The 57420-nt window shown below is 63.8% G+C and carries 53 protein-coding genes and 1 tRNA gene (2 of these 54 only partly in view); 25 read left to right on the forward strand and 29 right to left on the reverse strand.

The window, feature by feature from the left end; all coding sequences use genetic code 11:
- Window positions 1-152, forward strand: partial view of a phosphorylase gene (locus tag WBP06_RS06680; RefSeq protein WP_395333068.1) — the final stretch only. It extends 508 nt beyond the left edge of the window; the window shows 152 of its 660 coding nt (coding positions 509-660); its start codon lies off the left edge, out of view; the stop codon is at window positions 150-152.
- A gap of 3 nt (window positions 153-155) precedes the next feature.
- Here the strand turns inward: WBP06_RS06680 and hpnH are convergent, their stop codons facing one another.
- Window positions 156-1301, reverse strand: coding sequence for an adenosyl-hopene transferase HpnH (gene hpnH / locus WBP06_RS06685; protein WP_395333070.1), 1146 nt, complete (start codon window positions 1299-1301; stop codon window positions 156-158).
- Window positions 1302-1312: 11 nt separating this feature from the next.
- Entirely contained in the window at window positions 1313-2266 is a 954-nt protein-coding gene (gene ispH / locus WBP06_RS06690; protein WP_395334065.1) for a 4-hydroxy-3-methylbut-2-enyl diphosphate reductase, read from the reverse strand.
- A 227-nt stretch (window positions 2267-2493) separates the two neighbouring features.
- On the opposite strand from ispH, the gene WBP06_RS06695 reads away from it, so the two are divergent.
- Window positions 2494-3093, forward strand: coding sequence for an ABC transporter substrate-binding protein (locus WBP06_RS06695; RefSeq protein ID WP_395333072.1), 600 nt, complete (start codon window positions 2494-2496; stop codon window positions 3091-3093).
- Window positions 3090-4121 (forward strand): VacJ family lipoprotein, encoded by a 1032-nt coding sequence (locus WBP06_RS06700; RefSeq protein WP_395333074.1) that lies wholly within the window; start codon window positions 3090-3092, stop codon window positions 4119-4121. The genes WBP06_RS06695 and WBP06_RS06700 overlap by 4 nt, the downstream gene beginning before the upstream one ends.
- Here the strand turns inward: WBP06_RS06700 and WBP06_RS06705 are convergent.
- The 5 genes from WBP06_RS06705 to WBP06_RS06725 form a co-directional block, all read right to left on the reverse strand.
- Window positions 4118-6748 (reverse strand): MMPL family transporter, encoded by a 2631-nt coding sequence (locus tag WBP06_RS06705; protein WP_395333076.1) that lies wholly within the window; start codon window positions 6746-6748, stop codon window positions 4118-4120. The two genes, WBP06_RS06700 and WBP06_RS06705, sit on opposite strands and share 4 nt — an antisense overlap.
- Window positions 6745-7197, reverse strand: a complete 453-nt coding sequence (locus tag WBP06_RS06710; RefSeq protein ID WP_395333078.1) for a DUF2141 domain-containing protein — start codon at window positions 7195-7197, stop codon at window positions 6745-6747. The genes WBP06_RS06705 and WBP06_RS06710 overlap by 4 nt, the downstream gene beginning before the upstream one ends.
- Before the next feature lie 34 nt (window positions 7198-7231).
- Window positions 7232-9160: a 1-deoxy-D-xylulose-5-phosphate synthase gene (gene dxs, locus WBP06_RS06715; RefSeq protein WP_395333080.1), complete on the reverse strand. Its 1929-nt coding sequence runs from the start codon at window positions 9158-9160 to the stop codon at window positions 7232-7234.
- A 186-nt stretch (window positions 9161-9346) separates the two neighbouring features.
- The gene (locus WBP06_RS06720) at window positions 9347-9808 is read right to left on the reverse strand and encodes a carboxymuconolactone decarboxylase family protein (RefSeq protein ID WP_395333082.1); all 462 of its coding nucleotides are present in this window, start codon (window positions 9806-9808) and stop codon (window positions 9347-9349) included.
- A 63-nt stretch (window positions 9809-9871) separates the two neighbouring features.
- Window positions 9872-10618, reverse strand: coding sequence for an SDR family oxidoreductase (locus WBP06_RS06725; RefSeq protein ID WP_395333084.1), 747 nt, complete (start codon window positions 10616-10618; stop codon window positions 9872-9874).
- 127 nt (window positions 10619-10745) lie between these two features.
- Between WBP06_RS06725 and WBP06_RS06730 the strand changes: the two genes are divergently transcribed.
- From WBP06_RS06730 to WBP06_RS06740, 3 genes are all read left to right on the forward strand, one after another.
- Window positions 10746-11657 (forward strand): LysR family transcriptional regulator, encoded by a 912-nt coding sequence (locus WBP06_RS06730; RefSeq protein WP_395333086.1) that lies wholly within the window; start codon window positions 10746-10748, stop codon window positions 11655-11657.
- Between the two features lie 211 nt (window positions 11658-11868).
- Window positions 11869-12000, forward strand: a complete 132-nt coding sequence (locus WBP06_RS06735) for a hypothetical protein (RefSeq protein WP_395333089.1) — start codon at window positions 11869-11871, stop codon at window positions 11998-12000.
- A 5-nt stretch (window positions 12001-12005) separates the two neighbouring features.
- Window positions 12006-13217: a glycosyl transferase gene (locus WBP06_RS06740; protein WP_395333091.1), complete on the forward strand. Its 1212-nt coding sequence runs from the start codon at window positions 12006-12008 to the stop codon at window positions 13215-13217.
- Between the two features lie 193 nt (window positions 13218-13410).
- Here the strand turns inward: WBP06_RS06740 and WBP06_RS06745 are convergent.
- Window positions 13411-13500, reverse strand: a tRNA-Ser gene (locus WBP06_RS06745).
- Window positions 13501-13879: 379 nt separating this feature from the next.
- Here WBP06_RS06745 and WBP06_RS06750 point away from each other — a divergent pair.
- From WBP06_RS06750 to mazG, 10 genes are all read left to right on the forward strand, one after another.
- The gene (locus WBP06_RS06750; RefSeq protein ID WP_395333093.1) at window positions 13880-14881 is read left to right on the forward strand and encodes a lytic transglycosylase domain-containing protein; all 1002 of its coding nucleotides are present in this window, start codon (window positions 13880-13882) and stop codon (window positions 14879-14881) included.
- Complete coding sequence (locus WBP06_RS06755) at window positions 14865-15848, forward strand: SPOR domain-containing protein (RefSeq protein WP_395333095.1); 984 nt, start codon at window positions 14865-14867, stop codon at window positions 15846-15848. Before WBP06_RS06750 ends, WBP06_RS06755 begins: the two co-directional genes overlap by 17 nt.
- A gap of 64 nt (window positions 15849-15912) precedes the next feature.
- The gene (locus tag WBP06_RS06760) at window positions 15913-17076 is read left to right on the forward strand and encodes a D-alanyl-D-alanine carboxypeptidase family protein (RefSeq protein WP_395333098.1); all 1164 of its coding nucleotides are present in this window, start codon (window positions 15913-15915) and stop codon (window positions 17074-17076) included.
- Window positions 17073-17711 carry a dTMP kinase gene (tmk, locus tag WBP06_RS06765; protein WP_395333100.1) on the forward strand — a complete coding sequence of 213 codons (639 nt, stop codon included), beginning with the start codon at window positions 17073-17075 and terminating at the stop codon, window positions 17709-17711. Before WBP06_RS06760 ends, tmk begins: the two co-directional genes overlap by 4 nt.
- A complete protein-coding gene (locus WBP06_RS06770) occupies window positions 17708-18685 on the forward strand; it encodes an AAA family ATPase (RefSeq protein ID WP_395333102.1) in 978 nt (325 codons plus the stop codon). The genes tmk and WBP06_RS06770 overlap by 4 nt, the downstream gene beginning before the upstream one ends.
- Before the next feature lie 26 nt (window positions 18686-18711).
- Window positions 18712-20277 carry a methionine--tRNA ligase gene (metG, locus tag WBP06_RS06775; protein ID WP_395333104.1) on the forward strand — a complete coding sequence of 522 codons (1566 nt, stop codon included), beginning with the start codon at window positions 18712-18714 and terminating at the stop codon, window positions 20275-20277.
- Window positions 20277-21065, forward strand: coding sequence for a TatD family hydrolase (locus tag WBP06_RS06780; RefSeq protein ID WP_395333106.1), 789 nt, complete (start codon window positions 20277-20279; stop codon window positions 21063-21065). Before metG ends, WBP06_RS06780 begins: the two co-directional genes overlap by 1 nt.
- Window positions 21062-21841 carry an MBL fold metallo-hydrolase gene (locus tag WBP06_RS06785; RefSeq protein ID WP_395333108.1) on the forward strand — a complete coding sequence of 260 codons (780 nt, stop codon included), beginning with the start codon at window positions 21062-21064 and terminating at the stop codon, window positions 21839-21841. The genes WBP06_RS06780 and WBP06_RS06785 overlap by 4 nt, the downstream gene beginning before the upstream one ends.
- Window positions 21838-22023, forward strand: coding sequence for a hypothetical protein (locus WBP06_RS06790; RefSeq protein ID WP_395333110.1), 186 nt, complete (start codon window positions 21838-21840; stop codon window positions 22021-22023). The genes WBP06_RS06785 and WBP06_RS06790 overlap by 4 nt, the downstream gene beginning before the upstream one ends.
- 157 nt (window positions 22024-22180) lie before the next feature.
- A complete protein-coding gene (gene mazG, locus WBP06_RS06795; RefSeq protein ID WP_395333112.1) occupies window positions 22181-22966 on the forward strand; it encodes a nucleoside triphosphate pyrophosphohydrolase in 786 nt (261 codons plus the stop codon).
- Here the strand turns inward: mazG and hflX are convergent.
- The 7 genes from hflX to dusB form a co-directional block, all read right to left on the reverse strand.
- Complete coding sequence (gene hflX / locus WBP06_RS06800; RefSeq protein ID WP_395333114.1) at window positions 22943-24280, reverse strand: GTPase HflX; 1338 nt, start codon at window positions 24278-24280, stop codon at window positions 22943-22945. The genes mazG and hflX overlap by 24 nt on opposite strands.
- Before the next feature lie 16 nt (window positions 24281-24296).
- Window positions 24297-24872, reverse strand: coding sequence for an RNA chaperone Hfq (gene hfq / locus WBP06_RS06805; protein WP_395333116.1), 576 nt, complete (start codon window positions 24870-24872; stop codon window positions 24297-24299).
- A 196-nt stretch (window positions 24873-25068) separates the two neighbouring features.
- Complete coding sequence (locus tag WBP06_RS06810) at window positions 25069-26466, reverse strand: sigma-54-dependent transcriptional regulator (RefSeq protein WP_395333118.1); 1398 nt, start codon at window positions 26464-26466, stop codon at window positions 25069-25071.
- A 55-nt stretch (window positions 26467-26521) separates the two neighbouring features.
- On the reverse strand, window positions 26522-28750 hold the full coding sequence (locus WBP06_RS06815; RefSeq protein WP_395333120.1) for an ATP-binding protein: 2229 nt from the start codon (window positions 28748-28750) through the stop codon (window positions 26522-26524).
- Between the two features lie 60 nt (window positions 28751-28810).
- Entirely contained in the window at window positions 28811-30250 is a 1440-nt protein-coding gene (locus WBP06_RS06820; protein ID WP_395333122.1) for a sigma-54-dependent transcriptional regulator, read from the reverse strand.
- A complete protein-coding gene (locus tag WBP06_RS06825; RefSeq protein ID WP_395333124.1) occupies window positions 30247-31374 on the reverse strand; it encodes a nitrogen regulation protein NR(II) in 1128 nt (375 codons plus the stop codon). Before WBP06_RS06825 ends, WBP06_RS06820 begins: the two co-directional genes overlap by 4 nt.
- Entirely contained in the window at window positions 31371-32414 is a 1044-nt protein-coding gene (gene dusB, locus WBP06_RS06830; RefSeq protein WP_395333126.1) for a tRNA dihydrouridine synthase DusB, read from the reverse strand. Before dusB ends, WBP06_RS06825 begins: the two co-directional genes overlap by 4 nt.
- Window positions 32415-32533: 119 nt before the next feature.
- On the opposite strand from dusB, the gene WBP06_RS06835 reads away from it, so the two are divergent.
- The 3 genes from WBP06_RS06835 to WBP06_RS06845 are packed head-to-tail and all read left to right on the forward strand — an operon-like array spanning window position 32534 to window position 34819.
- Window positions 32534-33718, forward strand: a complete 1185-nt coding sequence (locus WBP06_RS06835; protein ID WP_395334067.1) for a bifunctional 2-C-methyl-D-erythritol 4-phosphate cytidylyltransferase/2-C-methyl-D-erythritol 2,4-cyclodiphosphate synthase — start codon at window positions 32534-32536, stop codon at window positions 33716-33718.
- Between the two features lie 10 nt (window positions 33719-33728).
- Window positions 33729-34292, forward strand: coding sequence for a hypothetical protein (locus tag WBP06_RS06840; protein ID WP_395333128.1), 564 nt, complete (start codon window positions 33729-33731; stop codon window positions 34290-34292).
- Between the two features lie 17 nt (window positions 34293-34309).
- Window positions 34310-34819 carry a CinA family protein gene (locus WBP06_RS06845; protein ID WP_395333130.1) on the forward strand — a complete coding sequence of 170 codons (510 nt, stop codon included), beginning with the start codon at window positions 34310-34312 and terminating at the stop codon, window positions 34817-34819.
- A gap of 48 nt (window positions 34820-34867) precedes the next feature.
- On the opposite strand, the gene WBP06_RS06850 is transcribed toward WBP06_RS06845, so the two are convergent.
- Window positions 34868-35314 carry a type II toxin-antitoxin system RatA family toxin gene (locus WBP06_RS06850; protein WP_395333132.1) on the reverse strand — a complete coding sequence of 149 codons (447 nt, stop codon included), beginning with the start codon at window positions 35312-35314 and terminating at the stop codon, window positions 34868-34870.
- A gap of 3 nt (window positions 35315-35317) precedes the next feature.
- Entirely contained in the window at window positions 35318-36262 is a 945-nt protein-coding gene (gene lipA / locus WBP06_RS06855; RefSeq protein WP_395334069.1) for a lipoyl synthase, read from the reverse strand.
- An 83-nt stretch (window positions 36263-36345) separates the two neighbouring features.
- Here lipA and WBP06_RS06860 point away from each other — a divergent pair, with 83 nt between their 5' ends.
- Window positions 36346-37020 (forward strand): carbonic anhydrase, encoded by a 675-nt coding sequence (locus WBP06_RS06860; protein WP_395333134.1) that lies wholly within the window; start codon window positions 36346-36348, stop codon window positions 37018-37020.
- 82 nt (window positions 37021-37102) lie between these two features.
- Here the strand turns inward: WBP06_RS06860 and WBP06_RS06865 are convergent, their stop codons facing one another.
- Complete coding sequence (locus tag WBP06_RS06865) at window positions 37103-38428, reverse strand: hypothetical protein (RefSeq protein WP_395333137.1); 1326 nt, start codon at window positions 38426-38428, stop codon at window positions 37103-37105.
- 318 nt (window positions 38429-38746) lie between these two features.
- Between WBP06_RS06865 and gyrA the strand changes: the two genes are divergently transcribed.
- The 3 genes from gyrA to trmFO all read left to right on the forward strand — a co-directional run bounded on the left by gyrA (window position 38747) and on the right by trmFO (window position 43390).
- The gene (gene gyrA / locus WBP06_RS06870; RefSeq protein WP_395333139.1) at window positions 38747-41527 is read left to right on the forward strand and encodes a DNA gyrase subunit A; all 2781 of its coding nucleotides are present in this window, start codon (window positions 38747-38749) and stop codon (window positions 41525-41527) included.
- Window positions 41524-41865: a DUF952 domain-containing protein gene (locus WBP06_RS06875; protein ID WP_395333141.1), complete on the forward strand. Its 342-nt coding sequence runs from the start codon at window positions 41524-41526 to the stop codon at window positions 41863-41865. The genes gyrA and WBP06_RS06875 overlap by 4 nt, the downstream gene beginning before the upstream one ends.
- A gap of 178 nt (window positions 41866-42043) precedes the next feature.
- Window positions 42044-43390: a methylenetetrahydrofolate--tRNA-(uracil(54)-C(5))-methyltransferase (FADH(2)-oxidizing) TrmFO gene (gene trmFO, locus WBP06_RS06880; protein WP_395333143.1), complete on the forward strand. Its 1347-nt coding sequence runs from the start codon at window positions 42044-42046 to the stop codon at window positions 43388-43390.
- A gap of 19 nt (window positions 43391-43409) precedes the next feature.
- Here the strand turns inward: trmFO and WBP06_RS06885 are convergent, their stop codons facing one another.
- The 10 genes from WBP06_RS06885 to WBP06_RS06930 form a co-directional block, all read right to left on the reverse strand.
- Window positions 43410-43874, reverse strand: coding sequence for a hypothetical protein (locus WBP06_RS06885; protein ID WP_395333145.1), 465 nt, complete (start codon window positions 43872-43874; stop codon window positions 43410-43412).
- Between the two features lie 81 nt (window positions 43875-43955).
- Window positions 43956-44636 carry a hypothetical protein gene (locus tag WBP06_RS06890; protein ID WP_395333148.1) on the reverse strand — a complete coding sequence of 227 codons (681 nt, stop codon included), beginning with the start codon at window positions 44634-44636 and terminating at the stop codon, window positions 43956-43958.
- A gap of 103 nt (window positions 44637-44739) precedes the next feature.
- On the reverse strand, window positions 44740-46104 hold the full coding sequence (locus WBP06_RS06895) for a pyruvate dehydrogenase complex E1 component subunit beta (RefSeq protein WP_395333150.1): 1365 nt from the start codon (window positions 46102-46104) through the stop codon (window positions 44740-44742).
- Window positions 46104-47189: a pyruvate dehydrogenase (acetyl-transferring) E1 component subunit alpha gene (gene pdhA / locus WBP06_RS06900; RefSeq protein ID WP_395333152.1), complete on the reverse strand. Its 1086-nt coding sequence runs from the start codon at window positions 47187-47189 to the stop codon at window positions 46104-46106. Before pdhA ends, WBP06_RS06895 begins: the two co-directional genes overlap by 1 nt.
- Before the next feature lie 180 nt (window positions 47190-47369).
- Complete coding sequence (locus WBP06_RS06905) at window positions 47370-47618, reverse strand: septum formation initiator family protein (protein WP_395333154.1); 249 nt, start codon at window positions 47616-47618, stop codon at window positions 47370-47372.
- 226 nt (window positions 47619-47844) lie between these two features.
- Entirely contained in the window at window positions 47845-49359 is a 1515-nt protein-coding gene (locus tag WBP06_RS06910; RefSeq protein WP_395333157.1) for an efflux transporter outer membrane subunit, read from the reverse strand.
- Window positions 49360-49377: 18 nt separating this feature from the next.
- Entirely contained in the window at window positions 49378-50490 is a 1113-nt protein-coding gene (locus WBP06_RS06915) for an ABC transporter permease (protein WP_395333159.1), read from the reverse strand.
- Window positions 50491-50494: 4 nt separating this feature from the next.
- The gene (locus WBP06_RS06920) at window positions 50495-51634 is read right to left on the reverse strand and encodes an ABC transporter permease (RefSeq protein WP_395333162.1); all 1140 of its coding nucleotides are present in this window, start codon (window positions 51632-51634) and stop codon (window positions 50495-50497) included.
- Window positions 51631-53406: an ATP-binding cassette domain-containing protein gene (locus WBP06_RS06925; protein ID WP_395333164.1), complete on the reverse strand. Its 1776-nt coding sequence runs from the start codon at window positions 53404-53406 to the stop codon at window positions 51631-51633. The genes WBP06_RS06920 and WBP06_RS06925 overlap by 4 nt, the downstream gene beginning before the upstream one ends.
- A gap of 2 nt (window positions 53407-53408) precedes the next feature.
- Window positions 53409-54419 carry an HlyD family efflux transporter periplasmic adaptor subunit gene (locus WBP06_RS06930; RefSeq protein WP_395333166.1) on the reverse strand — a complete coding sequence of 337 codons (1011 nt, stop codon included), beginning with the start codon at window positions 54417-54419 and terminating at the stop codon, window positions 53409-53411.
- A 226-nt stretch (window positions 54420-54645) separates the two neighbouring features.
- Here WBP06_RS06930 and WBP06_RS06935 point away from each other — a divergent pair, with 226 nt between their 5' ends.
- Together WBP06_RS06935 and WBP06_RS06940 are read left to right on the forward strand one after the other, a co-directional pair.
- Window positions 54646-56523, forward strand: coding sequence for an ABC-F family ATP-binding cassette domain-containing protein (locus WBP06_RS06935; protein WP_395333168.1), 1878 nt, complete (start codon window positions 54646-54648; stop codon window positions 56521-56523).
- Window positions 56520-56978: a GreA/GreB family elongation factor gene (locus WBP06_RS06940; protein WP_395333170.1), complete on the forward strand. Its 459-nt coding sequence runs from the start codon at window positions 56520-56522 to the stop codon at window positions 56976-56978. Before WBP06_RS06935 ends, WBP06_RS06940 begins: the two co-directional genes overlap by 4 nt.
- A 246-nt stretch (window positions 56979-57224) precedes the next feature.
- On the opposite strand, the gene WBP06_RS06945 is transcribed toward WBP06_RS06940, so the two are convergent.
- Window positions 57225-57420: the final stretch of a DEAD/DEAH box helicase gene (locus tag WBP06_RS06945; protein WP_395333172.1), read on the reverse strand. 1607 nt of this gene lie beyond the right edge of the window; 196 of the gene's 1803 nt are visible here — the last part of the coding sequence; its start codon lies off the right edge, out of view — the gene reads right to left on this strand; it ends in the stop codon at window positions 57225-57227.

Genomic DNA, 57420 nt, shown 5'->3' on the forward strand with positions numbered 1-57420 from the left:
GGTCGCTCGCGCGGCGGCCCGGTCAGCTGCCGATGCTCATTCACACCGGACGGCAGGCGGACCAAGCGCTGCGTACCCTTTCCTGCGCGTTCGACCGGCTTGTCGAGGCGGGATTCGATCGCCTCGATCCGGTGGAATTGCTGCGGGACTGAGCTTCAGCGCCGACCTGCGACGTGTCTCGCGGCCGCCGGATCGGCAGCCTCGATCTTCGCAAGTTCGCGTTCGACGTGGGAGGAATAGACTTGTTCCGCCGGCCGTTGGCGCGACAGGTCGATATCGGGTGCCATCGGCCCTTCCGTGCGCACGCCTTTCCGCCCGACGGAGAACATCTTGAGCGGGTGCCGGATCGCATCGGTGGCGGCTGTGCCTTCGAAGCCGCAATGGGTCATGCAATTGGCGCACTTCTCATACTTGCCGACGCCGTATTGATCCCAGTCCGTGCCTTCCATCAGTTCCTTGAAACTGTCCACATAGCCCTCGCCCACCAGATAGCAGGGCTTCTGCCAGCCGAAGACCGTGCGCAGCGGCATCGACCAGGGCGTGCATTCGTAAGTCTGATTGCCGGCGAGAAAATCCAGGAACAGGGGTGAGTTGGTGAAGGTCCAGGCCTTCGCGCCATTTCCGCGCTTGAACACGTCACGGAAGAACTGCTTCGTGCGTTCGCGATTGAGGAAATGGTCCTGATCGGCCGCGCGCTCGTAGGCATATCCGGGCGAGACCGTGATCTCCACGCCCAGCGCCTCCATCTCGTCGAAAAAGGCGGCAAGGCGCGCCGGGTCGGCGCCGTCGAACACGGTGCAGTTCACCTGCACGCGAAATCCCTTCGACTTGGCGAGGTGGATGGCCTCTACCGCAACATCGTAGGTGCCGTCCTGATCCACCGCTTCGTCATGCATCTGCCGGTCGCCATCGAGATGGATGGACCACGTGAAGAAGGGGGAGGGCCGGTAGTCGCCGATCTTCTTCTTCAACAGCAGAGCGTTGGTGCAGAGAATCACCAGCTTCTTGCGCGCGATGAAACCTTCCACGATGCGCGGCATATCGCGATGCAACAGTGGTTCGCCCCCGGCGATGGAGACGGCCGGCGCGCCGCATTCGTCGATCGCTTCCATGCACTGGTCGTAGCTGAGGCGCTGGTTGAGGATCGAATCGGGATAGTCGATCTTGCCGCAACCGGGGCAGGCCAGATTGCAGCGGAACAGCGGTTCCAGCATCAGCACCAGCGGGTACTTCCCGCCCCTGATGTGCCGGCTGAGGGTATAGGCGCCGATCCGCGCGATCTGAGACAGGGGCAGGGTCATGGGGTTTGCTCCTATTCGGCGGCGGGCACCTGTGCGGTGGCGGGCCGCCGCAGGGCGGCGGGCAGGCGGAACTGGATGGTTTCCTTCACGCCATCCAATTCGGAGACCGTGGCGGGGCGCAATTGCTTCAGCGCGGCGATCACGCTGTCCACCAGTTCATCAGGCGCGGACGCACCGGCGGTAATGCCCACGGTTCCGACGTTTTCGAGCCATTGCGGGTCTATCGCGCTGCCATCGTCGATCAGGTGGCTTTCGACGCCCATTTCGGTGCCGATTTCGCGCAGGCGCATGGAATTGGAGCTGTTGCGCGCGCCGACCACCAGCACCAGATCGCTGATCGAGGCCAGTTCCCGCACGGCGGTCTGTCGGTTTTGCGTGGCATAGCAGATGTCGTTGACCTCCGGCCCGACCACATTGCCGAAGCGTTCATGCAGAGCGGTGATCACGGTACGCGTGTCGTCGATGCTCAGCGTGGTCTGCGTGATGTAGGCGATCGGCGTGTCGGCGTCGAATGGCAGCGCCATCACATCGTCCTGAGTGGAAACGAGATGGATCGGCGCGTCGATCTGGCCGATCGTGCCGATCACCTCGGCATGGCCGGGGTGGCCGATCAGCACCACGGTGCGCCCCGCCTTCACGTAATGGCGGCCCTGGAAATGCACCTTGGTTACCAGTGGGCAGGTGGCATCGATGGTGGGCAGGCTGCGTTCCCGCGCCTCCTCCTCCACCGATCGGGCGACGCCGTGCGCGCTGAAGATCGTCATCGCGCCGGGGGGGATTTCGGACAATTCGTCGACAAAGACCGCGCCCTTGCTGCGCAGCTGATCGACGACGTGCTTGTTGTGGACGATCTCATGTCGAACGTAGACCGGTGCGCCGAAACGTTCGAGCGCACGCTCCACGATCTCTATCGCCCGTGTGACACCCGCGCAAAATCCGCGCGGGTTGGCGAGCACTATCTGCAACGGTCCGCTTGGGTTGGAATTCGGAGTTACCACCGATATCTCCCCTCATGGGAATGGCATCGCACCCTAGATACTTGTTTAGTGGCATCGAGGGAAGAGACGCTAACATTACAATAAATCTAAGGAAGTCGAAGGGCGGATGCAGCTCGTCCTTGCCATCGCGACAGGTGATGGTGCACCACCGTCAGCGCAGAGGGATCGCGATCCGCCAGTGACGGAGTTCTTGAATGCGCCATCTGATTATAACGCTGAGCCTGCTCTTCTCGCTCACCCCCGTTGCAGTCGCAGCCCAGACTGTGGATCCGGCGCGTGCGACGGTTCAGCAACTTAATGACAATCTTATCAAGGAGATGAAGAGCGGTGCTGCGTTGCAGGCGCGCACGGCGGCGCTATCGCCGGTGCTGGATCGGGCGTTCGACCTGCCGCTGATGACGCGGCTGGCCGTGGGGCCCACCTGGACCAAGCTGGCGCCGGCCGATCAGGATGCGTTGGTTCGCAGTTTCCGCCGCATGACGATCTCTCAATATGCCCGCAACTTCGATAACTGGTCCGGCGAAAGCTTCACCATGGATCCGCAAGTGCAGCAGCGCGGCGGAGACAGGTTGGTGCGAACCACGCTGAACGTGCCCAAGCAGGCGGCCGTCGCCATAAGCTATCGGCTGCGGCAAAGCGGCAGCGACTGGAAGATCATCGATGTCTTCTACCGCAATTCGATCAGCCAGATCGCCACGCGCCGATCGGATTTCGCCGCGGTATTGCAGAAGGGCGGAGCGGCTTCGCTGGTCTCGCACATGGACGCCATCGCAGCGAAGGGCGAGAAATTTTGATCACGCCCCTGATCGTGCCGGCAGTGCTGTTCGCGCCGCCGGCCGATCTACCCTTTCCGAACGAAACGGCGGTTCAGGTGGGGCGGCTTGCTGGTGATGCGTCGACCTTAGACGGGCCGAGCGTGCCGGTGCAGGTCGATCTGCCGCCGCCTGTTGTCTTCATCGACGTGCGGGACGAGGCTGGGCAGGATCAGGCCTCTGCCGATGCCGCGGACGTGCCCGCGCCCGCGCCCGTGCCGGCCGATGATATCGAGGCCGATGCCATCAAGGCGGAAAGGGATCCGCTGGAAGGCTTCAACCGCACGATGTTCGGTATCTATCAGGCGATGGACAAGGCTGTGTATCGCCCGGTGGCGATGGGCTACCAGCATGTAGTGCCCAAGCCGGTTCGTTCCGGCATCCGGAATTTTCTTAGCAACCTGACCGAGCCCTTCGTTTTCGTGAATTTCCTGCTGCAGGCGAAACCGGGCAAGGCGGCAGAGACCCTGGCGCGCTTCACGATCAATTCCACACTGGGCCTCGGCGGCGTGATCGACGTGGCGAAAAGGAAGGATTTCAACCTACCGCACCGACCGAACGGCTTCGGCACTACTCTGGCCATCTACGGCGTGAAATCGGGCCCTTACCTGTTCATCCCGTTCATCGGTCCGACAACCCTGCGCGACGCGGTGAGCATGCCCGCCGATGAGGCCTTGTTGCCGCTGGCGGTCGGCCGGCCGTTCACGGCATGGCAGTACCAGTTTTCGACCGGGGCGGTGAACGGTCTAGACCTGCGGGCAGAGGCAGATGTGGAACTGCGAACCCTGTTTGCCGATGCGATAGACCCTTATGCAACTCTGCGGTCCGTCTATCTGCAAAATCGCGCGGCGGAGATTGAGGAAACCCGGGGGAGGCAACGGGTAAGGAAGGATAACACGCCGCCGGAACTGGACGCGCCGCTGGATGATCCAGCGGGTGCGTCGACGCCGCAGCAGCCGTCCGATGCGCCGGAATTGCGGGATCCGATGAAGGATCCTGCAGGGAACTAGCGGCCCGGCTGCTTGCGTGGAGGGCCCAGCAGTGCCGGCTCGAAGATCAGCGCGCAGATCAGCGTCCAGATCAGCGAAATCATCAGGATTTTGCCCATGCTGGCCGTTCCCGGATGGCGGGACAGCCACAGGCTGCCGAACGCCGTGCCGGTGGCGAGGGCGCTGAACATGACCGCGCGGGCCAGGCTGGATTGCAGCAGTCCGGTCGCGCCGCCGCGCCAAGCCATGACGAAGTAGATGTGAAATGCCACACCCACCCCAAACAGCAGCGGAAAGGCGATGATGTTGGCGAAGTTGATCGGCTGTCCGATCAGCACGCAACTGCCCAGTGTCAGGAAGATGGAAAGGATCACCGGGGCAAGGGTAAAGGCCACTTCCGTTACATTGCGTAGAACCAGGAACAGCAGCACGCTGACCAGCAGGAAGGCCAATATCCCCGCTTGAACGAAGGCGCCGGCGACCGTGCCCGCTGCAGCCTGCGTCGCCACCGGCAGCCCGGAAATCGCGGGCGTGATTTGCGCGACGGCGTTGCGGAACTGGCGGATCACCGCATTGTCGTTGGCATTGCCACTGGGGAACACCTGAAGACGGACCAACCCGTTCGGCGCCACCCAGTCACGGACCAGATCCGGCGGAAGCGTTTCACGAGTCACTGGCGCGGCCTGCAATGCCTGCCTGATCTGATCGAGCATCACGTTGAGCGGCTGTGACAGCATGGCGTTGACGGCCGCGCGTTCGCCGGCCGACGCCATGCCGAGCCGGTGAAACGACGTCGCAAGGCGGCGGGCCTCGTTTCCGTCAGCCCCGGGATGCGCTGCGGCGGCTTCGTGCAGCTTTGCCTCCAGGCCGCCAAGGGCATCGCGCAAGTCGGCATCGCTTGGCGGCGGGGCCGTGTCGAAAGGATTGATCGTCAAGTCCAGCAGCAGCGATGCGTCTTGGATCAGCGCCAGCTTGGCGTCTTGTTGTTCGGGCACGAAGCTGTCCAGCGAGACGACTTGCGCCACTTCGGGCAGGCGCGACAGGCGTTGCGCAAGTTGCTGGCCCTCTGCCCGATTGGCGGCAAGTACGTCGATCACATTGGGCGTGCGATCCGGATCGCGGGTCAAGTCCTTCAGGGCACGCATGGCGGGGGCATCGGGATTGCGCAGGTCCAGCGGATTGAAATCGAACACGGCCCAAGGCAGCAGCGCAATGCCCGCGGCCATGGCCAAGCCGAATGCCCACAGCACGGCACTGCGCTTGCGCTCCAGAAAGCGGTCGACCGGGGCAAGGGCCTTGAAACCCACGTCGCCCCGGGGCTGGCCGGGGCGTAGCAGCAGGATCAGCGCGGGCAATACCGTCAGGCTGAACAGCAGGGCCACGATCATGCCAAGGCCGGCGATCACGCCCAGTTCGGCAATGCCGACATAGGCCGTGGGCAGGAATGCGCCAAAACCCAGGAAGATGGCCCCTGCCGCCAACAGCAGCGGCGCGCCCAAGGCGCTGGCCGCCTGTCGCAGGGCCGCATCCGGCGCTGCGCCGGCAACCCTCTCGGCATTGAACCGCACGCAGATCTGGATGCCGAAATCGACACCCAGGCCCACGAAAAGCGGAATGAAGGCGACCGAGATCAGGTTGAACCGACCGATCGCCAGCAGTCCGACGGCGCTGGTGACGATCAGGCCGGAGAGGATGGTGATCATGATCGCCGCGACAAGACGCACCGATCGCGTGGCCAGCCAGAGGGTCAGCAGCATTGCCGCCATCATGACGATCGCGACTAGGCCGATATTCTCCTGAAGCGTGGCAAACTCTTCGTCTGCCAAGGGAACTTCACCGGTAAGGCTGATGCGCAAGCCATGCGCATCGTCAAGCGCGAGGGCCTTGGCAGCCTGCGCCACCGCAGCGCTTGCCGCCTCGCCCGGCATCAGGGCGCCATGGTCGAGCACGGGCTGGGTCAGGATCAGGCGCCGGGTCGGCAGGCTCAATCCCTTACTGTCGCCGGTTCCTTCGCTGGAGAACAGTCTTTGCCACGAAAAGTACGGATTTCTGCCGGTGAGCGCCCCGTCGATCGCGGTGCTGAGCGCGTGCAGCGGCCTATCGATCCGGCTGAGAGGGATTTCGCCGGAGGCAACGCCGTCCAGCATGGTGGAAAGCGAAACCGTCACCCCGCGCAAGCTCGGGTCGGCGGCGAGGGGGCCCAGCATCGGCTGGGCGTCGATCATCGACTGGGTGGCGCTGCGTACTTCGTCCACCGATCCGAACAGCAGACCTTCGCGGGCGAAGAAATCGCCGCCGTCAGGCCGCGTGACCAGACGGAAATGCGCCTTGTCGCCGCTCAGACTGGCGGAAAGCCGGGCTGCGGCATCTTCGGCCAATTCCGGCGTTTCGCCGTCCACGATAATGAGCATGTTGTCGCGCAGTTGCGGAAACGCGGTTTCCATCCGCTGTTCCTGCTGCCGCCAATCGACCTTGGGAGAGATCAGGGCCGCAGTGTCGGTCGTCATCGCGATGCGATCGGTCACGATGAACAGCGCCAGCCCGGTGACGATCAATCCCAGGAACAGCGTCAGCCACGGCCGGCCGATGCTTGCGATGACCAGCACGGAGGGCGAAACGGGCCCGATGCCGGTTGCCAGCTTGCTCAATGCCCGCTGGGGCCCTTGACGCCCATGAAATAGCGCAGACTGAAGCGGATCGTCTGTGCGCCGCCGTTGTAGTTGAACGCGGCATCGGCGAATTTGGGCGGGCCGAGCGTGATCTTAGCATCATTGGAGAAGCCGACGCCTTCCTTGGGAATGCCAAACAATGCGCGGTCCACTTTGCCATTGCCGTTCTCGTCCAGAAACGCCTGTACGGCATAGCGCCCGGCCGGGACGGAACGTGCGATGACCCGGGTGACGCCGGCCTGTGCCGGAGCTTCGGCCGAATAGGGGCAATCGTCCTTCAGGAAACGGCTCTCCGGACAGATGTCGACGTGCACGCGCCCCTTGGAAACGCGGACATTGCCGATGTCGATGGTCAGCACCGCCCCGCCCGTCACCGCCCCGCCCGTCGCCATGCCGACCTGCGCCGAGGCTGCCAGTAGCCCGGGCATAAGGCACAGAAGCAACGCGGGACGGAAACGGAGCCTATGGATGGATGGAGCCACGCGTGCGTCCATATCCCGCAGTTTCGTGGCCCAATGCGGAAAGCACCGTGTCGACGATTGCCCCCGCATCAAGCCCGGCTTCGGCATATTGCTTCTCGGGCTTGTCCTGTGCCTGGAAAATATCAGGCAGGCGCATGGTGCGGATACGGAGGCCGGCGTCGATCAGTCCAAGGTCACTCGCCAGCGTCAGCACGTGCCCGCCCAGGCCGCCGACGGCGCCTTCCTCGATCGTCACGGCTACATCGTGCGTGGCCAGCAACTTGCGGATCATCGCTTCGTCCAGCGGCTTTGCGAAGCGCAAGTCGGCCACGGTGGTCGAAAGGCCCTTTGCGTCCAGCGTATCGGCTGCCTTCAACGCCTCTTCCAGCCGGGTGCCCAGCGACAGGATGGCGACATGCCGCCCTTCGCGCATCACGCGGCCCTTGCCGATCTCCAGCCGCTCCGGCGTTTCCGGTAAGGGCACCCCGGTACCATTACCGCGCGGATAGCGGAAGGCAATCGGTCCGGCGTCATGCAGCGCGGCGGTATGAACCATGTGCACCAGTTCTGCCTCGTCCGCCGCCGCCATCACCACCATATTGGGCAGTGTGGCAAGGTAGGTGACGTCGAAGCTGCCGGCATGGGTCGACCCATCGGCGCCGACCAGACCCGCGCGGTCTATGGCGAAGCGTACCGGCAGCTTCTGCAGCGCCACGTCGTGGACCACCTGATCGTAGGCGCGCTGCAGGAAGGTGGAATAGATCGCGCAGAAGGGGCGCATGCCTTGCGCGGCCAGCCCCGCCGCGAAAGTCACCGCGTGTTGTTCGGCAATGCCGACGTCGAACGTGCGATCGGGGAAGGCCTTGGCGAACTTGTCGAGCCCGGTGCCCGCAGGCATGGCTGCGGTAATCGCGCAGATCGTCGCGTCGCGCCCGGCTTCGGTGATCAGTGCCTGCGCGAAGACTTCGGTATAGCTGGGCGGGCCGGCCGGTGCCTTGGCCTGTGCACCGGTGATGACGTCGAACTTCTGCACGCCGTGGTACTTGTCCGCCGCCGCCTCGGCCGGGGCGTAGCCCTTGCCCTTCTTGGTCACGACATGGACAAGGCAGGGGCCTTCCGCCGCGTCGCGGACGTTTTCAAGGATCGGGATCAACTGGTCGAGGTCGTGGCCGTCGATCGGGCCCACGTAGTAGAAGCCCAGTTCATCGAACAGGGTTCCGCCCATCGCCATCCCCCGCGCGTAGGAATCGGTCTTGCGTGCGGCGATCATCAGCGGGCGGGGCAACTTGCGGGCCAGCCGCTTGGCAATGTCCCGCAAGCCAAGGAATTCGCGGCTGGACACCAGCCGGGCCAGATAGGTGGACAGTCCGCCCACCGGCGGCGCTATCGACATATCGTTGTCGTTGAGGATGACGATCAGCCGATTTCCGGCCTCTCGCGCGTTGTTCATCGCCTCGTAGGCCATGCCGGCGGACATCGATCCGTCGCCGATGACGGCGATGGCCTTGCCCGGCTGACCGCTCAGTTTCCTGGCGACGGCGAAACCCAGCGCGGCGCTGATCGAGGTGGAACTGTGTGCCGCGCCGAAGGGGTCGTAAGGACTTTCGTCCCGCTTGGTGAAGCCGCTTAGGCCACCGCCCTGGCGCAGCGTGCGAATGCGATCGCGGCGCCCGGTCAGGATCTTGTGCGGATAGCATTGATGCCCGACATCCCACACCAGCTTGTCGTCGGGCGTATCGAACACATAGTGAATGGCGGTGGTCAGTTCCACGACGCCCAGGCCCGATCCCAGATGCCCCCCGGTCACCCCGACGGTCGCAATCACTTCCTGTCGAAGTTCGTCAGCCAGTTGCGGCAGCTGATCTGGCCGCAAAGCACGCAAGTCCGAAGGCCAGACAACCTGATCAAGAAGGTTCCGCTTGGGCATCATAAGCTTGGGCTCCCTGTAAATTTCAGGCTGCACAGCGCACGATTGGCCCAAGGGTTAAATCAACTGAGTGCCGGATGCCATATAAATCATGCCGTTCAATGCCATGATCCCATCGCCGTTCCACTTCGGCGACAGGCGAAACCATGGCATCGGCCCAGAGTTGGAGGGAGATTGGGAGGGCCCTGTTCAGGACTGGCCCCGTGCATTTGCAGCCGCCTGCGGCTCGGCGCGGAAGCTGATCGCCATCCGGTTGTAGGTGTTCATCAGTCCGATCGCCAGGGTAAGGTCGGCCAGTTGCTTCTCGTCGAAGACTTGCGCCGCCGCTTCATAGGCTGCATCGGGTACGTGCGTTTCGGAAACGCGGGTGACCGTTTCCGCCCAGGTAAGCGCCGCGCGTTCCTGCGTATCGAAAAGCGGGCCGCTCTCAGCCCAGGCCGGCACCAACACCAGCTTCTCCACATCCATGCCGTCCTTGATCAGATCGCGGCTGTGCATGTCGATGCAATAGGCGCAGCCATTGATCTGGCTGACGCGCAGATAGACAAGGTCCACAAGCGCCTTGGGCAGGCCGCTGGTCATGACGTAGCCGTAGACGCCACCCAAAGCCTTCATGCCGTTCGCCGCTGCCCGGTTGTAATCCATGCGCATCGTTCGTCTCCGTGAAAGAGGAGGGGAGGTGGCGCCCCGATGGAGCGCCGGCCCCGTGTTTCTTCAGATATTGCTCATGCCGCCGTCGATGATCAATTCGCTGCCGACGGTATAGCGGCTCTCGTCCGAGGCAAGGTGGACGATGGCCTCTGCGATTTCGTTCGGTTCGCCAAAGCGGCCCGCCGGGATGGCGCCGATCAGATAGTCCTTCATGCCGCTGAGATCCGCGTCGGACAGGCCGAGCTTGCCATAGATCGGCGTGGCTACCGGCCCGGGGCTGACAACGTTGGTACGGATGCCGCGTCCGATCAATTCGCCGGAAAGCGTGCGGGCCAGCGAAATCAGCGCGGCCTTGGATGCGGCATAGACGATCGAGTTCGGCTTGCCGAGCCGCGCATTGATCGATCCGTTGAGGATGATCGAGGCCGGATTGCCGAACAGCGGCAGCAGTGCCTGAACCAGGAACAGAGGGCCCTTCACGTTGACTGCGAATGTGCGGTCGAAGCCGGCTTCATCCCAGTTTTCGAGCGGGCGGAAGTCCGCCACGCCGGCGTTGACGAAAAGGACGTCCAGTCGGCCGAATGCGGCGCGGATTGCCTTGGCGATGGCCGCCTGTCCGGCAACGTCGCCGGCATCGGCGCGGATGGTGAGCACGTCGCCCAGTTCGGCCTTGGCGGCGGCCAGCTTTTCCTCGCTGGTGCCGGTGATGGCAACGGTGGCGCCTTCTTCGATGAAGCGACGGGCGGTGGCGAGGCCGATGCCGCTGGTCGCTCCGGTAACGAGTGCGAATTTGTTGGCAAGACGGGTCATTTCAAAGCTCCTTGAGTGGGGCCGGCGTCCATCGCGTCGGCGACAGGTATTCATCTATGCTTCAATCGATTCTTGATCGATGGGCAGAAGATGGGCAATTCATTCAGGAAAGATGAAGGATTGATCGATGGATCGTTTGCGTGCCTATGAGGTGTTTGCCGCTGTGGTTTCGCGTGGCGGCTTCGCCCGTGCCGCGGATGCGCTCGACACCTCTCCAGCCAATGTTACCCGTTATGTTTCGGAATTGGAGGGGTACCTGGGCACGCGCCTGCTCAACCGTACGTCGCGCCGGGTTTCGCTGACCGAAGCGGGGGAGGCGCTCTACGAAAGAGCCCGCAGCATTCTGGACGACGTGGCGGAAGCGGAGGCTGCCGCAACCGCCAGCGCGGCCGGTGCGCGCGGGCGGTTGCGGATCAATGCGCCGCTGGTGTTCGGCATGCGTCATCTGGCCCCGCTGTGGCCGCGCTTCATGGCTTTGCACCCGCAAGTCGAACTGGACATCGCGCTGACCGATCGCGTGGTCGACATTGTCGAGGAAGGCTTCGATCTCGGCATCCGAATTTCGCGTGGCGGATCGCAAAGCTATGTGTCGCGCAAGCTTGCAACCTCGCGCAATATTCTCTGTGCGGCCCCGGCCTATCTGGCGAAACATGGCGCGCCGAGCGATCCTGCCGCGCTGGCCGACCACGGCTGCGTGATCTACGGCTATGCGCCGGAGCCGGACGTGTGGACCTTCCTCGATGACGCCGGAGCCGAAACGCGTGTCAGAGTGGGAACCCGGCTGCGCACGAACAGCGGCGATACCGCACGCGCCGTGGCGCTGGCGGGAGAGGCGATCACCTGGCAGCCAAGCTTCCTGATCGGTGAGGACCTGCGCGCCGGCACGCTGGTGCCGTTGCTGCCCGGCTGGCGCCTTCCAGACATCGACATCCTCGCCCTCTATGCCAGCCGCAGGCATCTTTCGGCCAAAGTCCGGCTGATGGTGGACTTCCTTGCCGATGCCTTCCGGGGCGATCCGCCTTGGGAAAGGGATGGCTAGTCAGTCAGCCGAGTCCCAACTCCTGAACTGCGGGGGCATAGTTACCCTGGCGAACGCACTGTCCTTCGCATGTGCAATTCTCGCGGTGGAGCGAAGTCTGCCCCGTGGAATGCGCCGATTTGGAGCAGTTTGGTTGCAGTGCCCTAGACAACGACATGCCACACTGCTTAAGCGCCCGGCCAAATAGGGTCGCGAAATTTAGGAGTGAGATATGGCTGACGAGCCTCATCTCGTGTTCAAGAGCGTTTGCTTCGGCAATGAACTGATGCTTGTCAGTGCACGGCGCGAATACGCGGCCGGTGGCGCGCATCTCCTCCTGCAGCTTATCGCCAGCAAGCGGTGATCCACGTGAAGCCGCGTCTGCACGTGTCCGCAATCGGCGGACGCCACCAATTCGCACATTTCCTGCCCGTGGCATTTGAACTGCAGCGGCGAGGGTCTTTCGATGTCGAGATCTTCGTTCCCCACGCGGACGACATCTGCGAGGTCGAGGCCATTGCCTACGGCTTGGGATACCCCGTGCCCAAGATCGCGACCATGAACATGCCGGCCCAATTGGAACGGCGCATGCCGCAAAAGCTCAACAAGCTTGCGCGGCTTCTGTTTTGGGCAGGCCGAATTCGGGCGGGGGATGCTGTCCTGTGTGCGGAACGAACTTCCACCATCCTGAAGCGCCTGCCCGGACGATCCCTGAAACTGATTCATATCCCGCATGGCGCGGGCGATCGCGCCGTCGGCTTTGAAAAGCGGTTTCGTTATTTCGACTATGTCGTTGTTGCGGGGCAGAAAGACCGGGACAGGCTGCTGGCCGAGGGATTGGTGAGCGAGGACGGATGTGCCGCTGCCGGCCCCGTCAAGGTTGCCGCAAGTCTTCGCATGCAAGCGCAACGATCGCGCCTGTTTGACGACGATCGCCCGATCATTCTCTACAATCCGCATTTCAACGGCAAGCTATCGTCGGCGGGCGATTTCACACATCGTCTTGTCGAGGCGATCCTGAAGGATGACCGATACAATCTGGTTGTCGCGCCACATGTTCGCCTGGCGGAACATTTGGATGACGCTCGCCGAAAAGCGCTGGAGGCGCTGGCGCTACCGGGGCGCGTGATCGTGGATCTGGGCTCTCGGCGGTCGATTGACATGACGTATACCTTGGGGGCCGATCTCTACATCGGGGATGTCAGCAGTCAGGTCTACGAATTCCTCATCCAGCCCCGTCCTTGCCTGTTCGTCAATGCGCACCATGCGCAGTGGGACGGGAACCCGGATTATGCGATGTGGCAATTTGGCGACGTCATTTCGCCCGATTGCGATATTCTTGGGGGGATAGAGCGGGCTTTCCTTCACCATGCCCGGTACAGGCCTGCGCAGATCGCACGCGCGAAGGCTGCTCTCGACGGTCTCGATTGGGACGATAGCGGAGTGGTAGACTTCTCCGCTGCCGATCCGATTGCCCGGGCAGCAGTGCTTATCGAGCAGAGCATGAAAGCCGATCATGGAAAGCGGGCAGGGCATGCGGCCGCGTTCCGATTGCCAAGGCGTGACCTGTCATTCAGATGAATGACAAGTTCTGCCTGCTCCGTACAGTTCGCTTGCGCTGGGCGGTTGTGCCTGACCTTCCGATCAACACACTATCGGGGATGCCTGGATTAGGCTGAGGGTGTGGCGAACGCCGCACCAGCCGCCCAAGCATAGGGCATGAACGATCATGAGCGCGGGAGACCGGCGTCCGCAGGGACGCTCTTTGACGGGATGGCGGAAGAGGTGGGATTCGAACCCACGGAACGGTTGCCCGCTCGCCGGTTTTCAAGACCGGTTCCTTAAACCACTCGGACACTCTTCCACGCCGTTTGGGGTTGGCTGCTACGATAGGCTTATGGGCAAGCCCGACCTATGCTACCCCTTTCAATGAAACTCCCAATTCCGCAGTCAGGTCGCCATCAAGATCGCGAACTTCCTCGCGGCGACCTGTTTGCCTCGGGAATGCGCATAGAGAAAACCGAACGGCTTGCAAGCGCCGAAGCGGTAAAAGCCACAGATCTTGGAATGCCAATCGAGACGGACCGCCGCGCGCTTGCGGCGGCTGTCCACGGCTCAAACGGGCAAGGCATTTGCATCGCGGACGCATTATGCGAGATTTGCTGGTGATGACTTTCCCTCCGAAGCTTCGTTCCGCCCGCGTTTCATTTTTGGCAGCAGTCCTTGCCCCGGTGGCCGGCGTCATGTCACTCGTGCCGGCGGCAGCGCAGCCGGTGGTGCAGAATGTCGGCGCGCAAAGCGTCAATGGGCAGAGCTTCGATGCCTATCTGCAAACGGTGGCAGCGCGGGCCCGCCGCGAAGGCGTAACTTCGCAAACGATCTCCAGCGTGCTCACGGGCCTTACGCCGAATGACCGGGTGATGGCACTGGATAGCGCGCAACCCAATCGCAGCAGTTCGCCGCCGCCGGTTGCGCCCTATATCGCCCAGCATGTGGGGCCAAGCATCATTGCCCGCGGTAGAGACCGCTATTCGCAGTACGCATCCTTATTGCCCTCGATCGAGCGGCGCTACGGCGTGCCGGCCAAGATGCTGTTCGCGATCTGGGGGCATGAGACCAATTATGGCAGCTATGTCGGCGATTTCGATCTTGCCCGTTCGCTGGCTACACTGGCCTGGGAAGGGCGCCGCCGCCAGCTTTTCGAAAACGAACTAATCGCGCTGATGAAGATGGTCGATCAAGGCGTGCCGACTTACAAGCTGAAGGGCAGTTGGGCCGGGGCGTTCGGCTATCCGCAGTTCCTGCCGAGCGTCTATCTGCGCCTTGCTGCCGATGGTGACGGCAATGGAACGCGCGACATCTTCTCCAGCCCGGCCGATACGCTGGCCTCGATCGCCAATTATTTCCGCGATGCCGGTTGGCGCCCGGGCCAGCCCTGGGGCGTGCGCGCCTCGCTGCCGGCGGGCTTTTCGGCCGGCGCCTACGCGTCGAAACTGGCACCGCCGACCTGTTCTGCCGTCCATGCGCGCCATTCGCAGTGGAAGAGCGTGGCCGAATGGCGCGCGCTTGGCGTGTCGCCGCAAGGGCCCATCGGCGATAATGTACAGGCATCGCTGTTCCAGCCTGATGGGCCGGGCACGGCAGCTTATCTGTTAACGGGTAATTATCGTGTGATCCTCCAGTACAACTGCTCGAACTACTACGCGTTGTCCGTGGGATTGCTTGCAGATGAGATTGCCCGTTAACCATGCGCTGCCGCTGGCTGCGCTGATTTCCCTTGCCGCGGTGCCGGCCATCGCAAAGGAGCATCCGGCAGCGGCCAGCGGACCTGCGGCAGACTATCCGATGGTGGTGGGCGATCCGTTTACCATCGGTACGACCACCTGGACGCCTGCGGACCAGCTCAATTACGACGCTGTGGGCTATGCGACTGTGGGCGAAGACGGCGGCGCGGGTGTGTCTGCCGCGCACAAGACGCTGCCCCTGCCCAGCTACGCCGAAGTGACGTCGCTCGATACCGGCCGAACGGTGCTCGTGCGGATTACGAAGCGCGGGCCGATGAGCAACGAGGCGCTTGTCGAACTTTCGCCCGAAGCTGCCAACCAGCTTGGAGTGGCCGCCGGCGCAAACGCCGCGATCCGGGTTCGCCGCGTAAACCCGCCGGAGGCAGAGCGTGCGCTTTTACGCAGCGGCAGTCGCGCGCCGGAACGCATGGCAACGCCCGACGGCTTGCTGAAGGTCTTGCGCCGCAAGCTTGCTGATCAGTCTCCACTGCTGCAGCCGCCGTCTACGCCACCGACGATGCCGAAGGGGCTGCCGCCCGAACTGCCCATCGCGGCTTCGCCCGTGCCGGGAACAAAGCCGGCGGTGACGCCGCAACTCGAAAACAATCCCAGGCCGCCCGTCACTGGGGCGGCAACTTCGAAGCTTGCCCAGCCTCCAAGATCGGCTGCAAAGCCCATCAATCCGCCCGCTGCGAAGCCGTCGGTCACCGCTCCGGCAACGGGATTGCAGGTGGTGCAGGTGGGCATGTTCTCGGTCGAAGCCAACGCGCGCAAGGCTGCCAGGCAGCTAGGCGCCGAGGCGATCCCGGCGGGCAAGTTCTGGCGCGTGCGACTCGGCCCCTTCGCAAATGGTGCACAAGCTACCGCAGCGCTGGAGAAGGCCCGCGCCGCAGGGTATAGCGACGCACGAATCCAGCGCGCCGACTGAAACCTTCCGGCGCACCCACCTCCGTTCCCGCCTTTTGCGAGGGGTCGCCGGGAGAAGTCGCGTCTTGAAGTCGTTCCGTAAGTCCGCCCGTTTTCTCGTTCCTTCACTGGCTCTTGCACTCAGCGTCCCGGCTAACGCCGCCATTCCGACGCCGCCTGCGGAGCTTGCGGGCATTCCCGTAAGCCTGCTGGTCGACCTCGGTTCGGGGCAGGTCCTGGTGCAGAATCATCCGGATACCCCCTTTCTGCCCGCCTCCGTCACGAAAGTGATGACCGCCTTCGTCGCCTTCGAGGAGATCGATGCAGGCCGTCTGCCAATGGATCGCCGGTTTTCGGTGCGGCCGGAAACGGCGAAGGAGTGGTTCGCAAAGGGTACCTCGATGTACCTGACCGAAAAGGACCATCCCACCACCACCGACCTGCTGCATGGCATCATGACGGCATCCTCGAACGACGGTGCCATCGTCCTGGCGCAGGGCTACGCGGGCAGCGTTCCGGCTTGGACCGCGAAGATGAACGACGCCGCGCGCCGATTGGGCATGACGCGCAGCCATTACAACACGCCGAACGGTTGGATGGACGAAGGCAACACCTACGTCACCGCCAGCGATCTGGTGCGCCTGGCGGATGCGATGATCACCCGCCACCCCGCGCTTTATCGCGAGTTCTCGGGCGTGAAGCACTATTTCTGGCGCGACGTCGCCATGCGTAGCCACGACCCGACGGTGGGCGTGGTGCCCGGCGCGGACGGCATCAAGACAGGCTATACGCGTGAGGCTGGCTACAACTTTCTCGGCACGGCAGAGCGGGATGGCCGCCGCCTGGTGATGGTGCTGGCAGCCTCGCCATTGCCCAAGCAGCGCGATGCCGCCGCGCGCGCTCTGCTGGAATGGGGGTTCGACGCCTGGACCCCGCGCCACCTGTTCGATCAGGGGCAGCCCGTCGTGGAAGCCCAGGTGCAGGGTGGCACGGACCGTTCGGTGCCGCTGGTCGCCAATCGCGAAGTCCATGCAACGCTGCCCAAGGGCGATAATCGCAAGATTACGCTGGCGGTCCATTACAAGGGGCCGTTGCAGGCGCCGATCCGCAAGGGCGATGAAGTCGGCCAGCTTGAAATCAAGGTGGACGGGCTCGCCCCCGGCCATGTTCCGCTTTACGCCGCACGCGATGTAGCCGTTGGCGGACCGCTGGACAGGCTGTGGAACGGGTTTATCAATCTCTTCGCATGACGAGAGGGAAATTCATCGCGCTTGAGGGCGGGGAAGGGGCAGGCAAGTCCACCCAGGCACGGCTTGTGGCCGAGGCCCTGCGCGTGCGTGGGATCGAGGTGGTGATCACCCGCGAGCCCGGTGGAACGCAAGGCGCGGAGGCCATTCGCAACCTCGTCCTCCATGCCGAAGGCGAAGGCTGGGGGCCGCGTGCGGAGGCGCTGCTGTTTGCGGCTGCACGCTCGGACCATGTCGAGAAGCTTATCCGCCCGGCCATCACGCGCGGCGCATGGGTGATCTGCGATCGCTATCTCGATTCGAGCCGCGCCTATCAGGGCGGTGGCGGCGGGCTTTCCGACGCCGATATTTGCACCCTTCATGCCATCGGCAGTGAAGGGCTGCTGCCCGACCTGACGCTTCTGTTCGTGGTATCTCCCGCCGAATCCGCCGCGCGGCTTGCCCGGCGCGATGTTGACGGCACCGACCGGATCGGCGGTCGCGAAGCCGCCTACCATGCGCGCGTGGCAGACGCTTTCGCGCGCTTCGCCGATGCCGAGCCGGCGCGCTTTGCCCGGATCGACGGCAATGGCACGCCAGAGGAAACTGCGGGCCTTGCCATGGCCGCACTCGAACCGCTGCTGGCAGGTGCCGCGTGAGCGAAAACCTGCCTTTTATCGGCCAAGGCGAAGCGTGGCAGGAATGGCTGGCGGCCATCGGATCGGAGCGGATGCACCATGCCTGGCTGCTTGCCGGTCAGCGGGGCCTTGGCAAGCGGGCCTTCGCGCGCACCGCTGCCGCCGAACTGGTGCGCCTGCCGGGGCAGTCGCGGCCGGACTTCGCGGCGCACCCTGACATTCACGTTCTCGAAGCGCTTCCCGCGAACGAGGATGAGGCGAAGAAGAAGGCGGAGGGCAAGCCCTGGCAGGCCAAGCGCAGCATCTCGGTCGATCAGGTGCGCGAAATGATCCGCCGCCTTGCGACGAAGCCCACGCTGGGGGACCGCCGCGCCATCGTCATCGATCCGGCCGATGAGCTTGAGAAAAGCGCGGTCAACGCGTTGCTGAAAGCGCTGGAAGAGCCGCCCGCGGGCACTTTCTTCCTCCTCGTTACGCATCAACCCGGCCGCCTGCTGCCGACCGTCCGTTCGCGTTGCCGCGTCCTGCGTTTCGCTGCACTTGGTGAAGCGGAACTGGATGCCGTTATCCGCCGGGACATGCCGGAGTCCGACGCCCTGACCCGTCAAGCCGCGATCAGGGCCGCACAAGGTTCGCCCGGGATAGCGCTCAGTTTCGTTGAAAACGACCTTGGCGGCATTCACGACCTGATGCTGCAAATTCTCCGCGAGGGCGATCGCGATTATCACTTGCGCGGTGCGCTGGCTGACGAAATGGGCGCGCGCCCCACTCGTGGGCGGCAACTGGCTGCTCTGGAACTGGCCCGCACCGTGGTTGCCGGCGAACTGACCTTGGCATCGCGTGCCGGGCAAATCGCGCTGATCGAAGCCCATGGAACGCTGATGCGGCTTTCCGCGCAGGCGCCGACCTACAATTTCGACGCCGGTCTCCTCATAATGGAAATTGGCGGCTTGCTGGCATCGGCGGCGATGCCTAGAGAGGCGGCTCGCCCGTAACCTCCAGCAAGGAATTGCGACGCCGCATGGCCGAGCCTTACTACGTCACCACCGCCATCTCCTACCCCAACGGCAAGCCGCATATCGGCCATGCCTATGAGGCCATTGCCGCCGACGTCATCGCCCGCCACCGCAAGGCGGAAGGGTTCGATGTCCGGTTCCAGACCGGAACCGACGAGCACGGCTTGAAGATGGCGCAGAAGGCCCGTGACCTTGGCATTACGCCGGCTCAGCTTGCCACGGAAATGTCGCAGCATTTCATTGATATGTGTGCGGCTCTTAACATCGATTACGATGTTTTCATCCGTACGACCGAACCACGCCATCATGCCGCTACGCAGGAACTGTGGCGCCGCATGGAGGCAAACGGAGACCTCTACCTCGATCGCTACGAGGGTTGGTATTCGGTCCGCGACGAAGCCTATTACGACGAGTCTGAACTGGTTGCCGGGGAAGGTGGCACCAAGCTTTCCCCCCAAGGCACGCCGGTGGAATGGACGGTGGAGGAATCGTGGTTCTTCCGCCTGTCCAATTATCAGGACAAGCTGCTCGACCTCTACAATTCGGGCGACTTCATCCGTCCCGAAACGCGCCGCAACGAAATCCAGCGCTTCGTGGAGGGCGGCCTGCGCGATCTCTCCGTCTCGCGCACCAGCTTCGACTGGGGCATCAAGGTGCCCGGCAGCGACAACCACGTGATGTACGTCTGGGTTGATGCCCTGACCAACTACCTCACGGGTCTCGGCTTCCCCGATGAAACCGGTGACTATGCGAAGTACTGGCCGGCCGATCTGCACTTGATCGGCAAGGACATCGTCCGTTTCCACACCGTCTACTGGCCGGCGTTCCTGATGAGTGCGGGGCTGCCGCTGCCCAAGCAGGTCTATGGGCACGGCTTCCTGCTCAATCGCGGGCAGAAGGAATCGAAGTCGCTTGGCAACGTCACCGATCCGATCGCGCTGGCCGGGACTTTCGGCGTCGATGCGGTGCGTTACTTCCTGCTGCGCGAGGTCGCTTTCGGGCAGGACGGTTCGTGGTCGCCGGAAGCCATCGTCACCCGCGCCAATGCAGAACTGGCGAACAGCTTCGGCAATCTTGCACAGCGCAGCCTTTCCATGATTTTCAAGAACATGGACGGCACTCTGAAAGCTGGACACGAGGAAGCCGAAGCGGACAAGGCGCTCTTCGCCGCCGTTGCGGAAGGGATTGCGGGCCTGCGCAACGGCTTCAGCGATCTGGCGTTCAGCGACGGTCTTGAAGCTTGGATGCGCGCGGTGTTCGCCTGCAACCAGTACGTGGATGAGCAGGCCCCTTGGACGCTGCGCAAGACCGATCCTGCGCGCATGGAAGCCGTGCTAATGACGCTGTTCCGCGTCGTGCGCGATCTTGCCATCGCCGTTCGGCCGGTCGTGCCTACCTCCATCGACAAATTGCTGAACCAGATGGGCATCGCTGCCGATGCGCGTGGCTACGGCGTTCTCGACGATGCCGACTGGTTCACGGCTCTTGCCGACAGCGGCTTCAAGGTGGACAAGCCGGAGGGTGTGTTCCCCCGTCTCGAATTGCCCGAGGATACGGAAGCAACTTCTTGATGTTTATCGATTCGCACTGCCACCTCGAATACGAAGGCCTTGTTGAGGATCAGCAAGGCGTGCTTGATCGCGCCCGAGCTGCCGGGATCAAGGGCTTCCTCAATATCTCGACACGGCAGAGCGAATGGGACCGCGTGGTCGGCACGGCCGCGCGCATCCCGGACGTTTGGGCTTCGGTCGGCATTCATCCCCACGAAGCCGACCAGCACGCCGACCTTGGCGAAGCGGCCCTGTTGGAAGCAACCCGGCATCCCAAGGTAATCGGCATCGGCGAAACCGGGCTGGACTATTATTATGACAAGTCGGACCGTGAGGTGCAGCAGGCCCTGTTTCGCACCCACATCCAGGTGTCGCGCGAAACCGGATTGCCGCTGATCATCCATACCCGTGATGCGGAGGAAGATACCTTCCGCATTCTGGAGGATGAGACAGGGAAGGGGGCCTTCCCCGCGCTGATCCACTGCTTCACCGCCAGCGCCGATTTCGGTCGCAAGGTCTTGGATTTGGGTTTGACGATCTCGATTTCCGGCATTGTCACATTCAAGAATGCCTTGGACTTGCAGGAAGTAGTTAAGACTATTTCTGAAGATCGGTTGCTGGTTGAGACCGATTCTCCGTTCCTCGCGCCAGTGCCGCATCGCGGCAAGCGGTGCGAGCCTGCCTATACCGCCGATACGGCGCGTTTCGTGGCGAACTTGCGCGGCGTAAGCGTGGAGGAATTGGGCGAAGTTACGTCGCGCAACTTCTTCGGTCTGTTCAGCAAGGCTGATCGAGGGATTGCCGCGTGAAGGTGGTGATCCTCGGCAGTGGCACGTCGACCGGAGTGCCGCGCCTCGGTGGCGAATTCGGTGCGGATTGGGGGCTTTGCGATCCCGATGAGCCGAAGAACCGACGTACGCGCGTTTCGATCCTGCTGGAAAGCGACGCCGGCAGCCGCATTCTTGTCGATACGCCGACCGATTTGCGCGCGCAGCTACTGGCCAACGATATCCATCGCATCGACGCGGTGTTCTGGACGCATGACCACGCGGATCATTGTCACGGCATAGATGACATGCGCCCGCTGCGCTACGGCCGTGCCGGGCCGATCCCGGGCTTTGCCAATGCCGAGACTGTCCGCCGTCTGCGCCAGCGCTTCGGCTATGTCTTCGCCGGGCAATTCGGCTATCCCACGCTCGTCAGCCTCGACAACCTGGATACGATGCGCCTGTGCGAAGGATTTCGCGTGGATCACGTGCAGATGCCGCACGGACCGGCGGAATCCACCGCATTTCGTTTCGATTGTGACGGAAAATCAGTCTGTTACGCGACAGATTTCAGTGAGATTACCAGAGGCATGATAGATCTTTGCTACGGCGCGGATCTGCTGGTGGTGGACTGTCTGCGCCGCGAACCGCATCCAACCCATGCGCATCTGGGCATGGCGCTGGAACTGGCATCGGTGTGCCGCGTCGGCAAGGCCGTGCTCACGCATCTCGACAAGTCGATGGACTATGCCACACTGAGCGGCGAAGTGCCGGACAACGTGGTGGTCGGCTATGACGGGATGGTAATCGAACCATGAGCAATACGGCGACGATCGTTGGTGTCATCTCGGTGATCGGCGCGCTCATTCTGGTCACCAGCAATTCGCGGTTTCGCCAGTTGGGCTTCGCGAAGGGCCTGAAGCTCGCATTGATATGGGCGGCGATCATCATCGGCCTGGTGCTGTTGATCCAGGCGCTGGGATTGCACAGCCGCCAGTAACCGAACTTCGCCCGGTTGAGAGGCTTCTGGTATTTAACATAATACATATTATCAATCCAAGTGTGGAGGGTAACCCACGCCCCCGCACACCGAGCGTGCTTAGCGCGAACGCTGCCGCTATAGGTCTCGAACCGATCCATTTCGAATCCCGGCAGGAATGACCCAACACCATCATCAGATCGATCGTCTTCTCGGCATCATGGCGCGTTTGCGCGATCCGGTTTCGGGATGCGAATGGGACCGTGCGCAGGATTTCTCGACGATTGCCCCGTACACGATCGAGGAAGCCTACGAGGTTGCCGACGCCATCGCGCGTGAAGATCTTGCCGATCTGCGCGGCGAGCTTGGCGATCTGCTCCTTCAGGTGGTCTTCCACGCCCGCATGGCGGAGGAACTTGGCCACTTTGCCTTCGGCGACGTGGCTGCGGCCATTTCCGACAAGCTGGAAGCGCGGCATCCCCACATTTTCGGCGATGAAACTTCCGGCGATGCCCAGACGGAACGCTGGGAAAAGCTCAAGGCCAAGGAGCGCGCCAGCAAAGGTGAAACCAGCGCCGTCGATGGTGTGGCAATCTCACTTCCGGCATTGATGCGTGCGGAAAAGCTGCAGAAACGCGCCGCGCGGGTCGGTTTCGATTGGCCGGATCCCAGTGGTGCGGCCGAAAAGGTAGCCGAAGAGGTCGTGGAACTGGCGGAAGCATCCGACGCCGAAAGGCTGGAGGAAGCCGGCGACCTCCTGTTCGCCGCCGTCAACCTTGTCCGTCTCAACGGCATCGCACCCGAGGACGCACTGCGCGTCGCCAACGCGAAGTTCGAGCGCCGCTTCCGGGCCATGGAAGCTTTCGCGACCAAGGAAGGTCGCGATTTTGCGGCACTCTCGCTGGGCGAACAGGAAGCTTATTGGCAGGCCGTCAAGGCATCAGAGCGCGCTGAAACGGCCTAGTTCGCGGTCCGACAGGCGGACCTGGAGGCGCAGCAGAGGCCCCTCCTCGCCCTCGCCCGCGTCCTCTTCGGAAACGACTTCGCCCCGCGCGTGCAGGAAAGCGATGCGCTGACCGTCTGCGGCCGGCAGGACGAAGCTGTAGAGCTTGGAATCCTCGGTCAGCAGCTGGCCGACCGTGTCGAGCAGCGCCTCGCATCCCATGCCGGTCCGCGCGGAAATCGGAACGATCGTTTCACCCACGCGGTTGGCGATCGCTTCGTGCAACTCTTCGGCTTGAGCGGGATCGAGCAGGTCCCACTTGTTCCAGACCTCGATCATCGGGATCGCCGGTTCGGCCTCCCCTTCCCCATCATCCTCGCCGCTGCCCAGCACCCCAAGGTCCGCCAGCACGTCGAGCACCTGACGCTTCTGCGCTTCGGTATCGGGGTTTGCGATGTCGCGAACGTGCAGGATCAGGTCTGCCGCTGTCACTTCCTCCAGCGTTGCGCGGAACGCCGCGACAAGCTGGGTCGGCAGATCGGAAATGAATCCCACGGTATCCGACAGGATCGCCTTTTCGACACCGGGTACGCGGATGCCGCGCATCGTCGGGTCCAATGTGGCGAACAGGAGGTCCTGCGCCATCACCTCTGCACCGGTCAGATAATTGAAAAGCGTAGATTTTCCGGCGTTGGTATACCCTACGAGCGCCACGATCGGCCAGGGAGCCTTTTCACGTCGGTCGCGGTGAAGGCCACGGGTTCGTCGCACTTGCTCCAACTCGCGGCGGATCTTGCCCATGCGATCACGGATCATCCGGCGGTCCGCCTCGATCTGTGTTTCGCCCGGGCCGCCAAGGAAGCCGAAGCCGCCGCGCTGACGTTCAAGGTGGGTCCAACTGCGCACAAGCCGGCCGGCCTGGTAATCGAGGTGGGCCAGTTCGACCTGCAGGCGACCTTCGGCAGTTGCCGCGCGTTCGCCGAAGATTTCCAGGATCAGGCCGGTGCGGTCGATTACCTTGCGCTTGAGCTTTTCTTCAAGGTTGCGCTGCTGGATCGCCGACAGCGAACCGTCGACGATGATCAGCTCTGCCTCGTTCAGCTCGCAGGCGACGCCGATGTTCTGGATCTGGCCTTCGCCGAAAAGCGTGCCGGCGCGGGGTTCGCGGATGGGAATGGCCAGGGCTTCCGCCACTACGAGGCCGATAGCAAGGGCAAGGCCCTTCGCTTCCTCAAGCCGGGCCTCGGGGTCCAGATCACTCCGGCCCCGCATTTGCGGATAGACGACGAGGGCACGCGCACCGCGCGTGACCTCGCCCTTAAGTTCGTCGTTCAAATCGTTTCAGCTTTGCTCAGTCTTCGTCGGCTTCTTCATGCGCCTGAAGGTCGACCGGAGTCACGGGCTGAATCGTCGAAACCGCATGCTTGTACGCAAGCTGGACGTAACCTTCACGCTCCAGCAGCATGCAGAACAGGTCGTAAGCGGCAACGCGGCCCTGCAGCATCACGCCGTTGATCAGGAACATCGTAACCTGCACGCCGGCATTGCGGATGCTGGAAAGGAAGACGTCCTGCAGAACGCGCGTCTTCTTGGCGTTTTCGGCACCGTTCGAAAACTGGCGCGCGTCGATCGGGGTCGACGGCATGATCGTCGAAATCGCATGCTTGTAGACAAGCTGCGACTGACCATCGCGACGCAACAGGATCGAGAAGTTATCGAACCAGGTAACGATGCCCTGCAGCTTGACGCCCTTCACCAGGAACATGGTGACGGGAATCTTGTTCTTGCGAAGGAGGTTCAGGAACTGGTCCTGGAGGTTCTGCCCCTTGCTTGCCGATGTGCCTGCTGCCACGGGGGGCGGTGCAAGCGTTTCTTCCGCGGGGGGCGGCGTGGGACGAGGACGCGCGGTAAGCGTGCGGCCAGCCATGTTCATGCTCCTTTTTTTGGCGGCTGCTCATGCAGTCCGCGATCTGGCCCCGCCCGATGGCGGTGACCGTTCTCGAATCAAAATCTATCGACTTGCTGCAGTGCAGTAAACGCGAAAAATGTAGCAACAGGATGACATCGCCGGTCACATGCGGGAAATCGGGAAAAACCCCGGCCCGTTCCAACGGCCATGATGATCAGATTTCCTCGTCCCCCTCGGGGTCGCCTTCGCGCCGTTCGGCCATGCCCAGCAGCTTCAGCTTGCGATGCAGGGCCGAGCGTTCCATGCCGATGAACGATGCCGTCTTCGAGATATTTCCCGAAAAACGGCGGATCTGCAGGCGGAGATATTCCCGTTCGAACGTTTCGCGGGCTTCACGCAGCGGCGCGCTCATCATCACGGAAATACCCGCCTCTCCGCCGGCGCGGTTGGCGAAGATTTCAGGCGGCAGCATGTCCACTTCGATCCGTGCCAGTTTCTCACGCGGGGCCATGATTACCGTGCGTTCGACGACGTTGCGAAGCTGGCGTACGTTGCCCGGCCACTCGTAGGCCTGCAGTGCGGTCATCGCCTCGGCACTGACATGCGGCGGGGCGACGCCTTGCTCGTTGGCGTAGCGCGCGAAGAAATGATCGATCAGCGAGGGAATGTCGTCCCGCCGTTCGCGCAGTGCCGGGATCGAGACGGGCACGACGTTTAGGCGGTAGAACAGATCTTCGCGGAAGCGTCGCTCCGCAATCTCCTTTTCGAGATCGCGCGACGTGGAGGAAACCACGCGAACGTCCACGCGGATCTGGCGGGTGCCGCCAACGCGCACGAATGCCTGATCGGTCAGCACTCGCAGGATACGCGCCTGAGTCGACAGCGGCATGTCGGCCACTTCGTCGAAATAGAGCGTGCCGCCGTCGGCCATTTCCAGAAGGCCGGGACGGACCAGCGCGCCTTCGCTTTCCTCGCCGAAAAGCTCCTGTTCGAAGCGTTCGGGCGTGATGCGGGCCGAATTGACACTGACGAAGGCGCTGTCTGCCCGCGCACTCCAGGCGTGGAGCAGGCGGGCGGCCACTTCCTTGCCCGATCCGGCCGGACCGGTAATCAGCAGGCGGCTGCCGGTATTGGCGACGCGCTTCAGGGTAGCGCGGACCTGGTTGATCGCCCCGCTGGACCCGGTGAACTCTTCGCCCATGGTGAAGTCCGAACGCAGTTGCGCATTTTCACGACGCAGGCGTTCGGTTTCGGTCGCTCGTTCGACGAGGTGCAGCAGCTTTTCCGCCTCGAAAGGCTTCTCGATGAAGTCGACCGCGCCGCGGCTGATCGCGGCCACTGCGGTATCGATATTGCCGTGGCCGGAGAAGATGATCACCGGCAGCGCGGGTTCGCGCGCCTTGATTGCATCCAGCACTTCCAGCCCGTCCATCGGGCTGCCATGCAGCCAGACGTCCAGCAGGACCAGCGACGGTCTGCGGGCGTCGATCGCGGCCAGTGCCGCCTCGCTATCGCCGGCGGTTCGGCATTCGTAGCCTTCGTCGCTCAGCACACCCGCAACCAGTTCGCGGATATCGCGTTCGTCGTCGACGATCAGGATTTCGAGAGCCATGACTTCATCTTCTTGAACTTGAATGGATGGATGGGGGAGTGAAGGCCGGACGCGATCATTCGGCCGCCTCCGCCTTGCGGGCTTGCGCCGTCGGGTCGATGGCGAAGCGCATTGTCACCGTGGTGCCGCCCCCTTGGGTCGGCAGGAACTGCATGTCGCCGCCATGTTCCTCGATGATCTTGTTGACGATGGCGAGGCCGAGCCCGGTGCCCTTCTCACGCGTCGTCACGTAGGGTTCGATGATCCGCTCGCGATCCTGCGTCAGGCCGATGCCATTGTCGGCTATGCGGACCAGGATCGCTTCGGGCAATGCTTCCACCGCCACCGTGATCGCGCCGCGATAGCCTTCGGGCGCATCCTTTGCCTTCGCCTCGATCGCCTCGACCGCGTTCTTCAGCACGTTGGTCATCGCTTGCCCGAACTGGTGGCGGTCACACTCGATGGTGCCGATCACCGCGTCGCTGCTGAAGCTGAAGCCGATGTCCGGCCGTGCCACTTCCTGCAGGAACAACGCCTGTCGCGTCAGGGCGACGGGATCCTCGGCCCGGAAAACCGGCTTGGGCAGGCGCGCGAAGGACGAGAATTCGTCCACCATCTTGCGCAGGTCACCCACCTGACGGATGATGGTGCGGGTAAGGTCCTCGAAAAGCTCAGGATTATCGACAATCTGCTTGCGGTATCGGCGGCTGAGGCGTTCTGTCGCCAGCTGGATCGGGGTCAGCGGGTTCTTGATCTCGTGCGCGATACGGCGCGCGACATCGGACCATGCTGCCGTGCGTTGGTCCAGCAACTGCCGGGTAATATCCTCGAAGGTGAGCACATGGCCGGTGGCATCGCGCGTTACCTTGACGGCGAACGTCAGCAGGTCGCCTTTGCGGTGATACTGGACCAGACCGCCGGTGCTGTTCTGTTCGACCAGGGTTGCAAACTGCGGGGCCAGATCGGCAACCGGCATATCTTCCGGCACCTGCGGAAGATCGGTCAGCAACTTGAGCGCCGTGCTGTTCATCAGCAGGATACGGCCCTGGTTGTCGAGCGAGATAATCCCGGAAGTCACCGATTCCAGAACAGCCTCGATGAACACGCGGCGTTCATGCAGCTGACGGTTGGCCCCCAGCAACGCCTGGGTCTGCTTTTCGAGCTGCGCGGTCATACGGTTGAACGCGCGGTTCAGCAGGCCGATCTCATCTGCGCCGGTGCGGCCTTCCAGGCGTAGCGCGAAGTTGCCGCTTCCGACCGTTCGTGCCGCATCGACCAATTCGTAGAGCGGCTTGACCTGCCGGTCCGCGAAACGGAGCGCAAACCACACCGCCAGGCCGACCAGCGCAAGAGAGGCGATGAACAGCGCGATATTGAACCGAAGCTGATAAACCCGGGCGCGGGTCGTCAGCGCTTCATAGGCCTGCACGATATTCTCGGCGTTTTCGGCGCGTTGCCCCTGGCTGAGCGCCAGCAAGTCGTTGCTGCGGGCGGCGTAGAGATAGACCCCCGCCTGTCGCTCTACCGGCACGGCCGCCACGATGCGGTTGGCATCCGAGGTGACGACGTAAGGCTCGCCCTTCTGCAGCCTCTGCTGCACCTCGGGAACGATCCGCTTGGCGTCCGACTTGCCGTCCGGATCGACGATGATCGGCGTGCGCTGGCTGCCATCCTGAGCGACCTGAATCAACGCGGCGACCGACAGGTTCCGGCGGAAGACCTGATCTGCGAAGAAAGCCTGAAATTCGCGACTGGCGACGGGATATTCGCCCAGCATGAGGCGCGTATCCTGGGCCATGGCCACCGATTCGTAGCCGACATCGCGCTGCGTCTGCTCGTAGTATCCCCGGGCCAACTTGTTGGCGTTTTCCAGCAGCCCGCGCTGGGAATCGGAGAACCAGAACTCCACGCCCGACTGGAACAGCCAGGACGCGAAGACGACGACCAGCAGAGTCGGCACGGCGGCGATCAACGAGAAGATGAACACCATGCGCACGTGCATCTGGCCGGTGCCGCCAATATGCTCGGCCGCGCGGCGGAGCGCCATGCGTCGCCCGAACAGCACCAAGATCGCCATTGCCGGCACCAAAGTGCCGATCAGCAGCGTGGCGGTGAGGTCCGACGGCAGCAGCGTGCGCTTGTCGCTGCCGTTGTCCAGCGCCATCCAGGTCGCCGCGGACATGACCACGAAGGCCAGGCCCGAGACCACTTCCATGACGGCAAAAAAGTTCGCCCGGCGTGCCGCGACCTGGACACGCCGCCACCAACGCGGCCAAGCGCGCTTGCGGACCCCTATTTCTTTCATCGTGGCTCGGTTACAACGCCAGTGTTGCCGATTTGCAAGCGTAAATACATCAAGCGTAAATCATGAACGACGAGTGAATTCCTCAGGATCGAGCGCAAGCTCGCTGAGGCGCTTGCGCAAGGTGTTGCGATTAATGCCCAATGCCTGCGCCGCGCGAAGCTGGTTGCCGCCGGTCTCGCGCAGCACTTCGGAGAAAAGCGGCCTTTCGAACGCTGCCACCGCTGCTTCATAGATCGTGCCCGCTGCCGGACGTTCGGCGGCAAGCCATCGCGACACCGCGTCGGCAATTCCGCCAATGCTGACCTCACCGTCCCAATTGCCATGGGCGGGCACGCCAACGGCGATCGGGCCTTCCGGGGCCAGCAGAGCCTGCACGCTTTCGGGATCGATCGTGTCTTCTCGCGCAAGCAGCGCCAGTCGGTAGATGAAGTTCTTGAGTTCGCGCACGTTGCCGCGCCACGGCTGCCGGGCCAGCAATTGCGCTGCCTCCGAGGACAGCTGACGGCGGGGAAGCCCTTCTCCGGCCGCAAGCTGGAGGAAATGTCGGGCCAGAACGTCGATATCGTCGCGCCGCTCGCGCAGCGGCGGCATGTTGATGGGCACGACGTTCAGGCGGTAATAGAGATCTTCGCGGAAGCGTCCGGCAGCGATCTCGGGCTCCAGATCCTTGTTGGTCGCAGCGATGATGCGTACGTCCAGTCGTACTTCCTCGCGCCCGCCGACACGCCGCACGGTGCCGGATTGCAGCGCGCGCAGCAGACGGGTCTGCGCCTGCATCGGCATGTCGCCGATTTCGTCCAGAAACAGCGTGCCGCCGGAAGCCTGCTCGAACTTGCCGACATGCCGTGCGACGGCGCCGGTAAATGCGCCCTTCTCGTGCCCGAACAATTCGCTTTCGATGAGCTCGGCGGGGATCGCGGCCGTGTTCACGGCAATGAACGGCCCGCTGCGCCGGTGGCCCAGATTGTGGATCGCCTCCGCCACAAGTTCCTTGCCCGTGCCCGATTCGCCAAGGATCAGCACGGTCAGGTCATTGCGCAGGACCCGCGTGATCATGCGGAACACCGTCTGCATGGCAAGGCTGCGGCCGACGAGAGGCAGGCCATCTCCCAGCGGCTCGTCACCCAGGCTGGCCAGTTCCTTGCCCGCGCCGGCGGCCTGGCGGACGGTGCGCGCCAGTTCGTCGATATCGAAGGGTTTCGGGAAATATTCGAAGGCGCCGGTGTCGCTGGCGCGCACGGCGGTATCGAGAGTGTTCTGGGCCGAGAGGATGATGATCGGCATCGTCGGATGCGCGTCGCGCACGCGATCGATCGTCTCGATTCCGTCACCATCAGGCAGCATCACGTCGGTTACCAGCGCGTCGAAGCCGTGCTCGTCCAGCAGGCGGTCTCGCTCGCCAATGGTCTGGCAGTGGACGACGTCGAAGCCTTCCGCTTCCAGCGCCGCGGTAATGACGATGGCGATCGAGAGGTCGTCCTCGACCAGCAGAACACTCATGATGCGACCTTCCTCTTGTTCACCCGGCCGCGGGTTTCGCGCGCGAGCGGCAGGTGCACGCGAAAATGCGTAAGCCCTGCTTCCTCGTCACGCTCGTGCGTGATGCGCCCGTTCATGTCGCGAACGAGCTTGCGCACCAGCGGCAGGCCAAGCCCCTGCCCCGCCTTCTTGGTGGTGACGAAGGGCTCGAAAATATGATCGCGCATCGCCGTATCGACGCCGGGGCCGTTATCGGTGACGCGCAGTTCGACGGGAAGCCGCACCGGCTCCCCCAAATCGGTGGTGTGGAGCTGAAGGCCGCTGGCAAAGCGCGTGCGGATGGTGACGCGCGGTTCCCCCTCAGCCTGGCAAGCCTCTCGCGCATTGGCGACCAGATTGATGATGACCTGTACCAGCGCATCCGGGCTGCCGAGCACGGCAGGGAGCGAGGGGTCGAACTCCTCGACGATACGCACTGCGGTTGTCGACTTGTCCTGTCCTACCGACAGGACATCGATCGCGCGTCGTGCCGCTTCATGCAGGTTGCAAGGCTCGACCGGGGGTGCGGTTCGACGCGAAAGCTTTTGCATGCGCTCGATAAGATTGGCGATGCGATCCACTTCCGAAGTGATCAGCTCGGTCAGCGGAAGATCGCGCTCGCTGGCGTTGCGTGCCAGAAGCTGCGCGGCGCCGCGTATGCCTGCGAGCGGGTTCTTGATCTCGTGCGCCATGATTTCCGGGCCGCGCAGCATGGCGTTGTCGGCGCTGCCGGAGTCGTCACCCAGCGCGTCGGTCGCGCTGTTGTCGTGGATGGTCAGCACCTGCCAGCCTGGGGTATCGGCCACCGGCGCGACGTTGACGTCGATCCGCCGCACGCCGCGCCCACGGATGGAAACCGTCACTTCACGGGCGGACACCGGCGTCTCGTAATCGGCAAGCCGTTCCAGCAGCCGCGCGTCCGGCACCGTCATGACGTCATTCAGCCGCCCCCCGGCCAGGCGTCGCAAGGATTGGCCGAAGAACTGCTCCGCCGCCGGATTGAGCGAGGCGATCCGCAGCCCCGGTTCCAGCACCACAACGGCAAGTGGCAGGCTCGCCATGAGCCTGACCATATCCGGCCTTGCGGCAACCGGCGTGTCCGTCATGCCGCCCGGCGTTGCAGGGTATTCGCTTCGCTCGGCTCGTCGCGGAACGGTGCATAGAATTCGGCAAGTTCGGCAAGCACGCGATCGGGATCGTCGATGAAGTTCACGTGATTTCTGAACTCCGCCGAACCACGAATGCCCCGCACGTACCAGCCCAGGTGCTTGCGGGCCATCTTCACGCCGGTCTCGCGGCCATAGTGGCTGAGCATCTCTTCATAATGCTCGCGAATGATCTCGTACTGCGCGCCGAAGCCGGGTTCGGCCAACAGACCGTTGCCGCGCCACCACTGCATGACTTGCGCCAGTGCCCAGGGCTTGCCGTAAGCGCCGCGCCCGATCATCAGGCCATCCGCGCCGGACTGCTCCAGCGCCTTGGCGGCATCGTCGATCCCGCAGATGTCGCCGTTGACGATGACGGGGATCGAAACCGCGTCCTTCACGCCACGCACGAAGGCCCAGTCGGCAGAACCCTTGTACATCTGGTTGCGGGTGCGGCCGTGGACGGTGATCATCTTCGCGCCCAGATCCTCTGCAATGCGCGCGAGTTCGGGGGCGTTCAGGCTGTCATGGCACCAGCCCATGCGCATCTTCACGGTGACGGGAACCTTCACGGCCTTCACCGTCGCCTCGATCAGGCGCGTGGCCAGCGGCACGTCGCGCATCAGGGCGGAGCCGGCATCGCCATTGACCACCTTGCGGACCGGGCAGCCCATGTTGATGTCGATGATGGCGGCGCCGCGATCTTCCACCAGCTTGGCCGCTTCGCCCATCTGTTCCGGGTCGCAGCCGACAAGCTGCATCGAAACCGGGTCTTCCACCGGATCCCACATCGCCTTCTGGAGCGAAACGCGCGTCTCGCGGATGGCGGCGGGGCTGGCGATCATCTCGGTGACGTTGAGGCCGGAGCCGAAGCTGCGCACCATGCGCCGGAACGGAAGGTCCGAAACCCCGGTCATCGGCGCGAGCACGACCGGGCAGTCGATCCGCACGGGGCCAACTTCGATCGGCTTCATGGCCGGAGGAGTAGGAAGTTCGTTCATATGCGCGCTCAAAGATTTGCCTGAAAAACGCCGCGTGCCTGAAAAACGCGACATGCCTAAAAAACAGGCAGCGCATAGTGGATTGCCCTCTCGACGGCAAGCGATTACCGGCAGGCACGATGTCGCACGACCAGACAATTTCGCAGCCGCGAACCGGGCATGGGCAAAAGGTGGCGGCGATCGTGGTCGCCGCAGGCCAGGGCCTTCGCGCCGGGCAGCCGCTGCCCAAGCAATTCGCCCTGTGGCGCGGGAAGCCGGTGCTGCGCCACTCGGTGGACGCGCTGGTCGCTGCGGGCGTATCGCCGATCGTCATCGTCATTCCCGAAGGCGCCGATACGCTGGTTCGGGGGATGCTGGGCCAGCTTCCCGACATTCAACTCGCCACGGGAGGCGCAACTCGTCAGGAATCGGTCCGACTCGGACTGGAAGTGCTGGCGGGGACCGCACCGGACCTCGTGCTGATTCATGATGCCGCCCGCCCTCTCCTTCCCGCCGCCGTGATCGACCGTCTCGTGGCCGCACTGGATCGTCATTCCGGCGCCATCCCGGTATTGCCGGTCGTGGACAGCCTGGCCCATGCCGAGCCTGGCGACAGCGGCGACGTGATGGGCGCCCCTGCTCGTCGCGAAGCCTTGCGTCGCGTGCAGACCCCGCAGGCTTTTCGCTTCATCGATATCCTTGCCGCCCACCGCGATTGGGAAGGCCCTGCCTTTGCCGGTGACAACGCACAGGTGGCACAGGCCAATGGCCTGGAAATCGCGCTCGTCGAAGGAGACGAAGCCTTGCACAAGCTGACTTTCGCCACCGACTTCGCACCGTCTGCCCCGCCGATCCGCGTCGGCACCGGTTATGACGTCCACCGTCTTGAGGAAGGCGAGGAGCTTTGGCTCTGCGGGGTGAAGATCGACCATACGCATGGTCTTTCCGGGCACAGCGATGCGGACGTGGCCATTCATGCCTTGGTCGATGCCCTGCTGGGCGCAATCGGCGCGGGGGATATCGGCCAGCACTTCCCGCCCAGCGATCCGCAGTGGAAGGGCGCGGCTTCCAACCGTTTCCTGGCCCATGCCGGATCGCTCGTCGCCAAGGCGGGCTACATGCTGGCCAATGCCGACGTGACGATCATCTGCGAAGCGCCCAAGATCGGCCCGCACCGCGAAGCCATGCGGGCGCGGCTTGCCGAAATTCTGTGCGCCGATCAGGCTGCTATCAGCGTGAAGGCAACCACCACCGAGAAGCTGGGTTTCACCGGAAGGGCCGAGGGCATAGCCGCGCAGGCGGCCGTGAGCCTGCTCCGCCTCTAGGGAATAGTCGATGACCGTTCACCGCAAGACACTGACTTTCGCCGCCGCCCTGCTGGCTCTCGTTCCCGGAATGGCGCAGGCCGCACCCGCCTGCCTCACCCGGCCGGAGGCGCAGGCATTGTTCACTTATGCGCTGCCGCAAGTGATTTCCGGCACTGCCAAGCGTTGCCAGCAAGTGCTTCCGGCCGATTCCTATCTGCGGACGCATGGCACCGAACTGGCTAACCGTTATGCCTCGCAGAAAGGCCGATCCTGGCCCGAAGCCAAGGCTGCATTCCTGAAGCTTTCCGAAGGACAGAGCAGCGACGTGGCCAAGTTCGCGCGCAACCTGCCCGACGATTCGCTGCGTCCGCTGGTCGATATCACGGTCGAGGGGCTGGTTTCGCAGAACCTTCCACTCAAGTCTTGCGACCGGATCGACCTTGCCGTCGACCTGCTCGCCCCCTTGCCGCCCGAGAACACGGCCGGGCTAATCGCGCTGATCGTCGAGATGACCGCGAAGGCCAAGGACGTCGCGCCTGCAGACGTGGCCGACAAGGCCAAGATCGCCGGCCTGACGCTCTGCCCAACCTGACCTTTTTAGGGACTGACATGTCTAACATCCTCCTCTTCCCGCAGGACCTCTACGACCTTGCCGAGCGCGTGATCGTCGAGAACAGGGCCATCGGGCGCAAGGTCGCCGTGGCGGAAAGCTGCACCGGCGGTTTGGTCTGCGCTGCGCTGACCGAAGTGCCAGGCTCGTCCGCCGTGCTCGATCGCGGGTTCGTGACCTATTCGAACGAGGCCAAGCAGGACCTGCTGGGCGTCTCGCCCGACATCATCGATACGCTGGGCGCGGTTTCGCCTGCCACGGCATGGGCGATGGCACAGGGCGCGATCGCGCATAGCCGTGCGGATGTGGCGGTGGCGATCAGCGGCATTGCCGGCCCCGATGGTGGCAGCGAGTTCAAGCCGGTGGGAACCGTCGTATTCGCGCGGGCGCTGCGCGGTGCGGAAGAGGAAGATGCCGAGCAAAAACTGCTGGACGGCAAGGGGCGCACGGAAATCCGCCATCAGGCGGCGCTGATCGCACTGGAGCTGCTGCTGCCCGAAAAGGCCTGAAGGCCAGGTGGAGCGGTCTTCGTTGCGACCGCTCCAAATCATGAAAACTCAGCTTTCCTGCGGCTCGCCGTAGAGTTCGTGCGCACGCGTCTCGAACGCGGCGACCATCTTGCGGAAGGCCTTGTCGAAGTACTGTCCGGCCAGCTTCTCGAACAGTACGTTGCGGAAGCTGAAGCGCACGTCGAACTCGATATCGCAGCTATGCGCGTCCACCGGATGGAAGATCCAGTGGTTGTCGAGGTCCTTCATCGGGCCATCGACATAGTGCACCTTGATCTCGCGCGGGCGCACCTTCTCGACGCGTGAGGTGAATTTCTCGCGCAGCGCCTTGAAGCCGACCAGCATGTCCGCGATCATCTCGTGCCCGTCGTCCGACTTGACGCGGGTGGCGATCACCCAGGGCAGGAATTCCTGATAACGGCCCACGTCGGCGACGAGGTCGAACATCTGCTCGGCGCTGTAGGGCAGCCGTTGGGTCTCATGAATGCCGGGCACGGGTCAGACCTTCGGAGCGGCCTTGGCAAGCTTCGCCTCGCGCGTGGCGCGCATTTCGGCGAAGTCCTTGCCCGCGTGATAGCTGGAACGCGTCAGCGGCGAGGAGGCGACCTGAAGGAAACCCTTCGCACGGGCGATGGCGCCATAAGCGTCGAAGGCCTTGGGGGTGACGAATTCTTTCACCTCGGCATGCTTCGGCGTCGGGCGCAGGTACTGGCCCATGGTCAGGAAGTCGATATCCGCACAGCGCATGTCGTCCATCACCTGGTGGACTTCCAGACGCTCTTCGCCAAGGCCCAGCATCACGCCGGACTTGGTGAAGATCAGCGGATTGTGGGCCTTCACCTCTTCCAGCAAGCGGAGCGAGGCGTAGTAGCGCGCGCCCGGGCGGATGGTCGGGTAGAGCCGGGGAACGGTTTCCAGGTTGTGGTTGTACACGTCCGGACCGGCGGCAACGATCGCCTCCACCGCACGGCGCATCTTGCCGCGGAAGTCGGGCGTCAAGATTTCGATGGTGGTGTTCGGCGTTGCCGCGCGCAGGGCCTGGATCACCTTCACGAACTGGTTCGCACCGCCGTCCGGCAGGTCGTCCCGGTCGACCGAGGTGATGACGATGTGCTCAAGGCCCGTCTTCACCGCCAGTTCGGCCACATGTTCGGGCTCAAGCGGATCGACGCGGCCGGGCATGCCGGTCTTCACGTTGCAGAACGCGCAGGCGCGTGTGCAGGTATCACCCAGAATCATCACCGTGGCGTGTTTTTTGGTCCAGCACTCGCCGATGTTCGGGCACGCTGCCTCTTCGCAGACCGTATTGAGCTTCAGGTCGCGCATCAGCTGGCGCGTTTCGCCATAACCCTTGCTGGTCGGCGCCTTCACGCGGATCCAGTCGGGCTTGCGCTGACGTTCGGGCTTCTGCTCGGGGCTCGGCACGGAAGAGAGGTCGTTCATGGGGCCCAGATAGTCGCAAGCGCTGCCGCTTGCCAGTGCGAATATCCGGTCTATGGGTTGCGTGCGTTTCAACGGAGGCCCCCATGACCGATTCTTCCACCGAAACCGGCGTAGCCGAAAACCGCGTGCTGAATGGCTTGATCGACGGCTATCGCCGCTTTCGCGACTCGGGCTGGAACCCGCATCGCGAGCGCTGGGCGCGCCTGAGCGAAGGTCAGCAGCCGGAAGTGATGATCGTCGCCTGCTCTGACAGTCGCGTCGATCCTTCGCAGATATTCGATGTCGATCCGGGCGAAATCTTCGTCGTCCGCAATGTCGCCGCGCTCGTCCCGCCGTTCGAGACATCGCCCGGGCATCACGGCGTTTCCGCCGCGCTGGAATTCGCGGTGCAGGTGCTGAAGGTGAAGGAAATCGTGGTCATGGGCCACGGCATGTGCGGCGGCTGCAAGGCCGCGCTGACGCAGGAGCTTCATGGCGCCGAGCCGGGCCAAGGCGGATTCATCGCCGACTGGATTTCCATGCTGGACGAAGCCCGCGCACCCGTCGCTGCCGAGTTCGGCACCACCGGCCGCCCTGCCGAGCGCGAAATGGAACAGGCTGCCGTGCGCGTCAGCATCGAGAACTTGATGACGTTCCCCTGCGTCCGTCACAAGGTGAAGACCGGCGAACTGACGCTGCGCGGCACCTTCTTCGCAATTTCCGATGGCGTGCTGCACCTGATGGACAAGGATACCGGCCAGTTCGCGCCGGTCACCTGATCTCCTCCAAACCATCAAGGCAAACGAAAAGGGCGGCGGGTAATCCCGCCGCCCTTTCCTTTTTCTGGCAGTAGAGGGCCGATCAGGCCGCCGGTGCGCCCTTGGTGGCGGCGTAGGCCGCCCAGAGCTTGGCGATCGACGAGCGCTTGTCGGTAACCTTGGCAAGGGTGGTCTTCGCGTCTGCGGACTTGCCCTGCATGGCCTGCGACATGCCGAGGCGCAGGTTCGCCTTGTTGGCATCGACGCCCGGCTTGGCGAGCGCCGCCTTGAACAGCGCTTCCGCCTTGTCATACTGGCCGTAGCTCAGGAACACGTCGGCCGCGCTCATGACCTGCGCGGCAGTCGCGCTGGGCTTCATGGCATCGCGCTCGGTCGCCGGCAGCGAGGCCTTGTCCGAAGCAACGCGGCCTGCGGCGGTAGCGCGATCCGCGCCCACGTCGGCCTGGGTCAGAAGGCCCTTGGAAAGGCCCTGGTCCATGACCTTCAGCGCTTCGCCCGGATAGGCGCGCGGATCGGCGTTCTCCAGGTATTCGTAGTAGTCGCGCTTGTCCTTCATGGCGCCGGTGGCGAACATCAGGCGCATGAGATCGAGGTTGTCAGACTTCTCGAACGAACCGAGCTGACGCACGATCGAGGTCGAGATGTTCCAGGCGTTGTCGCTGGGATAGTTCTGCACCAGCATCGCCGCGTAGTCGGCCGAAGCGTCAAGCTGCTTGGCGTTGTAGGTTTCCTGCAGAACCTGGCGGAGCGAGCTTTCGCTGGGCTTGGTGCCGTTGGCCTTGGCAAATTCGATGTCGGCCTTGGCCATGTCCATCACCGCGGCCGAGTTGCCCCCGCGCTTGTACGAATCCGCCAGGATCAGGTCGAGCTGGTTCTGCGGATCGTGGTAGCCGGCGTCCTTGGCCTGCTTCAGATAAGTCGCTGCCGAGGCGTAGTCCTTCAGGTTGTAGGCATTGACGCCGGCATCGAAGTAGGTGGCGCCGGTCGAAGCGGCGGGGAGCTTGCCGCTCTGGATCATCATGACCACGCCCTGCTGCTTGAAGGCGGTGTCCTGCGACAGCACGCCGTAGGTGCGGGCGAACTGGCCCATCGCCAGCTTGTCGTCGGGCGTCGTGGCCGAAGGCATGGCGGCCTCGATCGCGGCCTTGCCGTTACCGCCGAGCGCCGTGTCGATGCTCGACTTGGCTGCCGGGAACGCCTCTGCGCCGGCGCCCTGCGGGAGGCTGCTGGTAGCGGCGTTGATTGCCTTTTCGATCGGACCGGCAGCCTTGATGAAGGCATCCGAGTACTTGGCATCGGACTTCGGCTTGGCTTCCTTTGCGGAAGCAACCGGGGTCATGGCCACTGCCATGCCGCCGCCCAGGGCCACGGCAAGAGCGATACGGGAAATCAGGAACTTGCGAGCCATCAAGGCCAACTCCTCAACAAGACACATACGGTCGCGCCGCGAACAGCGGCACCGCAAAAAACGCTGCGCCGGTTTGGCGTCGAAATGTTCGCTTGGCAACCTCACAGCCGGATTAGAAGTGCGCCACTGAACGCTGATTGAATGCGTTTCGTCGCAACCCCGATGGTTTCCACCGCATGTGCTTCCGGCATTGTCGCCATAAGTGTGGAAAAAGGAACGCTGAGCGCCCTCCTCGGCCCCGTTCCAGTGGCTTTCGCGCGCGGCATGCCCTAGGGCGGTCCATCATCCCTTGTCCCGCAGCAACGAACGATCCAGCGCGTGAGCGACGACACCGACATTCCTGAGCAGAACGGCCCCGAACACACCGGGCCCGAAGGCGAATATACCCGCATCGACATCGTCGATGAGATGAAGACCAGCTATCTCGATTACGCGATGAGCGTGATCGTGAGCCGCGCGCTGCCAGACGTGCGCGATGGCCTGAAGCCGGTTCATCGCCGCATTCTCTATAGCTGCCATGAAGCGGGCTACGTCGCCGGACGACCGTACCGCAAGTCCAGCCGCATCGTCGGTGACGTCATGGGTAAGTATCACCCGCATGGCGACAGCGCGATCTACGACGCACTGGCGCGCATGACGCAGCCGTGGTCGATGCGACTGCCGCTGATCGACGGCCAGGGCAACTTCGGCTCGATGGACCCCGATCCGCCGGCTGCCATGCGTTACACCGAAGCGCGTCTCGACAAGGTGTCGAACGAACTGCTGGCCGATATCGAGAAGGCCACGGTCGACTTTGCGGACAACTACGACGGTTCCGAAAGCGAGCCGACCGTGCTGCCGGCGCGTTTCCCGAACCTTCTGGTCAATGGCGCGGGCGGCATCGCCGTCGGCATGGCCACGAACATTCCGCCGCACAATTTGGGCGAAGTGATCGATGGCTGCCTTGCCATGATCGACAACCCCGCCGTGACGATCGAGGAACTGATCCAGATCATCCCGGGACCGGACTTCCCGACCGCGCCGCTGATTCTCGGCCAGGGTGGCGCACGCAATGCCTACCTGACGGGCCGCGGCTCGATCATCATGCGCTGCCGCCATGAGATCGAGGAAGGCCGTGGCGATCGCCGTTCGATCGTGCTCACCTCGATCCCCTATCAGGTCGGCAAGGCCGGCCTGGTCGAGAAGATTGCCGAAGCCGCCAAGGACAAGCGTATCGACGGCGTTGCGGACATCCGCGACGAATCGAACCGCGAAGGCATGCGCGTGGTCATCGACCTGAAGCGCGATGCCACGCCCGAAGTCGTGCTCAACCAGCTCTGGCGCAACACGCCGGCGCAGTCGAACTTCGCGGCCAACATGCTGGCCATCAAGAACGGCCGCCCCGAAGTCTTCAACCTGCGCGATATCCTCGCCTCGTTCATCCAGTTCCGTGAAGAGGTCATCACCCGCCGCACCAAGTTCGAACTGAACAAGGCGCGTGACCGGGCACACATCTTGCTCGGCCTGGTCGTCGCGGTTTCGAACCTCGACGAAGTGGTGAAGATCATTCGCGGCGCGCCGAACCCGGCCGAAGCGCGCGCCCGCCTGCTCACCCGTGAATGGCCGATCGGCGACATCGCCCCCTACATCCGCCTTGTCGAGGCGATTGAGCCCAATGCCGAGGAAACCGGCGGCGTCTATCGCCTGTCCGAGATCCAGGTGAAGGCCATCCTCGATCTGCGCCTGCACCGCCTTACGGCGCTGGGCCGCGACGAGATCGGCGATGAGCTGAAGGAACTGGCGGCCGCGATCGAGGAATACCTCTCGATCCTGTCCGACCGCGTGAAGCTCTACGGCGTCATGCGCGGGGAACTCGTCGCCGTGCGCGATCTCTACGCCACGCCGCGTGTGTCCGACCTTACCGGTGCCGCCGAAGGCATCGAGGATGAGGACCTGATCGAGCGTGAGGACATGGTCGTTACCGTGACCATGGACGGCTATATCAAGCGCACGCCGCTCTCGACCTTCCGCGCCCAGAACCGTGGCGGCAAGGGCCGCGCCGGCATGGCGACGAAGGACGAGGACGTGGTGACGACGATGTTCGTTACCTCCACCCACAACCCGGTGCTGTTCTTCTCCACCGCCGGCAAGGTCTACCGCCTCAAGGTCTACAAGCTGCCCGAAGGCGGCCCGACCACGCGCGGCCGCCCGATCGTCAACCTTCTGCCCGCACTGGACAAGGACGAGACGATCCAGACCGTTCTCGCCCTGCCGGAGGACGAGAAGGAGTGGAGCAAGCTCTCGGTTGTCTTCGCGACCGCCAAGGGCAACGTGCGCCGCAACTCGATGGACGCGTTCGCGAACATCCCGTCGAACGGCAAGTTCGCGATGAAGTTCGATGAGGACAGTGCTGACCGTCTGATCGGCGTCGCGCTGCTCAGCCACCAGGACGATGTGCTGCTGGCAAGCCGCCAGGGCAAGGCGATCCGCTTCGCCGGCGATCTCGTCCGCGAATTCGCAAGCCGCACCTCTACCGGTGTGAAGGCGATGACGCTGAAGGAAGACGACGAAGTGATTTCGCTGTCGATCCTCCACCGCGTCGGCGTGAAGGACCAGGACGAGCGCGAAGCCTATCTGCGCTTTGCCCCGTGGAAGGGCGAGAAGGACGGCGAGCCTTCGCTCGATGCCGAGCGTTACACGTATCTGGCCGAGATGGAGCAGTTCATCCTCACGGTCTGCGCCAACGGTTACGGCAAGATGTCCTCGGCCTACGAGTACCGTCGCACGGGCCGTGGCGGTCAGGGCATCACCAATATCGACAACATCGCCCGCAACGGCCCGGTCGTCGCCAGCTTCCCGGCCACGCGTGCCGATCAGCTGATGCTGGTGACCGATCAGGCCAAGCTGATCCGCCTGCCGCTCGATTCCCTGCGCGTGATCGGCCGTGGTTCGGCCGGCGTCCGCCTGTTCAACGTTTCGGGCGACGAACATGTGGTAAGCGCCGTCCGCCTCGACGAAGCCGATGAGGAAGAGGCGGCTGAGGCGATCGAAGGCGGTGAAACGCCCGCTGCCGACGCTCCGGCACCGGAAGCGCCCGAGACTCCGGACGACGAAGCGTGAGCGACACGATCGCGTATAAGATCCTGACCGGCGAGCAACTCCAGCAGTTGCTCGCCGACGGCGTGTTTACCGGGGCGCCGATCGACAAGGCCGACGGCTACATCCACATGTCGACCGCGCTGCAGGCGCAGGAAACGCTGGAAAAGCATTTTGCCGGTCAGACCGGTCTGGCGCTTGCGGCTGTCGACCTCGAGATGCTTGGCGATGCGGTGAAGTGGGAAGTTTCACGCGGCGGCGCACTGTTTCCGCATGTCTATGCCGATCTGCCGCTGTCCGCCGTGGTCGCGCACGGCCCGGTCACTCGTCGTGACGACGGCACCCTGATCTTTCCGGCCTGACCGGCCCCATTTCCCGCCCGCCCCCCCCAAAAAAGAAAAGGTTCCGGGCTATACGGCTGCTGTCAGTTCAAGGCAGGCTGGCGCAAGCGCGCGATAAGCCATCCTCGCGATGCGGCGTCGGAATTCCCCTTCTGCTCACCCTTCCCCATTGCGACGCAAAGGTCTAGGCGCAACCGCCATGACATACGACGTCCATATCATCGGCGGCGGCCTTGCCGGTAGCGAAGCCGCCTGGCAGCTCGCCCGCCGCGGCTTCAAGGTGCGCCTTTCGGAAATGCGCGGCACGGGCGAAAGAAGCCCGGCACATCAGGGCGATGGCCTTGCCGAACTGGTCTGCTCGAACTCCTTCCGTTCCGACGACCATGAAAAGAACGCCGTCGGCCTGCTGCATCAGGAGATGCGCCGCTGCGATTCGCTGATCATGTCGGCAGCGGCCAAGGCGGAAGTTCCCGCCGGCTCCGCTCTGGCCGTCGATCGCGACGTGTTCTCGGCCGAAGTGGAAGCGCGGCTTGCCGCCCTGCCCAACCTCGACGTGGTGCGCGAGCGGATCGACACGCTGCCGCAGGCCGGCACGACGATCGTCGCCACCGGTCCGCTTACCGCCGAGGCGCTGGCCCATAGCATCGGCGCCGCGACCAGCGCGGACAGTCTGGCCTTCTTCGATGCCATCGCCCCTATCGTCTATCGCGAAACGATCGACATGGACGTGTGCTGGATGGCCTCGCGCTGGGACAAGGGCGAGACCAAGGACTACATCAACTGCCCGATGAACAAGGAGCAGTACCTGGCCTTCCATCAAGGTCTGGTCGAGGGTGAAAAGACCGCCTTCAAGGAATGGGAAGCCAACACGCCCTATTTCGACGGCTGCATGCCGATCGAAGTGATGGCGGAACGCGGGGTGGAAACGCTGCGCTTCGGGCCGATGAAGCCGGTTGGCCTGGACAACCCGCACTGGGCCACGCCTGAGCACCCCAATGGTCGTTGGGCCTATGCGGTGGTCCAGCTTCGGCAGGACAACAAGCTGGGGACCTTGTGGAACATGGTCGGCTTCCAGACCAAGCTGAAGCACGCCGAGCAGGTGCGCCTGTTCCGCACGATCCCGGGGCTTGAGAAGGCGGAATTCGCCCGTCTGGGCGGGCTCCATCGCAACACCTTCCTCAATTCGCCGGTCCTGCTCGATCGTCAGCTTCGCCTGAAGACGGCGCCGCATGTGCGCTTTGCCGGGCAGATCACCGGCTGCGAAGGCTACGTCGAAAGCGCGGCAGTCGGCCTGATGGCCGGCCTGATGACGGCAACCGAACTGGCCGGCCGTGAATGGCAGGCGCCGCCGCGCACGACCGCGCTGGGCGCCCTGCTCTCGCACATCACCGGCGATGCCGAGGCGGAGAACTATCAGCCGATGAACGTCAACTTCGGCCTCTTCCCGCCGCTGCACGACGTGAAGAAGAAGCAGCGCAAGGAAGCCTATACCGAACGCGCCAAGCAGGACCTCGCGCCCTGGCTGTCCGAACTGACGCCGGCCTGACCCAAGGCCTGCGTCAGTATTATTTGCATGAGCATTTGGGCTTCGGCTTGGGTGGCGGCGGCGCGGTGGAGCGGAACTCTTCCGGCGTGAGGATTTCGTCGTGGTTGGCGTCGGCATTGTCGAACTTGTCGACCGTCGCCACGGCCCACTCCTCGAACGTCAGCAGGTTGTTGCCGTCCTTGTCGAGCTTGCGGAACGCGGCAGTGCGGGTGGAGAGCATCTCCTGCCGGCTGATCTTGCCATCGCGGTTGAAATCGTAACGGGCAAAGCGGCGCTGCTCGCGGGTGAGCGGCGTCGCTTCGGGCAGCTCCGGTCCAGCCAGGTTCTCCAGATCGGCGCTGGGAATATCGGTGGGATGCGGCTGCGGCTTGACCGCGACAGGCGGCGGCGCGGCCTTTTCCACTTCGGCCCGCCCCTGCCACCAGAACAGTCCCAGCGACAGCAGCAGAAGCACCGTCACGCCGCCGAGGATGAAGCGCTGCATCGCCAATCTCCCTGAATTCGCGCGCGGCTTATCCTTGGCCGGAGTGAAACAGGGAAATTACATGTCTGTTATTGCTGGTAATTAACGCCCCAGCAGGCCGATCCGCATGGCCTTAAGGACTGTCCGGGCTGAGCCCTGCCCGTCGCTGGCCAAGTTGTCGCGCGCCAGCCCTTCCAGCACCGCCAGTGGCCGCAGCGCTCGGGAAACCCGCGCGACGCGGCCGTCTTCCGCCTGCGCAAGCCGGCGCACGACCACGCTTTCGCCCGGATGGTTCAGCTTCGTCGCAAGGTCCGCCAGGGCCCAGCGCCGGCCGAGTGTGCGCGCGATTTCGGCCTCGCCTTCGCGGCCCAGCGCATGGGCCAGTCCCGCAAAAGCGGCCGCGCGGCCATCGACCATCTCTTCCAGAGCGGAAGGAGCCAGCGGCGCTTCGCCAGTCAGCGCTTCCCAGCCATCGACCAGGGCCACAAGAGTGCGATGCTTGCCATTCCAGCTACGCAAAGCCGCCAGAAGCGGCTCGCCCTCCGGCCATTCGCCCGCATCGCGATCCAGTGTTTCACGCCACCAGGCAAGGCGGATCTGCGCCATCATCGGCTCACGCGAATGACGAAGTAGACCGGCAAGCCGCTGGTCTAGCGCCAGCAGTGCCAGCGTGGGCAACCGTGCCTGTGACGGTGCGTAAGCCAGCGCGAGCCGCATGGTTTGCGGCAATGCGGGCAGAAGCAGGTCTTCGGGGCGGCTTTCGGGGGTGGTTTGCTCTGACACGGGGCCTCTCTAGCCCGCGCGATCCCGGGCGCAAGCCTCTAACGCAAAACGGCGGCGAAGCCTTCGCCTCGCCGCCGTCTTACATGTCAGTGCTTATGCCGGATCAGCGATAGCAGACCTTGCGGACCGCCTCGACGATGCGCGGCGTGTCGATCAGCGCCAGCTTTTCGAGGTTGGCCGCGTAAGGCAGCGGCACGTCTTCGTTGCAGACGCGGACCACCGGGGCATCGAGATCGTCGAAACCGTCTTCCATGCAGATCGCGATGATCTCGGAAGCGATGGAGCAGACCGGGAAGCCTTCTTCCGCGACGACCATGCGGTTCGTCTTGGCAAGGCTGGCCAGCACGGTTTCCTTGTCGAGCGGACGCAGGGTGCGAAGATCGATGACTTCAGCATCGATGCCTTCACCGGCCAGCTGCTCGGCGGCTTCGAGCGCGAGGCCGACGCCGATCGAGTAGGACACGATGGTCACGTCCTTGCCTTCCCGCATGATGCGCGCCTTGCCGATCGGCAGGACGTGATCGTCGAGTTCGGGCAGTTCGAAGGTGCGGCCGTAGACCAGTTCGTTCTCAAGGAACACGACCGGATCTTCGCTGCGGATAGCGGCCTTCAGCAGGCCCTTGGCGTCCGAAGCGTCGTAAGGCGCGATCACGACCAGGCCCGGCACGTTGGCATACCACGGGCCGTAGTTCTGCGAGTGCTGCGCGCCGACGCGGGCAGCCGCGCCGTTCGGGCCACGGAACACGACCGGGCAGCGCATCTGGCCACCGGACATGTAGTTGGTCTTGGCCGCCGAGTTGATGATGTGGTCGATCGCCTGCATGGCGAAGTTGAACGTCATGAACTCGATGATCGGACGCAGGCCGCCCATGGCGGCGCCGGTGCCGATACCGGCAAAGCCGTATTCGGTGATCGGGGTATCGATCACGCGGCGCGGACCGAACTCTTCCAGCAGTCCCTGGGTCACCTTGTAGGCGCCCTGGTACTCGGCCACTTCCTCGCCGATCACGAAGACGCGGTCGTCGCGGCGCATTTCCTCGGCCATCGCGTCGCGCAGCGCTTCGCGGACGGTCGAGGTCTTCATGTTGGTGCCGTGCGGAACTTCGGGGTCCTTCTTCGCCGGAGCGGAAGCAGGCGCCTCCGCCTTGGCAGCTGCCGGAGCAGCATCGGCGGCAGGAGCAGCTTCCGCCTTCGGCGCGGCGGCCGAAACGGTCGAGGCGTCTTCGCCTTCGCCGGCAAGCACGGCGATGGTGGTGCCGACCTTCACGCCCTCGGTACCTTCGGCAACGAGGATCTTGCCCACGGTGCCTTCGTCGACGGCTTCGAATTCCATCGTCGCCTTGTCGGTCTCGATTTCGGCGAGGATGTCACCCGATTTGACTTCGTCGCCTTCCTTAACCAGCCAGCGGGCAAGCTTGCCTTCTTCCATCGTCGGAGAGAGCGCCGGCATCTTCAGTTCGATCGCCATCAGTAGCGCTCCACCAGGACGTCAGTATAGAGTTCAGAAGCTTCCGGTTCCGGCGAGTTCTCAGCGAAGTCGGCCGATTCCGCGACGGCGGCGCGAACGCGCTTGTCGATTTCCTTCAGCGCGGCTTCGTCCACGCCCATGGCCATCAGTTCGGTCTTGGCATGCTCGATCGGGTCGCGCTTTTCACGCACGTCCTGAACTTCCTCGCGGCTGCGATACTTTGCCGGGTCGGACATCGAGTGACCGCGATAGCGGTACGTGTTCAGTTCCATCAGAACCGGGCCGTTGCCGGCGCGCACGTATTCCAGCGCCACTTCGGCGGCCTTGCGGACTTCGAGCACATCCATGCCGTCCACCTGCATGCCGGGGATCCGGAACGCGGTGCCGCGGCGATAGAAGTGCGTTTCGGCCGAACCGCGCTTCACGGCGGTGCCCATGGCATAGCCGTTGTTCTCGATCACGAAGATGATCGGCAGCTTCCAGAGAGCCGCCATGTTGAAGCTCTCGTAGACCTGGCCCTGGTTGGCCGCGCCGTCGCCGAAGTAGGCCATCGCGACGCCACCGTCTTCACGGTACTTGTGCGCGAAAGCGAGGCCTGCACCCAGCGAGACCTGCGCGCCGACGATGCCGTGGCCGCCGTAGAACTTATGTTCGACGCTGAACATGTGCATCGAACCGCCCTTGCCGCGCGAGATACCGGCAGCGCGGCCGGTCAGCTCGGCCATGATCACCTTCGGATCGATGCCGTAGGCAAGCATGTGGCCGTGGTCGCGATAGCCGGTGATGACCGAATCGCGTTCACCGTCGAGCGCGGACTGCAGGCCCACGGCAACGGCTTCCTGGCCGATGTAAAGGTGACAGAAGCCGCCGATCAGGCCCAGGCCGTAAAGCTGGCCAGCGCGTTCCTCGAAGCGGCGAATGAGCAGCATCTGCTCATAGAAGTGAAGCAGCTCTTCCTTGTTGGGCTTGTAGCGCTTGTCGGCTTCCAGAGCTTGCTGGAGGCTGTGCAGCGCAAAGTCTTCGTCCTGTGCCGGTACTACGGCTGGCTCGGCGCCGGACCCGGCGTCACTCTTAGCTTTGGGCAACGGGACTCCCCATCGTTGGTGCGATTGATTTCGGGCTGCTTATAGGACGCCCAACGGAAATCGAAAGCACGATGACGGAAATTTGCCGTACCTGGCACAAAAATTATGGCGAACAGAAATGTTGCATCGCAGCATGATGCGTGGGGGAGTTCAGAAGCCGTGGCCCAAAACGGCCGAAACTCAACGTTTGATCAGCATGACCATTTCGTCAGGACGGGCAACGTTGAGATTGGACCGCAACAATTCGCCAGCCAGATCGGGATCGACCTTGTTGGCATCCAGCAGCGCGACGCGGTTTTTCAGGCGATCACGCTGGCTTTCCAGGTCCACCAGCTTTTCACGGCGCTGTTCCAGAAGGCGCTGATTTTCACCCCAGGCAAGAATGCCGCTGGGGCCTGCGATGACGAAACCGCCCATGAGCAGCAGCAAGGCCAGGGCTCCGCCCTGAACAAGTCGCTCCTTCGCAAGGTTGTTATCGTGACGCATGGCCCTCATGCCGTGATAGAATCACAAGTGATTCAGCGTTGCAAGCACGAATGTTACGCGATTCGCCCCCTCTTGCGACAGGTCTTGCGGCGTGTTGCACTGCAAAATGGGCGAGATATGTGTTGATAACTTGTTCGCAGCCCCGACCCGCAGTCGAGGCCTAGCCCAATCAACGCGAATCTACGGGATTTTCCGTGGATGGAACGTTGCCGATGGCCTTGTTGATCGATGCCAGGCGCGTGCGGAGTCGCGCATCGGTTTCATCCAGTTCCCGCTGGGCGCCCAGTACCGCGCGACGGGCATCGATCACCGGCAGATAGTTCGTCTGACCGCCGCGATACCGGGCCTCCACCAGACCGGCATTGGCGCGGGCGTGTTCCAGCCGATCCGCCAGTCGCTGTCGCGCCTGCCAGTCGGCGGTATAGCCGGTCAGGGCATCGTCGATTTCCTGCCAGGCCTTCAGTACGGCAACCTGAAAATTCACCGCAGCCTCCCGCTGTTCCAGCTTGCGGACTTCCACCGTGGCGCGGCGCCGGCCACCGTCGAATATCGGCAGACTGAGGCTCGGGCCGATCTGCCAGGTCCTGCTGGCCCAATCGAACAGGTTCTGCGATCGGTAGCTTTCCAGTCCGAACCCGCCGCCCAGCGTGATGCTGGGATAGAGATCGGCCACGGCAACGCCGATCTGAGCGGTAGCGGCATGCAGCTTTGCCTCGGCCGCGCGGACCTCCGGTCGGCGCAGAGCGACTTCGGACGGCATCCCCAATGAAAGATCGGGAAGCGCTGGAGGCAATGGCCCCAAAGGAGCCGGCTTCAGCGTATCGCGCAAGGTTCCGGGCTGCACGCCCAGCGCGATGGCGATGCGATTGGCCTGGGCGGCCGCCTCCGCCTGAAGGGCTGGCAGGTTCGCCTCAGAGGCGCGCAGGCTGGCCTGATCGGTTTCGATGGCGGTGTGATCGCTCATCCCGCCATCGACCCGCGCACCCACCAGGCCGACACGATCCTTGAGCAAGGCAATATCCTCACTCGCGATCGCGCTTTGCGCCTGTGCGTTGCGCATCGCGAAATAGGCCTGCGCCACTTCCGCCGTAACCGACAGGCGGGTCAGGCCCAGCAAGGCGCCCTGTTGCGCGATTCCGGCATCGGCGGCCTCGACCGATCGCCGCACCTTGCCCCACAGATCGATCTCCCAGCCGGCATCGAACCCGCCCTGATAGAGTGTGAAGGGTTGGGCCAGGTATTCGGCAAGTTGGTCGCGATTGTCGCCTGCCAGCACGTCGAAAAGGCGGGTGGAGGCACCGTATTCGCTCATCCGCTCCCGCGTGACATTGGCGCTGGCGTTGACTTGCGGCAGCCCGGCCGACGCGGCGGCGCCGCGCTGCGCACGCGCTTGGGCCAAATGCAACGCTGCCGTCTGCAAGTCTGGGCTGGCGGCAAGCGCGCGATGTTCAAGGTCGTTCAGCACGGGATCGCCCAGCAGTGTCCACCACTCGGCCGGCATGGGTTGCTTGCCCGCAGGCATCGCGATCAGGTCGACAGGGCCGCTGCGCCATTGTGACCAGTCGTCCGGCGCCTGCGCGGTTGGAGCCTTGAAATCGGGGCCGACCGTGCATCCCGTCACGCCGAGGCAAAGGGCCAGAAGTGGCGCCAGCGAAAGTCGGGCGGCGGTGCGGACACGAAACATGACGATCAGTCCTTGCATTCAGGCAAGCCGGTGGCGGAACAGCCATGCGGCCAGCGGCAGCGTAACTGTCGCAACCGCCAGCAACGGCAGGAAATTGGTGGCGACATCCGCGATGCCAGCGCCTTCCAGATAGACCCGCCGCACGATGGCAACGCCGAACCTCAAAGGGTTCACGTAGGTCGCATACTGGAGCACGGCGGGCATGTTGCGGATCGGGGTGAGCATGCCGGACAGCAGCGTCAGCGGCATGATCAGCACGAAGGAATAAAGCATGGCCTGCTGCATGTTCAGCGCAAAGGCCGAAAGCGTCATGCCGATCCCGACCGAGGCGATGTTGAAGCAGAGCAGCCCGAAATAGAGCACGAACGGCGACCCGCTCATCGGCACGCGGAACCACAACAACACGATCAGCAGGACGATCGTCGATTGCAGCAGACCCACCACGATCGATGGCAGCGCCTTGCCGACCAGTATCTGCAGCGGCGTCATCGGCGTTACCAGCAACTGGTCGAACGTCCCCTGCTCCCGCTCCCGCGCGACGGAGAGCGCCGCTAGCAGCATGGTCTGGAGCATCGAGAGCGTGGCGATCATGGCAGGCATGATCTGCCAGCGCGATTCCAGATTGGGATTGAACCAGGCACGGCGCACGACGGTCACACCCTGCACGCCCGATCGCGTGGCGTTGAACGCCTGCACCACCGATGCGACGTAAGCCGCCGCCGAACCCGCCGTGGTGGAATTGCGTCCATCGAACACGACCTGCACTTCGGCATTCTGCCCATTGGCCAGCTTTCGGTCGAAATCGGCGGGGATCGTGACGACCATCAACACTTTCTGCCGGTCGATCAGGCGGGCGATCTGGTTGGCGCTATCCAGCGTGGCCTGTCGAACAAACACGCCCGTGCCATCAAGCCGGGCGATCAGTTCGGTGGCGGCCTGCCCCCGGCTCTGATCGAGCAAGGCGTAAGGTACGTGCTGAAGATCGAGGATCGCGCCATACCCGAACAGCAGCGTCTGGATGAAGGCCGGCGCGAAAAGGATGATGCGGTTCGCCGGGTCCTTGAACAGCGCCAGCACTTCCTTGCGGAACAGGAAGGCGACGGCGCCCAGCCATGCGAATGTCCGGTCCATCGGCTCAGTCCAGCTTCTTGCGCAAGGTGCGGCGGGTCAGAAGCGTCAGCACCGCGATGTAGCCGAGCAGGATCGCGCTGTTGCTTGCCACCATGCCCCAGTCCGTTCCGGCCAGAAAGAGCGTCTTGATCACACCCATGAAGTGCGTGGCAGGCAGGATTTCGGCCACCACGCGCACGGCCAGGGGTATGTTCCGCAAGTCGAACACGAAGCCGGACAGCATCAGCGCCGGCATGAAGCTGGTCAGCAGGGCCACCTGGCTGGCGGCGAACTGGTTGCGCGTGACGCCGGAGATCAGCAGGCCGACCAGCAGCGAGACCAGCAGGTACAGGAACGAGACGAGGACGATCGCCAGCATCGATCCCCGGATCGGCACGTCGAACAGGAAAACCGCCGCCAGCAGGCACATCGTCAAGTCGATCAGGCCGATGACGATGTAGGGTGCAAGCTTCGATAGCACGAGTTCCAGCGGCCTCACCGGCGTGACGAACAGTGCCTCAAGCGTGCCGCGTTCCCATTCGCGGGCGATCAGCAGCGAACTGAGGAAGGCGCCCACCAGCGTCATGATCAGGACGACGAGGCCCGGCACCAGATACCAGCGACTGTTGCCCTCCTCGTTGAACCAGGTCCGCGTCATCAGCGATACCGAACCGCCGGACGCAGCCGCACTGCCCCTGTCTGCCTGCCGGGCCATGGCAGTTGCCACCGCCCCTTGAATGTAGGCTTCCAGCGTCTGCGCGGTGGTGGAATCGACGCCATTCAGGATCAGCTGGATCTCGGCCCCACCCTTCACTTGCCGACTGGCGAAATCGCTGGGTATCTGGACGATGGCGTCCACCTTGCCTTCGCGGAGCATCCGGCTCGCTTTGTCCATCGTCTCCACATCGACGGGATTCAGATAGGTCGAACCACGCAGGCCCGAGATGATCTCCCGCGCGGGGGCAGAGCGATCCTGCATTACCAGAGCCACCGGCGCGTTCTTCACGTCGAACGAGAGGCCGAACCCGAACAACAGGATCAGCGCGACGGGCAGCAGCAGGCCGACCATCAGGTTGCTGCGGTCACGCAGCATCTGGCGCGTTTCCTTGCGTACCAGCGCGATCAACCGGGTGAGGAAGGCGCTTTCGGCGCGGTCGTCGCTCATGCGGCGGTTTTCTCCCCGGCTTGATGCGCCCTGCCTTGTTCGACGATGGCGATAAAAGCCTGGTTCATGTCTCCGATGCTGTCGCCACCGGCCTGTTCGCGCACGTCCTGCGGGGTGCCGAGCGCCAGCATATGTCCGGCATCCTGGATGGCGATGCGGTCGCAATATTCCGCTTCTTCCATGAAGTGCGTGGTCACGATCACCGTCACGCCCGATTGCGAAAGCGAGGTGATCGTGCGCCAGAATGCCCGCCGCGCGATCGGGTCGATGCCGCTGGTCGGCTCGTCCAGGAAGAGGATTTCCGGCTCGTGCACCAGCCCCGCCGCCATGGCGAGGCGCTGCTTGTAGCCGTGGGGCAAGGCCCCGCTGGTTGCCGCAGGGTCCAGCCCGAACTGGTCGAGGATGGCCTGAACGCGCTGCTTCAGCTCATGGCGGCGCAGGCCATAGGCGCCACCGAAGAACTCAAGGTTCTCCCGCACCGAAAGGTTGGCGTAGAGCGAAAACTTCTGTGCGACATAGCCGATGCGCCGCCGCGCCTCGGCCCGGGCGGAACGCAAGTTGACGCCCGCCACCTCTAGCGTGCCGCTGGTGGCCGGAAGCAGGCCGCAAAGCATCCTGAATGTCGTCGTCTTGCCCGCGCCATTGGGGCCGAGCAGGCCGAATATCTCGCCCCGCCGCACATCGAACGAGGTGTTGGCGACGGCGGTAAAGTCCCCGAAACGGCGCACCAGATCGCGCACGTGGATCACGTTCTCATCGCCTGACGCCTGGGCATCGACTTCCACGCGGACGTCCGGCTTTGCCGTCTCCGGCGCCGCTTGCCCCTTCCCGCCCCCGTCATGCTGGCGAAGGAGGAGCATGAACGCGTCTTCCAGTTCCTCTTCGCGCGGCTCGGCCGATTGTCCTTGCAGGAGATTGTCCAGGGCCTGGACCGGACTGTCCGGCTGACGAATGAAGCGCACCGCACCGCCGCGTGGCACGGCATCCACCACCCTGTCCGGGGCATCGATCAAGCGGGCCTGAAGATCGCGCGCCGGCGTGCCCGGTGGCGGCGAGACGACATAGGACAGGCCATGGGCCTTCGCGGTGATGGCCGCCGGCTTGTCCTGCGCCAGCAGGCGGCCATGGTCCATCACCAGCACCTCGTCGCAGCGCCCCGCCTCATCCATGTAGGCCGTGCTGACAAGGACGCTGAGCCCGTCCGATTCGATCAGTTGTTCGATGATCTGCCACAGGTCGCGGCGCGAAAGCGGGTCGACGCCGACGCTGGGCTCATCCAGCAGCAGCAGGTCCGGCACCCGCACCAGCGTGCAGGCAAGGCCCAGTTTCTGCTTCATCCCGCCGGAGAGATTACCCGCGGCCCGGTCCGTGAAGCGGGCCATATCGGTCATGTCCAGCATCCGCTTGAAGCGTTCGGCCCGCAAGTCCTGCGGCACGCCGTGGAGATCGGCATAAAGGTTCAGGTTTTCCTGCACCGACAGGTCTTCATAGAGCCCGAAGCGCTGCGGCATGTAGCTGATGCGGTTCTGCACCGCCTGCGGATCGGCGGCGACATCGATGCCCAGCACTCTCAACGTGCCGCCATCGGGCTTCAGCAGGCCCGTGATCATCCGCATCAGCGTGGTCTTGCCCGCGCCGTCCGGCCCGACCAGCGCCGTGATCGTCCCCGAGCGGAGCGAGAACGACAGGTCGTGCACGGCATCAAACGGTTTGCCATCGGGACCGACGAAGACCTTTCGCAAGGCCTCGCAGGCGACGGTGGACTGGTTCACGGTTACGATCCCGGCCTTGCGGCGCCCGCATCGATCCGCACCGTTACCGGCTGTCCCAGTCGCAGGCGGCCGGCCTTGTCATCCACCCGCACGCGCACTTCGTAGACCAGCGCGGTGCGCAGCGATTCGGTCTCCACCGATTTCGGCGTGAATTCCGCGACCGAGGAGATGTAGCCCACCGTGCCCGGCACGGGCTGGTCGGGAAAGCTGTCGCTGGTCACATTGGCGCGCTGGCCCATGCGGATACGGCCGAGTTCCGCTTCCTCCACATAGACCCTGATCCACTTCGGGCTGGTAAGCGCCAGTTCGTAGACGGGCTTTTGCGGTGTCGCCATGTCACCCACTTCCAACAGGCGCGACCGCACGACGGCATCGCCTGGGGCCTTCAGTTCGCCTTGATCGATCTGGTGCCGGAACAGGGCAAGCTGAGCGTCCGCACTCTTCACTTGCGCTTCGGCGGCGGCGATATCCTCTGCACGGGGCCCTCGCGTCGCAAGGTTCAGGGCCTCGCCTGCCTCCTTCAATTGGGCACTGGCCACTTGCGAAGCATTACGCGCCTGATCGAGTTCCTGGGCGCTGACCCCCCGCCCTGACGTGCTGGCGGAAACCGACTGCGCGCGCCGGTAATCGTCCGCCGCCCGGGCCGCGTTGGCGCGGGCGGATTCGACCTTGGCGCGGGCTTGCGCGATATCTTCCGGCCGGGTGCCGTTCTTCAGCTTGAGCAGGTTCTCCTGCATGGCGGCCATCTGCGCCTCGGCATTGCGGGCCTGCAGGCCCAGCGTCACCGTATCCAGGCGGGCCAGCACCTCGCCGGCCTTTACCGCGTCCCCCTCTTCCACGGCCATCTGCGTCACGCGGCCCGAACCGTCGAAGGCGAGAGAAACCTGCCGAATGTCGACATTGCCGTGGAGGACGATCACGTTGGGATCCTGATGGCCCCGCGTCAGCCACCAGACCAATCCGGCCACCAGCAGAACCGCAACGACCACTGCGGCGACCACGGATTTCTTCATCGACGTTCCTCAAGCCAGGATCATTGCAGCCGGAGGAGCCCGGCGATCGGTCAAGTACTCACGCGATACCAAGCACATACTGCCACCGCCTTGGCGCAAATCAATTCTTCTCTACGTGCAGCGAAGATGGGGAACCCCTGTTCCGAAACCCGCGAAACCCGGTCGCGAAAAACTTAAGGCGGGAAGATGTTTCCAACCGGGCGCAAAATCCTCTAGGCGCTGCGCCATGTTGACGATCCGCGATATTACCGTCCGCCTTGGCGGGCGCACCATTCTCGACCAGGCCGCCGCCACGATTCCCAAGGACGGCAAGGTAGGCCTGATCGGCCGCAACGGCGCGGGCAAGTCCACGCTGGTGAAGGCCATCATCGGCCAGCTTGAGCCCGATGGTGGCTCGGTCGAAATGCCGCGCCGCGCCCGTTTGGGCTACATCGCCCAGGAGGCACCTACCGGTACCCGAACCGCACTTGAGGCGGTTCTGGATGCCGATACCGAGCGCAAGGACCTGCTCGCCGAATCCGAGGTCTGCGTTGACCCGCACCGCCTTGGCGACGTTCATGAGCGGCTGCTGGCGATCGATGCCTACACCGGCGAAGCGCGTGCCGCGCGCATCCTGGTCGGCCTGGGTTTCGACGAGGAGATGCAGAACCGTCCGCTCGACAGTTTCTCGGGCGGGTGGAAGATGCGCGTGGCGCTTGCCGGCCTGCTGTTCTCGCAACCCGACGTGCTGTTGCTTGACGAACCGTCGAACCACCTCGACCTTGAAGCGACGCTGTGGCTGGAGAATTTTCTCCAGACCTACCCCAAGACGCTGATCGTCATCAGCCACGAGCGCGATCTGCTTAACAATGTGGTCGATCACATCCTGCATCTTCAGCAGGGCAAGCTGACGCTTTATCCCGGCACTTACGACAGTTTCGAGCGTATCCGCGCCGAGCGCGCGGCGCAGGCGGCGGCCGCGCGCGCCAATCAGGATGCGCAGCGCAAGAAGCTGGCCGATTACGTCGCCCGCAACTCTGCCCGCGCCTCTACCGCCAAGCAGGCGCAGTCGCGCGCCAAGATGCTGGCGAAGATGCAGCCGATCGCGGCGATGGCCGAGGATTCCTCGCTCAGCTTCGATTTCCCGAGCCCCGACGAACTGCGCCCGCCGCTCGTCACGCTGGATCTTGCGGCCGTCGGCTACGAGGCCGAAAAGCCGATCCTGCGCCGCCTGAACCTGCGCATCGATCCTGAGGACCGCATCGCCCTGCTGGGCCGTAACGGCAACGGCAAGACCACGCTGGCGCGCCTGTTGGCCCGCCAGCTGGAGCCGATGGAAGGTTCGCTGTCGTTCTCGCCCAAGATCCGCATCGGCTACTTCACCCAGTATCAGGTGGAGGAACTGCCCTCGGATTCGACGCCGCTGGAGCTGATGACACGCGCCATGGAAGGCAAGCCGCCGGTGGCCGTGCGCGGCCAGCTTGGCCGCTTCGGCTTCTCGGGCGACCGGGCGACGGCGCAGATTTCCACGCTTTCGGGCGGTGAGCGCGCGCGCCTTGCGCTGGCGCTGGTCACGCGCGATGCGCCGCACATGCTGATCCTCGACGAACCGACCAACCACCTTGACGTCGATGCGCGCGAGGCGCTGGTGCAGGCACTGAACGATTTCGAGGGCGCCGTGATCCTCGTCAGCCACGACCGTCACATGGTCGAACTCGCGGCCGACCGGCTCGTGCTGGTCGATCAGGGAACCGCCGCCAACTACGACGGGTCGATGGAGGATTACATCGACTTCGTGCTGGGCCGGAACCAGCCCAAATCCGCCGACGGGAAGGCCGACAGCAAGCCTGCTCGCAAGAACGGTGCCGTCGCGCGCGAGGAACTGAAGGCCCTGCGCAAGAAGGTTTCGGAAACGGAAACCCGCATGAAGCGCATCCAGCAGCAGCTTGAGGCGCTGGACTCCGTGCTAGCCGATCCGGCCTCGGCCAAAGGTGATCTCGCCAAGCTCAACATCGGTGAAATCGGCAAGCGCCGGACGCAGGCGGCCGAGGAACTGGAACTGGCCGAAGCAGGCTGGTTCGAGGCGAGTGAGGCCATGGACGAATATATGGGAGGCGGTGCGTGAGCGTCGCCTTCCGGCGTGACGGGGACGAGGAGCATCTCGAGCCCAAGTTCGAAGTGCCGATCCCGCCGGGTCCGAACCTTGTCACCACGGAAGGCCGTGCGCTGATCGATGCCCGCATCGCCGCGCTGGAAGCCGAGGTTTCGACACTGACAGAGGAAACCGCCCTGAATGCGGCCAAGCGCGATTTGCGGTATTGGCGCAAGCGTCTGGCGACCGCGGAAGTGCAGCCGGCACCGGCGGGCGACAGGGCGATGTTCGGCCATCGGGTGCGCTTTGCGCTCAACGGCAAGGAACGCGAAGTGCGCATCGTCGGCCATGACGAGGCTGATCCGGCCAAGGGTGCCCTGGCCTTCACCGCGCCGCTCGCCCGCGCGTTGCTTGGCGCGGAGATCGGTGATTTCGTTGACTTCAACGGACAGGAAGAGGCGATCGAAGTGCTGGGTCTGCGCGCCTGACTTCCGGTTCCACGCAACTGGAACCACCTCAATTCAAGCCAGCCCAACGTAGCCCCCCCGTACAGGCGGGGGCCGCGATTTCTTCTGCCTGCCAGCCTTCAATCGCAAGAGAAGCGCGATCCCCGCCTGCGCGGGGATGACGGGGATGGGGGCAACACGGATTCGACTTCGTTCGCCAGTCCCTGACCCAAAGAAAAAGGCGGGGAACCAAGCCCCGCCTTCTCCTAAGCATCGATCCGGAAGAGCTTACCAGCTGCTCTTCTTCGGCTTCTTGTGAAACGGCTTGCCGCCGCCACCGCTACGTTCCGGGCGCGCGCCGCCGGTCGGGCGGGGCTGATAGCGCTGGCCTTCGTAGCCACCGCGACCACCGTCTTCACGGCCATGCGGCTTGCGGCCGCGTCCCTGCGGACCTTCACGGTCACGGCGACGATCGCGGGCCACA

It is taken from the genome of Novosphingobium mississippiense (assembly GCF_044029535.1).
GTDB lineage: Bacteria > Pseudomonadota > Alphaproteobacteria > Sphingomonadales > Sphingomonadaceae > Novosphingobium.

Excerpts from the sequence above, each read along its gene's own strand:
- hpnH (WP_395333070.1), bottom strand. The coding sequence starts at position 1,301 with ATGACCCTGCCCCTGTCTCAGATCGCGCGGATCGGCGCCTATACCCTC.
- WBP06_RS06695 (WP_395333072.1), top strand. The coding sequence starts at position 2,494 with ATGCGCCATCTGATTATAACGCTGAGCCTGCTCTTCTCGCTCACCCCC.
- WBP06_RS06710 (WP_395333078.1), bottom strand. The coding sequence starts at position 7,197 with ATGCCCGGGCTACTGGCAGCCTCGGCGCAGGTCGGCATGGCGACGGGC.
- dxs (WP_395333080.1), bottom strand. The coding sequence starts at position 9,160 with ATGATGCCCAAGCGGAACCTTCTTGATCAGGTTGTCTGGCCTTCGGAC.
- WBP06_RS06720 (WP_395333082.1), bottom strand. The coding sequence starts at position 9,808 with ATGCGCATGGATTACAACCGGGCAGCGGCGAACGGCATGAAGGCTTTG.
- WBP06_RS06725 (WP_395333084.1), bottom strand. The coding sequence starts at position 10,618 with ATGACCCGTCTTGCCAACAAATTCGCACTCGTTACCGGAGCGACCAGC.
- WBP06_RS06730 (WP_395333086.1), top strand. The coding sequence starts at position 10,746 with ATGGATCGTTTGCGTGCCTATGAGGTGTTTGCCGCTGTGGTTTCGCGT.
- WBP06_RS06735 (WP_395333089.1), top strand. The coding sequence starts at position 11,869 with ATGGCTGACGAGCCTCATCTCGTGTTCAAGAGCGTTTGCTTCGGCAAT.
- WBP06_RS06750 (WP_395333093.1), top strand. The coding sequence starts at position 13,880 with ATGTCACTCGTGCCGGCGGCAGCGCAGCCGGTGGTGCAGAATGTCGGC.
- WBP06_RS06755 (WP_395333095.1), top strand. The coding sequence starts at position 14,865 with ATGAGATTGCCCGTTAACCATGCGCTGCCGCTGGCTGCGCTGATTTCC.
- tmk (WP_395333100.1), top strand. The coding sequence starts at position 17,073 with ATGACGAGAGGGAAATTCATCGCGCTTGAGGGCGGGGAAGGGGCAGGC.
- metG (WP_395333104.1), top strand. The coding sequence starts at position 18,712 with ATGGCCGAGCCTTACTACGTCACCACCGCCATCTCCTACCCCAACGGC.
- WBP06_RS06780 (WP_395333106.1), top strand. The coding sequence starts at position 20,277 with ATGTTTATCGATTCGCACTGCCACCTCGAATACGAAGGCCTTGTTGAG.
- WBP06_RS06790 (WP_395333110.1), top strand. The coding sequence starts at position 21,838 with ATGAGCAATACGGCGACGATCGTTGGTGTCATCTCGGTGATCGGCGCG.
- mazG (WP_395333112.1), top strand. The coding sequence starts at position 22,181 with ATGACCCAACACCATCATCAGATCGATCGTCTTCTCGGCATCATGGCG.
- hfq (WP_395333116.1), bottom strand. The coding sequence starts at position 24,872 with ATGGCTGGCCGCACGCTTACCGCGCGTCCTCGTCCCACGCCGCCCCCC.
- WBP06_RS06810 (WP_395333118.1), bottom strand. The coding sequence starts at position 26,466 with ATGGCTCTCGAAATCCTGATCGTCGACGACGAACGCGATATCCGCGAA.
- WBP06_RS06815 (WP_395333120.1), bottom strand. The coding sequence starts at position 28,750 with ATGAAAGAAATAGGGGTCCGCAAGCGCGCTTGGCCGCGTTGGTGGCGG.
- WBP06_RS06820 (WP_395333122.1), bottom strand. The coding sequence starts at position 30,250 with ATGAGTGTTCTGCTGGTCGAGGACGACCTCTCGATCGCCATCGTCATT.
- WBP06_RS06825 (WP_395333124.1), bottom strand. The coding sequence starts at position 31,374 with ATGACGGACACGCCGGTTGCCGCAAGGCCGGATATGGTCAGGCTCATG.
- dusB (WP_395333126.1), bottom strand. The coding sequence starts at position 32,414 with ATGAACGAACTTCCTACTCCTCCGGCCATGAAGCCGATCGAAGTTGGC.
- WBP06_RS06835 (WP_395334067.1), top strand. The coding sequence starts at position 32,534 with ATGTCGCACGACCAGACAATTTCGCAGCCGCGAACCGGGCATGGGCAA.
- WBP06_RS06840 (WP_395333128.1), top strand. The coding sequence starts at position 33,729 with ATGACCGTTCACCGCAAGACACTGACTTTCGCCGCCGCCCTGCTGGCT.
- WBP06_RS06845 (WP_395333130.1), top strand. The coding sequence starts at position 34,310 with ATGTCTAACATCCTCCTCTTCCCGCAGGACCTCTACGACCTTGCCGAG.
- lipA (WP_395334069.1), bottom strand. The coding sequence starts at position 36,262 with ATGAACGACCTCTCTTCCGTGCCGAGCCCCGAGCAGAAGCCCGAACGT.
- WBP06_RS06860 (WP_395333134.1), top strand. The coding sequence starts at position 36,346 with ATGACCGATTCTTCCACCGAAACCGGCGTAGCCGAAAACCGCGTGCTG.
- WBP06_RS06865 (WP_395333137.1), bottom strand. The coding sequence starts at position 38,428 with ATGGCTCGCAAGTTCCTGATTTCCCGTATCGCTCTTGCCGTGGCCCTG.
- trmFO (WP_395333143.1), top strand. The coding sequence starts at position 42,044 with ATGACATACGACGTCCATATCATCGGCGGCGGCCTTGCCGGTAGCGAA.
- WBP06_RS06885 (WP_395333145.1), bottom strand. The coding sequence starts at position 43,874 with ATGCAGCGCTTCATCCTCGGCGGCGTGACGGTGCTTCTGCTGCTGTCG.
- WBP06_RS06895 (WP_395333150.1), bottom strand. The coding sequence starts at position 46,104 with ATGGCGATCGAACTGAAGATGCCGGCGCTCTCTCCGACGATGGAAGAA.
- WBP06_RS06910 (WP_395333157.1), bottom strand. The coding sequence starts at position 49,359 with ATGTTTCGTGTCCGCACCGCCGCCCGACTTTCGCTGGCGCCACTTCTG.
- WBP06_RS06915 (WP_395333159.1), bottom strand. The coding sequence starts at position 50,490 with ATGGACCGGACATTCGCATGGCTGGGCGCCGTCGCCTTCCTGTTCCGC.
- WBP06_RS06920 (WP_395333162.1), bottom strand. The coding sequence starts at position 51,634 with ATGAGCGACGACCGCGCCGAAAGCGCCTTCCTCACCCGGTTGATCGCG.
- WBP06_RS06930 (WP_395333166.1), bottom strand. The coding sequence starts at position 54,419 with ATGAAGAAATCCGTGGTCGCCGCAGTGGTCGTTGCGGTTCTGCTGGTG.
- WBP06_RS06935 (WP_395333168.1), top strand. The coding sequence starts at position 54,646 with ATGTTGACGATCCGCGATATTACCGTCCGCCTTGGCGGGCGCACCATT.